Below are 57,671 nucleotides of genomic sequence, written 5' to 3'. Positions count from 1 at the left end.
TTCCGGGAATGACACCGGCGCAAATCCGCCGTTATGCCGAGCGCTGGAAGCCCTGGCGTTCTTATGCGCTGTTGCATATCTGGTATACGGAAGGCTGGCAACCAGACGAAGCATGACGTTGGTCGCCGGATGCGGTGCGAGCGCCTTATCCGGCCTGGGGAATGAGCGATTTGTAGGCATGATAAGACGCGTTAGCGTCGCATCAGGCGATGGGGAGGCACGCCTCAGTTAATCGCGAAATAACTACTATTCACCAGCAAATCCAGCGGTTGGGCATCGGCAATCACCTCACCATAAATCAGATCGACGCCGATGCCAGAAAGCGTATCCATCACTAAGGGTAAAACGACTGGCCCGGCGATGGTTTTCATCCCGAGTCGCTGAGCGTGCCCCTGAATAATCGTAATCAGCATCTCATCCATCAAATTACCCTGCACGTTGGCGCATAACTCACCATCAAGTAGCAGGTAATCTGCCATATTCGCTTTCAGCGAGTTGAAGATTTGCAGATCGCGGCCCACCTGGCTGAGCACTATCCGACATCCCGCCAGCCGCAGTTTTTGCACGCTTTCTGCGTGATCTAAAATCGCTTCAGCCGGAATAATCAGATGTAATAACCGTGGTGGTAGAGGGCTATTTTCCAGCTGCTCAAGCAGATCATTCACCAGCGTGGCGCTACTCAAACCGGCAACGGAAAGGGGGAGGGCGATGCTTATGCCTTTACTGGCAACCGCTTTTGCGGCCTGCTGGAAAAATTCGTGGAATACCCGGCGGTCAAGAGCATGGCTAAGCGCCGGATCGCTGAAGCTACGACGAAATGTTTGTTCATCAATAATCTCGCCTTCGCAACTCCAGAGCTTAAGTGAAATCAGCCACAAATTACGCGCTTCCGGGATCCGTGGCGAAGCGACACCGTGGGCGAGCATCATCAACTGATTCTCTTTAATCATCCGCCACTGTTCATCAAGCGACATCGCCGCCCGTTCGCTATGTGCGGCAGCTTGCTGCGGTTCGTAAACCGTCACCCGGCCCCGGCCACCATTTTTGGAGGCATAACAGGCGATATCAGCCTGCGACATCACTTCTGCCGCCTGATGATTGTTGTCATCAATCAAGGTAATCCCGGCACTGGCACCTACCCGATGCACACGGCCTTCCCATATAAAGTGATAGTCATTCACGGCACTGATAATGCGTGTAGCGATAAAACGCGCGCTTTCAACATTACAGTCTGGTAGCAGCAGACCAAATTCATCCCCACCGAGTCGCGCCAGCACGTCGCTGGAACGCAGCATACTCAGCATTAACGACGCCAGTTCGCGCAGCAAAGCGTCACCCGCCGCATGCCCGGCGCTGTCATTCACCGCTTTAAAGCGATCAAGATCGATAAACACCAGGGCATGTCGCTGATGTGTACTGTTTACCGTTTGCAGCAGGATACGCAGTTGTTTCTCAAAACTGGCGCGGTTGGCGAGATGCGTCAGTGCATCATGGGAGGCGCTGTAGCTCAGCTGGCGCAGCATTTTGCGTGATTCGGTAACGTCCTGAATCACCAGAACCGAACCAATATTGCTGCCGTCCAGAGTACTTAACGGCGTAATACTGTAATGCACGTCGTAACTGCCGCCGCTCCGACAGTGCAACACCACATCTTGCTCGATCGCGGAACGTGAGGTGTCGGCACTGTAAATGTTCTCCATTAATGGTCCGTTGTCGCCAAAAGTAATATGCAACACCGTCAGGAGCGGAACACCTAACGCTTCTTCCTGCGTCCAGCCGCTCATCTTCTCCGCCACTGGATTCATAAAGGTAATTTTCATCGCCATATCAATACAGACCACGGCTTCACCGATGGAATCAAGCGTAATGTGCAGGCGCTCTTTTTCCTGAAACAATGCCTCGTTAAGCTGTTTCACTTCGGTCATATCCATATTGATGCCGAGGAGACGTTCGACTTCGCCTTCTTTATTCAGTACCCGGTTGGCGAGGGCGCGGATATGGCGAATACCGTCTTTTACGGTAATGCGAAATTCCAGTTTAAAGGGCGAGCGTGATTGCAACGAATCACGAATCACTTTTTCGGCATGCTGGCGATCTTCCGGCAGCACGCACTCGTACCACACCTGCCAGTTCGGTTTGATATGTGGAGGAATTTCATACAGCTCGAACATCCGCTTATCCCAGCTAAAAATATTCGGCTTCAACTCCCACTCCCAGGTGCCAATCCCGCCCGCTTCGTTAGCCAGAGTGATGCGCTCCATCAGTTGCTGATTGACCTGTTCGGTGCGTTTTAGCTCGTTAATGTCTTCAATCTGAGCGATAAAATAGAGCGGCGTGCCATCCGTGTGGCGCACCAGTGAGACGGCAAGCAACGCCCAGACAACATCGCCATTGCGGTTGTAGTAGCGTTTTTCCATTGAATAGGTGTTTATTTCACCGCTTATCAGCTTTTCAACCTGTTGGAGATCTTTATTGAGATCCTCCGGCCAGGTCAGTTGCTGAAAGGTGAGTCCGCGCAGCTCTTCCTGACTGTACCCGAGAAACTGGCAGAGCGCTTTGTTGGTTTGCAGCCATTGTCCCTCGGTGCCCACTAACGCCATACCGATAGCGGAATATTCCATCGCGTTCCGAAAGTGGGTTTCGCTTTCGGAAATGTGTTTGCGTTCCGCACGAAAGGCATACATCACCATGGTCATGATGTTGGCGGGCAGCAGGATCAGCAAAAACGGTAGCCACGGCATATGGCTCATCAGGTACGTACGCGGCGTAGCAAGCAGGGAGGGATCCGCGGCCATCATCAGCGACACCATCATCACCGTGGTAAGGAAGATCAAAAAGGCTTCCATTCGTGGCAGACGCACGGCGCTCCACATCAACAGCACAATAATGAAAGTAAAAGGCCACGGCAGATACAGCATCGAAAGCCAGCTTAACGTCAGTGTGATGGCTAACGTGAGCAGCGACTCAAAAAGCAACCGTGGGTTGCGATGGCGCAGCAGATAGTGTGGTTTAAATAACAATCCCAGCGGCACCAGTGCCAGAGCGCCGATGGATTCTGACAGTACCCATATCAAAAATGCCCTGAGAGGATCGTCTCCGGGCGTCAGCAGGACAACCAGAACACCCCCCAACAGAGGCGGAACAATGGCGCTGCCGAGTGCCAGACGCAGCCAGTCAGCCAGATTTTGCAAGGGGTTATACCACGGCAGCAATTTACGTAGCAGCACTGCCCCGACCACGGCTTCAACAATATTGATGGTCGTCCAGGTCATGTTCAGCGAGCTGGTGGAAAAAAGCAGGATGGATGCGGCGATATTTCCCAGCGAACAGCTCAGCGCAATTCCCGGCCACATGCGCCCGGCATGGCGATAAAACGCCACCATCATGATGGACGTCGGGAACCACAGTGGGGCGAGTTGGGTGCCAAACTGCGAAAGCTCAAGCGAGAAAAGGGTAAAGATAAACGAGACTAAACCTAAACTGACCAGGTGAAGCAGCGGGTGGGGCAGGGCAATTAATACATGCTGTGATTGTTTGCTCATTACCGCTTTATCCGCAAGACCTGGTCGCCAGTATTCGTTTCTGTGTTTATGCTAGTACAAAAGTTTTACATTTTATATGCGAATTGCTCATAAAGTGACGTAAAGGCGGATAATTTGCGCAACTGCGTATAACATTTTTTACCTTACATAAAACTGATCAACGTAATTTGCCCCCGGGAATTCTTTGTCAACAATTAACTCTGAGCGCGCGGCAACGCTATTCGACTGGTATCAGACGGATGAAATCCCTATAATTGCCGCGTTTGGCGCTTCGTCGCCCCCTTCCTAACATCCAGGTTAATCAGGTCGCTAAATATATGACTGATCAGTCTCATCAGTGCGTCATTATCGGTATCGCTGGCGCATCGGCTTCCGGCAAGAGTCTTATTGCCAGTACCCTTTATCGTGAATTGCGTGAGCAAGTCGGTGATGAACACATCGGCGTAATTCCCGAAGACTGCTATTACAAAGATCAAAGCCATCTGTCGATGGAAGAACGCGTTAAGACCAACTACGACCATCCCAGCGCGATGGATCACAGTCTGCTGCTTGAGCATTTACAAGCGTTGAAACGCGGCTCGGCAATTGACCTGCCGGTTTACAGCTATGTTGAACATACGCGTATGAAAGAAACGGTGACGGTTGAGCCGAAGAAGGTCATCATTCTCGAAGGCATTTTGTTGCTGACGGATGCGCGTTTGCGTGACGAACTTAACTTCTCCATTTTCGTTGATACCCCGCTGGATATCTGCCTGATGCGCCGCATCAAGCGTGACGTTAACGAGCGTGGGCGTTCAATGGATTCAGTGATGGCGCAATATCAAAAAACCGTGCGCCCGATGTTCCTGCAATTCATTGAGCCTTCTAAACAATATGCGGACATTATCGTGCCGCGCGGCGGGAAAAACCGCATCGCGATCGATATATTGAAAGCGAAAATAAGTCAGTTCTTTGAATAAGCTTGATAAATTGTGTACCGTTCAGTGATAACCTGGTATGCCCTTGACGTAATTGGCGTTAAGGGAGTGATGCGCGAAAGGAGAAAATGCCATGCGTCTGTGTGACCGAGATATTGAAGCCTGGCTTGATGAAGGCCGTTTGTCGATCAACCCACGTCCGCCAGTGGAGCGTATTAACGGCGCGACGGTGGATGTACGCCTGGGCAATAAATTTCGTACCTTCCGTGGTCACACGGCAGCGTTTATCGATCTGAGCGGTCCCAAAGATGAAGTGAGCGCCGCGCTTGACCGCGTGATGAGCGATGAGATCGTTCTCGACGAGGGCGAGGCGTTCTATCTTCACCCAGGAGAGCTGGCGCTGGCGGTGACGCTGGAGTCGGTGACGCTGCCAGCCGATCTGGTGGGCTGGCTGGACGGGCGTTCCTCACTGGCGCGTCTGGGGCTGATGGTGCACGTCACCGCGCACCGCATCGATCCGGGCTGGTCTGGTTGCATTGTGCTGGAGTTCTACAACTCCGGTAAGCTGCCGCTGGCGCTGCGTCCGGGCATGTTAATTGGTGCGCTGAGCTTTGAGCCGCTTTCCGGCCCGGCGGCGCGACCTTACAACCGCCGTGAAGATGCGAAATATCGCAACCAGCAGGGCGCGGTAGCCAGCCGAATCGATAAAGACTAATTCAGGCCCATTGAGGATACCATGAGACGATTTCTGACGACGCTGATGATACTCCTGGTCGTGCTGGTGGCCGGGTTATCTGCGTTAGTGTTGCTGGTGAATCCGAATGATTTCCGCGACTATATGGTCAAGCAAGTTGCTGCACGTAGCGGTTATCAATTGCAGCTCGACGGGCCACTGCGTTGGCACGTCTGGCCGCAGCTTAGTATCCTCTCCGGGCGAATGTCTCTCACCGCCCAGGGCGCAAGCCAGCCACTGGTTCGCGCCGACAACATGCGTCTGGACGTGGCGCTTTTACCACTACTGAGTCATCAACTGAGCGTTAAGCAGGTGATGCTAAAAGGGGCAGTGATCCAACTGACGCCGCAGACGGAAGCGGTGCGCAGTGAAGACGCTCCGGTTGCACCGCGCGACAATACCTTGCCGGATCTGTCAGACGATCGCGGATGGTCGTTTGATATATCCAGTCTTAAGGTGGCGGACAGCGTGCTGGTGTTCCAGCATGAAGATGACGAGCAGGTGACAATCCGCAATATTCGCCTGCAAATGGAACAAGATCCCCAACATCGTGGTTCATTTGAGTTCTCCGGGCGGGTTAATCGCGATCAGCGCGATCTCACGATATCCCTTAACGGTACGGTAGATGCTTCTGATTATCCGCATGATTTAACGGCGGCTATTGAACAAATTAACTGGCAGTTGCAGGGTGCCGATTTACCAAAACAAGGTATTCAGGGGCAGGGGAGTTTCCAGGCCCAGTGGCAGGAGTCACATAAACGCCTTTCATTTAACCAAATTAGTTTGACCGCCAATGATAGTACGCTAAGCGGGCAAGCACAGGTTACGCTGACAGAGAAACCGGAATGGCAGCTGAGGCTGCAATTCCCGCAACTGAATCTTGACAACCTCATCCCGCTTAATGAAACCGCGAATGGTGAAAACGGTGCCGCGCAGCAGGGGCAGAGCCAATCAACGTTGCCGCGCCCGGTCATTTCTTCGCGTATTGATGAACCGGCCTATCAGGGACTGCAAGGCTTTACGGCTGATATTTTGTTGCAGGCCAGTAACGTGCGCTGGCGCGGAATGAATTTTACAGATGTTGCCACGCAAATGACCAACAAGTCGGGTTTGCTGGAAATTACTCAACTGCAGGGCAAACTTAACGGTGGACAGGTTTCACTGCCGGGCACGCTGGACGCGACATCAATAAATCCGCGGATAAACTTCCAGCCACGGCTGGAAAACGTTGAGATTGGTACCATTCTGAAGGCGTTTAACTATCCGATTTCGTTGACCGGAAAAATGTCACTGGCTGGTGATTTCTCCGGTGCTGACATAGATGCCGACGCATTCCGCCACAACTGGCAAGGACAGGCACATGTCGAAATGACCGACACGCGCATGGAAGGGATGAACTTCCAGCAGATGATTCAGCAAGCGGTAGAGCGTAATGGCGGTGATGTGAAGGCCGCTGAAAACTTTGATAACGTGACGCGGCTTGACCGCTTTACCACCGATTTGACGTTGAAGGATGGCGTCGTGACGTTAAACGACATGCAAGGTCAATCGCCTGTGCTGGCGCTGACAGGGGAAGGCATGTTGAATCTGGCAGATCAAACCTGCGACACCCAGTTTGATATTCGGGTCGTGGGTGGCTGGAACGGGGAAAGCAAACTGATTGATTTCCTGAAAGAAACGCCAGTACCGCTGCGGGTTTATGGCAACTGGCAGCAACTCAATTACAGCCTGCAAGTGGATCAGTTACTGCGCAAACATCTACAGGACGAAGCGAAACGTCGCCTGAATGACTGGGCCGAGCGGAATAAAGATTCCCGTAATGGCAAAGATGTGAAGAAGTTGCTGGAGAAGATGTAGGTTACCAGGTGACCAGTCCTGTAGGCCTGATAAGACGCGTAAAGCGTCGCATCAGGCGTTCGTGGCGGCATCATTATATTCTGAATATGTAAGATCGAAGGCTGTTCCGTTCACTTGATGTTCCTCGCTACTATGGAACGCTCAAGCCGGTGAACGTGCCAGGGTGGCTCAATCTCCACCACCCTGGCAACCCGGGCTCCCGGCGGTAAATCGCCGATGGCGCGGTTCCCTCATCTTATTCCTTTCGGCTATTGGGTAAAATGACCGATACCATCACACCTCGTACTCCATCTCGCCATCCTTACGCAGCGGTATAATCTGCACCTTCTGCACGCGATGGCTTTCTACCTGCAACGTTTTAAGCAAATAATCCCCCACCTGAACTTCTTCGCCAGGTTTTGGAATACGCTGCAAATACTCCATCAACAGCCCGGCAATGGTGTGATATTCACGTTTTTCATCCAGCGGCAGCGGCACATATTGCACCAGATCCTCCAGCGGCATATGACCATTCGCCGTCCAGGAACCGTCCGCATTCTTCTGAATATCATGGCGGGCGTCGATCTCTTCCACTTCGTTCGGTAAGTTACCGGCAATGGTTTCAGTGACGTCACTTAATGTCACAATCCCTTCCACCGAGCCAAACTCATCCACCACAAAAGCAAAGTGCGTGCGGGCATTACGGAACTGCTCCAGGGCAGGTAACAACGGCAAGGTTTCCGGGAACACCAGCGGCTGGCGAATCAACACCCGCAGGTTGAGCGGTTCGCCGCGCAGAGACTGTTGTAGCAGGTCGATAACGTGAACAACACCGAGCAAATCTTCTGCGTCATCACCGTCGGTAACCACCAGCCGCGTATGCTGATTTCGCTCCAGCAACTGGCGGATTTCTTCTTCCGGCGCGTTGAGATCGATATGCTCAATATCGTGGCGCGACGTCATAATGCTGCTGACGGTACGCTGGTTAAGATTAAGTACCCGCTCAATCATCCGCCGTTCCTGCGGATTAAAGATCTGCTGGTTACCATGATCCACCAGCATGGACGCGGTTTCGGCGTCCAGTTCCGCATCTTCTTTTTGCCCGCTAAGCAGGCGCATTACCGCTTCGGTAGTCCGCTGGCGCAGCGTCTGGTTAGCGGAAAGAAAACGTCGCCGGTTAAAGATAGCCAACTGATTGAGCGCCTCGATCATCACCGAGAAACCAATGGCAGCGTACAGGTAGCCTTTCGGAATGACGAAGCCGAAACCTTCTGCCACCAGGCTAAAGCCAATCATCAACAGGAAGCTTAAGCAGAGAATAACGATGGTCGGGTGGCTATTAACGAACTGGGTTAACGGCTTGCTGGCCATCAACATCAGGCTGATAGCGATAACCACGGCGGCCATCATGACCAGTAAATGGTCGACCATCCCGACGGCGGTAATCACTGAGTCGAGTGAGAAAATGGCGTCCAGTACCACAATTTGCGTCACCACGCCCCAGAACTTCGCACCTTTGCGTTGTGTGGGATTATTGCTGTCTTTCCCTTCCAGCCGTTCGTTCAGCTCCATCGTGGCTTTGAACAACAGGAAGAAACCACCAAACAGCATGATTAAGTCGCGGGCGCTAAAGGTAAACGAGCGGAAGCTGAACAGCGGTTGAGTCAGGGTGACCAGCCAGGAGATTGACGCCAGCAGTAACAGGCGCATTAACATCGCCAGCAGCAGCCCGGTAACCCGTGCGCGGTCGCGCTGCTTCGGCGGTAGTTTTTCGGCGAGGATGGCAATAAAGACCAGGTTATCAATGCCGAGGACCAGTTCGATCACAATCAGCGTGATTAACCCGGCCCAGATAGACGGATCGGCAATCCATTCCATAGTAAGTACAAAACCTATTCGTTGTATGACAAATGTCACAATTCGATCATGGATAAATCGGGGCAAAAATGCAATGTTGCAGCACTATTTATCTCATATTATTTGAGGGTAATAACCTCACATTATCCCTGAATTAAAAGTGGTAATAATAAAACATTATTTAAGAAATATCGCATGTGGAGGCGCAATATTAAATATTGTCAACCTAAAGAAACTCCTAAAAACCATATTGAATGACACTTAATATAATTCTTAAAAATAGCCAATTACCGAATTGTTATCTTGCCTGCTATTCCGTTAGCTGTAACACTTCCTCCTGCATTATTGGAAAGCCAATATTCAATTACCATAATGTCACCTTATATTCGGAAGTTAATTTCCGTAATAACCCTTTCTCATCAACGACTGCATGCTGAGAGGGTGTGAAAAATTAAACTAAATCAGTGTATTGGTAGCTAAAAAGCCAGGGGCGGTAGCGTGTCTGGATGCCTGAAAGACCAGTCTGAATTATTCTGTCAATAGCCTGCGGATGAAATCAATTTTTTTAGGACTGATGCCAGTTAAATTTTTATTCAATTAACTGCAAGGTAAATGTGCATGGCGACATTGCTATTAATAGTGCACAGGATAATTACTCTGCCAAAGTGATAAATAAACAATGATGAAATCCAAAATGAAATTGATGCCATTATTGGTGTCAGTAACCTTGATAAGCGGTTGCACAGTACTTCCGGGCAGCAATATGTCGACGATGGGCAAAGACGTCATCAAACAGCAGGACGCTGATTTCGATCTCGACAAAATGGTGAATGTTTATCCGCTGACCCCGCGCCTGATTGACCAATTACGCCCACGCCCGAATGTAGCGCGCCCCAATATGACGCTGGAAAGTGAGATCGCGAATTACCAGTATCGCGTCGGGCCGGGGGACGTTCTTAATGTCACCGTCTGGGATCACCCGGAACTCACCACGCCAGCCGGTCAGTACCGCAGCTCCAGCGACACCGGCAACTGGGTACAGCCTGACGGCACTATGTTTTACCCGTATATCGGCAAGGTCCACGTAGTCGGGAAAACGCTCGCTGAAATCCGCAGTGATATTACCGGGCGCTTAGCGACGTACATCGCTGACCCGCAGGTGGACGTTAATATCGCCGCCTTCCGCTCACAAAAGGCCTATATCTCCGGTCAGGTGAATAAATCCGGTCAACAGGCGATCACCAACGTGCCACTGACTATTCTCGACGCCATCAACGCCGCAGGTGGCCTGACCGACACCGCTGACTGGCGCAACGTGGTGCTAACACACAATGGTCGTGAAGAGCGCATTTCTTTGCAGGCGCTGATGCAAAACGGCGACCTCAACCAGAATCGCCTGCTTTACCCCGGCGATATTCTCTACGTGCCACGTAATGATGATCTGAAAGTATTTGTGATGGGTGAAGTGAAGAAACAGAGCACCCTGAAAATGGACTTTAGCGGCATGACCCTGACTGAAGCCCTGGGCAATGCTGAAGGCATCGACATGACCACCTCCAACGCCAGCGGCATCTTTGTCATTCGTCCGCTGAAAGGCGAGGGCGGGCGTAACGGCAAGATTGCCAATATCTACCAGCTGGATATGTCCGATGCCACGTCGCTGGTGATGGCGACAGAATTCCGCCTGCAACCTTATGACGTGGTGTATGTCACCACCGCCCCGGTTTCCCGCTGGAACCGTCTGATCAATCAGTTGCTGCCAACTATTAGCGGTGTCCGTTACATGACGGATACAGCCAGCGACATTCATAACTGGTAATCGTCATGTTTAACAACATCTTAGTTGTCTGTGTCGGCAATATTTGCCGTTCCCCGACGGCGGAACGCTTACTGCAACGTTATCACCCGGAGCTGAAAGTGGAGTCCGCTGGACTCGGCGCGCTGGTCGGTAAGGGCGCTGATCCTACCGCTATCAGCGTCGCCGCAGAACATCAACTGTCTCTGGAAGGTCACTGTGCCCGTCAAATCAGCCGCCGTCTGTGTCGCAACTACGACCTGATTTTGACCATGGAAAAGCGCCATATCGAACGCTTATGCGAGATGGCACCGGAGATGCGCGGCAAAGTGATGCTGTTTGGTCACTGGGATAACGAATGTGAAATCCCCGATCCGTATCGCAAAAGCCGGGAAACGTTTGCAGCGGTGTACACATTACTTGAACGGTCTGCCCGCCAGTGGGCGCAGGCATTGAACGCAGAGCAGGTATAAGAATGACAGAAAAAGTAAAACAACATGCCGCTCCGGTAACGGGCAGTGATGAAATCGATATTGGTCGCCTGGTCGGCACCGTCATTGAAGCGCGCTGGTGGGTGATTGGCATCACCGCTGTATTTGCCCTCTGTGCCGTGGTTTACACCTTCTTCGCCACGCCGATTTATAGTGCCGACGCACTGGTACAAATCGAGCAAAACAGCGGCAATTCGTTAGTGCAGGACATTGGTTCGGCATTAGCCAACAAACCGCCTGCATCGGACGCCGAGATCCAGTTGATTCGTTCGCGTCTGGTGCTTGGTAAAACGGTGGACGATCTCGACCTCGATATTGCGGTGAGCAAAAACACGTTCCCGATTTTCGGTGCGGGCTGGGATCGTTTGATGGGACGTCAGAACGAGACGGTGAAAGTGACCACCTTTAACCGCCCGAAAGAGATGGCGGATCAGGTGTTTACGCTTAATGTGCTGGACGATAAAAACTACACCCTGAGCAGTGATGGCGGCTTTAGCGCCCGTGGACAAGCGGGCCAGATGCTGAAAAAAGAAGGCGTCACGCTGATGGTTGAAGCCATTCACGCCCGCCCGGGCAGTGAGTTTACCGTCACCAAATACTCCACGCTGGGGATGATCAATCAACTGCAAAACAGCCTGACGGTAACGGAGAACGGCAAAGACGCAGGCGTACTGAGCCTGACTTATACCGGTGAAGATCGCGAACAGATCCGCGACATTCTTAATAGCATCGCCCGTAACTATCAGGAACAAAATATTGAGCGCAAATCGGCGGAAGCGTCGAAAAGCCTCGCTTTCCTCGCGCAACAGTTACCGGAAGTACGTAGCCGCCTTGATGTTGCCGAAAACAAACTGAATGCCTTCCGTCAGGATAAAGATTCTGTTGATCTGCCGCTGGAAGCGAAAGCGGTGCTCGATTCGATGGTGAACATCGACGCGCAGTTGAACGAACTGACCTTTAAAGAGGCGGAAATCTCCAAGCTGTACACCAAAGTTCACCCGGCGTACCGCACGCTGCTGGAGAAACGTCAGGCGCTGGAAGACGAAAAAGCCAAACTTAACGGTCGCGTAACGGCGATGCCGAAAACCCAGCAGGAGATTGTCCGTCTGACCCGCGATGTCGAGTCTGGTCAGCAGGTCTATATGCAACTGCTGAATAAAAAGCAGGAGCTGAAAATCACCGAAGCCAGCACCGTCGGCGATGTGCGCATTGTTGACCCGGCAATCACTCAGCCTGGTGTGCTAAAACCGAAGAAAGGGCTGATTATCCTTGGGGCGATTATTCTTGGCCTGATGCTCTCTATCGTGGGTGTGCTGCTGCGCTCGTTGTTTAATCGCGGCATCGAAAGCCCGCAGGTGCTGGAAGAACACGGTATCAGCGTCTATGCCAGCATCCCGTTGTCGGAATGGCAGAAAGCGCGCGATAGCGTCAAAACCATCAAAGGGATTAAACGCTATAAACAGAGCCAGCTACTGGCGGTGGGGAATCCAACCGATCTGGCGATTGAAGCCATCCGCAGTCTGCGTACCAGTCTGCACTTCGCGATGATGCAGGCGCAGAACAATGTGTTGATGATGACCGGGGTTAGCCCGTCAATCGGTAAAACCTTTGTCTGCGCCAACCTGGCGGCGGTGATCAGCCAGACCAATAAACGCGTGTTGTTGATCGACTGCGATATGCGCAAAGGCTACACCCACGAGCTGTTGGGCACCAATAACGTCAATGGCCTGTCGGAAATTCTGATTGGTCAGGGCGATATTACTACCGCAGCTAAACCGACCTCTATTGCCAAATTTGACCTGATCCCGCGCGGTCAGGTGCCGCCAAATCCTTCTGAACTGTTGATGAGCGAACGCTTTGCCGAACTGGTGAACTGGGCGAGTAAAAACTATGACCTGGTGTTGATTGATACGCCGCCGATTCTGGCAGTGACCGATGCGGCAATTGTTGGTCGTCATGTCGGAACCACATTAATGGTGGCGCGTTATGCGGTCAACACATTGAAAGAAGTGGAAACCAGTCTGAGCCGCTTTGAGCAAAACGGTATTCCGGTGAAAGGGGTGATTCTGAACTCCATCTTCCGCCGCGCCAGCGCGTATCAGGATTATGGCTATTACGAATACGAATATAAGTCGGATGCGAAATAACGACGCCTGCATTCGCACCGCCCCGTAGGCCGGATAAGGCGTTCACGCCGCATCCGGCAAGCAAACCAGCTCATAAGCCGGGAGAACAACCTATGAAAGACAATCCGCTGATCTCAATCTATATGCCGACCTGGAACCGCCAACAACTGGCGATTCGGGCGATAAAATCGGTCCTGCGCCAGGACTACAGTAACTGGGAGATGATCATCGTGGATGATTGCTCCACCTCCTGGGAACAACTGCAACAGTACGTCAGCGCCCTCAACGATCCGCGTATCACCTACATTCACAACGACATTAACAGCGGGGCGTGCGCGGTACGTAACCAGGCGATTATGCTGGCGCAAGGGGAATACATTACCGGGATCGATGACGATGATGAATGGACGCCCAACCGTCTGAGCGTCTTCCTCGCCCATAAACAGCAACTGGTCACACACGCCTTTTTGTACGCTAACGACTACGTTTGCCAGGGCGAAGTCTATTCCCAACCGGCAAGCTTGCCGCTGTATCCCAAATCGCCGTATTCACGCCGCCTGTTCTACAAACGCAATATCATTGGCAATCAGGTCTTTACCTGGGCATGGCGTTTCAAAGATTGTTTGTTCGATACCGAACTAAAAGCGGCACAGGATTACGACATCTTCCTGCGGATGGTGGTGGAGTATGGCGAACCGTGGAAAGTGGAAGAGGCGACGCAGATCCTGCATATCAATCACGGTGAAATGCAGATCACCTCGTCACCGAAAAAATTCTCCGGATACTTCCACTTTTACCGCAAGCACAAAGACAAATTTGACCGTGCCAGTAAAAAATATCAGCTGTTTACCCTCTACCAGATCCGCAATAAACGTATGACCTGGCGCACTTTGCTGACGCTGCTGTCGGTGCGTAACGGCAAACGTCTGGCTGATGGTATTCGGGGGCGCTAAAGATGCTGGAAGATCTGCGCGCCAACAGCTGGAGTTTACGTCCGTGCTGCATGGTTCTAGCGTATCGCGTCGCTCATTTTTGTTCGGTGTGGCGCAAAAAGAACGTCCTCAACAATATTTGGGCGGCCCCTCTGCTGGTGCTGTATCGCATTATCACCGAATGCTTTTTCGGTTATGAAATCCAGGCTGCCGCGACCATTGGCCGCCGCTTTACTATCCATCACGGTTACGCCGTAGTGATCAATAAAAACGTGGTGGCGGGGGATGATTTCACCATTCGCCACGGCGTCACTATCGGCAATCGTGGTGCCGATAACATGGCATGTCCACATATTGGCAACGGCGTCGAACTCGGTGCCAACGTTATTATTCTTGGTGATATCACGCTTGGTAACAACGTCACCGTGGGTGCGGGCAGCGTGGTGCTCGACTCTGTCCCGGACAACGCGCTGGTGGTGGGAGAAAAAGCGCGAGTGAAGGTAATTAAATGAATATTTTGCAATTTAATGTGCGACTGGCGGAAGGCGGGGCAGCAGGTGTGGCGTTAGATCTCCACCAGCGTGCGCTGCAACAGGGGCTAGCGTCACATTTTGTCTACGGTTACGGCAAAGGCGGCAAAGAGAGCGTCAGCCATCAAAACTATCCGCAGGTCATCAAACATACGCCGCGGATGACTGCAATGGCGAATATTGTCCTGTTTCGTCTGTTTAATCGCGATCTGTTTGGCAATTTCAATGAGTTATATCGCACCATTACTCGTACACCGGGTCCGGTGGTCCTGCATTTTCATGTGCTGCACAGCTACTGGCTAAATCTTAAGAGCGTGGTGCGCTTTTGCGAAAAGGTGAAAAACCATAAACCGGACGTCACTCTGGTCTGGACGCTGCACGACCACTGGAGCGTTACCGGACGCTGCGCCTTTACCGACGGTTGTGAAGGCTGGAAAACGGGCTGCCAGAAATGCCCGACCTTAAATAACTATCCGCCGGTGAAGATTGATCGGGCGCACCAGCTGGTGGCGGGCAAACGCCAGTTATTCCGTGAGATGCTGGCGCTGGGCTGTCAGTTTATTTCCCCCAGCCAGCATGTGGCTGACGCTTTCAATAGCCTGTACGGTCCAGGGCGTTGCCGGATTATCAATAATGGTATTGATATGGCAACCGAAGCGATTCTGGCGGATCTGCCTCCGGTGCGCGAAACCCAGGGCAAGCCGAAAATCGCTGTGGTGGCGCATGACCTGCGTTACGACGGCAAGACTAACCAGCAACTGGTGCGTGAGATGATGGCGCTGGGCGACAAAATTGAACTGCATACCTTTGGTAAGTTCTCGCCGTTCACCGCTGGCAACGTGGTTAATCACGGCTTTGAAACTGACAAGCGCAAGTTGATGAGCGCGCTCAATCAGATGGATGCGCTGGTGTTCAGTTCTCGCGTCGATAACTACCCGCTGATTTTGTGTGAGGCGCTATCGATTGGCGTGCCGGTGATTGCCACCCATAGCGACGCGGCGCGGGAAGTGTTGCAAAAATCCGGCGGTAAAACCGTCAGCGAAGAAGAGGTGCTGCAACTGGTGCAATTAAGCAAACCGGAAATCGCGCAGGCGATATTTGGTACCACGCTGGCTGAGTTCAGCAAACGCAGCCGTGCCGCTTACAGTGGACAACAGATGCTGGAGGAGTATGTCAACTTCTATCAGAATCTGTAGCTACCTGCTGCTGCCGCTGATCTACCTGCTGGTTAACGTCAAAATCGCCCAGCTTGGTGAAAGTTTCCCCATCACTATCGTCACTTTTTTACCTGTCTTGTTACTGCTGTTTTTAGAACGCATCAGCGTTAAAAAATTGATGATTGCCTTAGGGATTGGTGCGGGACTCACGGCGTTTAACTACCTGTTTGGTCAGTCGTTGGATGCCAGTAAATACGTCACTTCAACCATGCTGTTTGTCTATATTGTGATCATTATTGGCATGGTGTGGAGTATTCGCTTTAAAACGATTTCGCCACACAACCATCGCAAGATATTACGTTTCTTTTATCTGGTGGTCGGGCTGGTGGTGGCGCTGGCGGCGGTGGAGATGGCGCAAATTATCCTCACCGGCGGCAGCAGTATTATGGAGTCGATATCGAAATATCTGATTTACAGCAACAGCTATGTACTGAATTTCATTAAATTCGGCGGCAAGCGCACGACAGCACTTTATTTCGAACCGGCATTTTTCGCTCTGGCATTAATCTCAATTTGGCTCAGCATCAAACAGTTTGGTATCAAAACGCCTAAAACCGATGCTATGATTCTCGCAGGGATAATATTATCCGGATCGTTTTCAGGGGTTATGACCTTTATCCTGTTTTATTTGCTGGAGTGGGCATTTCAATATCTGAATAAAGAGGCGATTAAGAAAAAGTTACCGTTAGCATTGATTTCTCTGGCTGTATTCCTGGTTGGTGTGGTAATCGCGTTTCCTTATATTTCCACCCGTCTGGGCGATTTAGGTACGGAAGGATCGTCATCGTATTATCGTATTGTCGGTCCGCTGGTGATGGTCGGTTATTCTTTGACCCATATTGACGGTGTAGTCAGATTTGGCTCACTTTATGAATATGTCGCATCATTCGGAATATTTAACGGTGCGGATGTCGGAAAAACCATAGACAATGGTTTGTATCTGCTGATTATTTATTTTTCCTGGTTCGCGGTGTTTTTATCGCTGTGGTACATGGGGAAAGTGATAAAAATGATGATCAACGCTTTTGGTGATAACCGCAATTTTCGCGTGCAATTATATCTTTTTACTCCGGTTTCGCTGTTTTTTACCGGTTCGATATTTAGCCCGGAATATGCATTTTTAATCGTCTGTCCGTTTATTTTGCGAAAAGCGTTAAATATTACGAGGTAAGAATAAGAACATGTTGCTTAGCATAATCACTGTCGCGTTTCGTAACCTCGAAGGGATAGTCAAAACACATGCCTCGCTGGCGCATCTGGCGCAGGCGGACGATATCAGCTTCGAATGGATTGTTGTCGATGGCGGTTCCAACGACGGTACCCGTGAGTATCTGGAGAATCTCAATAGTATCTATAACCTACGCTTTGTCAGCGAGCCAGATAACGGTATCTACGACGCCATGAACAAGGGCATTGCGATGGCACAAGGCAAGTTCGCGTTGTTTCTCAACTCGGGCGATATTTTTCATCAGGATGCCGCAAATTTTGTTCGTAAGTTAAAAATGCAAAAAGATAACGTGATGATCACCGGCGATGCGCTGCTGGATTTTGGCGACGGGCATAAAATTAAGCGTAGTACTAAACCGGGTTGGTATATTTATCACAGCCTGCCCGCCAGCCATCAGGCGATATTTTTCCCGGTATCCGGTTTGAAAAAATGGCGTTATGACCTGGAATATAAAGTTTCTTCTGATTACGCGCTGGCAGCTAAAATGTATAAAGCAGGTTATGCATTTAAAAAACTCAATGGCCTGGTGTCTGAATTTTCCATGGGTGGGGTATCAACCACCAATAATATGGAATTGTGTGCTGACGCCAAAAAAGTCCAACGGCAGATATTACATGTGCCTGGCTTCTGGGCAGAATTATCCTGGCATTTACGCCAGCGTACTACCTCAAAGACGAAAGCCTTATATAACAAAAGCTGAATATACTCGTCATACTTCAAGTTGCATGTGCTGCGGATGCGTTCGTTCACCCCAGTCACTTACTTATGTAAGCTCCTGGGGATTCACTCTCTTGCCGCCTTCCTGCAACTCGAATTATTTAGAGTACATAAGGAAGACCAATGCAAGATTTAAGCGGTTTCTCGGTGCCGAAAGGGTTCCGGGGCGGCAACGCTATTAAAGTGCAATTATGGTGGGCAGTACAGGCAACAATATTTGCCTGGTCGCCACAAGTATTGTATCGCTGGCGGGCATTTTTATTACGTTTATTCGGCGCAAAAATAGGAAAAAACGTAGTTATTCGTCCGTCAGTAAAAATTACCTATCCGTGGAAATTAACCTTAGGTGATTACGCGTGGGTCGGCGATGACGTCAATTTATATACCCTCGGTGAAATAACCATTGGCGCACATTCGGTGATATCGCAAAAAAGTTATTTATGCACCGGTAGCCACGACCATGCAAGTCAACATTTCACCATTAACGCCACGCCTATTGTGATTGGCGAGAAATGCTGGCTGGCAACCGATGTCTTTGTTGCCCCAGGCGTCACAATCGGCGACGGCACCGTCGTGGGTGCACGAAGCAGTGTTTTTAAATCGCTTCCGGCAAATGTGGTTTGCCGGGGGAATCCCGCAGTGGTGATACGCGAACGCGTTGAAACTGAATAAATTCAAAAATACAGAGGAATAAGACATGTCAAAAGTTGCTCTCATCACCGGTGTAACCGGACAAGACGGTTCTTACCTGGCAGAGTTTCTGCTGGAAAAAGGTTACGAGGTGCATGGTATTAAGCGTCGCGCATCGTCATTCAACACCGAGCGCGTGGATCACATTTATCAGGATCCGCACACCTGCAACCCGAAATTCCATCTGCATTATGGCGACCTGAGTGATACCTCTAACCTGACGCGCATTTTGCGTGAAGTACAGCCGGATGAAGTGTACAACCTGGGCGCAATGAGCCACGTTGCGGTCTCTTTTGAGTCACCAGAATATACCGCTGACGTCGACGCGATGGGTACGCTGCGCCTGCTGGAGGCGATCCGCTTCCTCGGTCTGGAAAAGAAAACTCGTTTCTATCAGGCTTCCACCTCTGAACTGTATGGTCTGGTGCAGGAAATTCCGCAGAAAGAAACCACGCCGTTCTACCCGCGATCTCCGTATGCGGTCGCCAAACTGTACGCCTACTGGATCACCGTTAACTACCGCGAATCCTACGGCATGTACGCTTGTAACGGTATTCTCTTCAACCATGAATCCCCGCGCCGCGGCGAAACCTTCGTTACCCGCAAAATCACCCGCGCAATCGCCAACATCGCCCAGGGGCTGGAGTCGTGCCTGTACCTCGGCAATATGGATTCCCTGCGTGACTGGGGCCACGCCAAAGACTACGTAAAAATGCAGTGGATGATGCTGCAACAGGAACAGCCGGAAGATTTCGTTATCGCGACCGGCGTTCAGTACTCCGTACGTCAGTTCGTGGAAATGGCAGCGGCACAGCTGGGCATCAAACTGCGCTTTGAAGGCACGGGTGTTGAAGAGAAGGGCATTGTGGTTTCCGTCACCGGGCATGACGCGCCGGGCGTTAAACCGGGTGATGTGATTATCGCCGTTGATCCGCGTTACTTCCGTCCGGCAGAAGTTGAAACGCTGCTCGGCGACCCGACCAAAGCGCACGAAAAACTGGGCTGGAAACCGGAAATCACCCTCAGAGAGATGGTGTCTGAAATGGTGGCTAATGACCTCGAAGCGGCGAAAAAACACTCTCTGCTGAAATCTCACGGCTACGACGTGGCGATCGCGCTGGAGTCATAAGCATGAGTAGACAACGCATTTTTATCGCTGGCCATCGCGGAATGGTCGGTTCCGCCATCACGCGGCAGCTCGAACAGCGCGGTGATGTGGAACTGGTATTACGCATCCGCGACGAGCTGAACCTGCTGGACAGCCGCGCGGTGCATGATTTCTTTGCCAGCGAACGTATTGACCAGGTCTATCTGGCGGCGGCGAAAGTGGGCGGCATTGTTGCCAACAACACGTATCCGGCGGATTTCATCTACCAGAACATGATGATTGAGAGCAACATCATTCACGCCGCGCATCAGAACGACGTGAACAAACTGCTGTTTCTCGGATCGTCCTGTATCTACCCGAAACTGGCAAAACAGCCGATGGCAGAAAGCGAGTTGTTGCAGGGTACGCTGGAGCCGACCAACGAGCCTTATGCCATTGCCAAAATCGCCGGGATCAAACTGTGCGAATCATACAACCGCCAGTATGGACGCGATTACCGCTCTGTCATGCCGACCAACCTGTACGGGCCGCATGACAACTTCCACCCGAGTAATTCGCATGTGATCCCTGCATTGCTGCGTCGCTTCCACGAGGCGACGGCACAGAATGCACCGGACGTGGTGGTATGGGGCAGCGGTACACCGATGCGTGAATTCCTGCACGTCGATGATATGGCGGCGGCGAGCATTCATGTCATGGAGCTGGCGCACGAAGTCTGGCTGGAGAACACCCAGCCGATGCTGTCGCACATTAACGTCGGTACGGGCGTTGACTGCACTATCCGCGAGCTGGCGCAAACCATCGCCAAAGTGGTGGGTTACAAAGGTCGGGTGGTTTTTGATGCCAGCAAACCGGATGGTACGCCGCGCAAACTGCTTGATGTGACGCGCCTGCATCAGCTTGGCTGGTATCACGAAATCTCACTGGAAGCGGGGCTTGCCAGCACTTACCAGTGGTTCCTTGAGAATCAAGACCGCTTTCGGGGGTAATGATGTTTTTACGTCAGGAAGACTTTGCCACGGTAGTGCGCTCCACCCCGCTTGTCTCTCTCGACTTTATTGTCGAGAACAGTCGCGGCGAGTTTCTGCTTGGCAAAAGAACCAACCGCCCGGCGCAGGGTTACTGGTTTGTGCCGGGAGGGCGCGTGCAGAAAGACGAAACGCTGGAAGCCGCATTTGAGCGGCTGACGATGGCGGAACTGGGGCTGCGTCTGCCGATAACAGCAGGCCAGTTTTACGGTGTCTGGCAGCACTTTTATGACGATAACTTCTCCGGCACGGATTTCACCACTCACTATGTGGTGCTCGGTTTTCGCTTCAGAGTAGCGGAAGAAGAACTGTTACTGCCGGATGAGCAGCATGACGATTACCGCTGGCTGACGCCGGACGCACTGCTCGCCAGTGACAATGTTCACGCTAACAGCCGCGCCTATTTTCTCGCTGAGAAGCGTGCCGGAGTACCCGGATTATGAAAATACTGGTCTACGGCATTAACTACTCGCCGGAGTTAACCGGCATCGGCAAATACACTGGCGAGATGGTGGAATGGCTGGTAGCACAAGGTCATGAGGTGCGGGTCATTACCGCACCGCCTTACTACCCGCAGTGGCAGGTGGGCGAGAACTATTCCGCCTGGCGCTACAAACGAGAAGAGGGGGCCGCCACGGTGTGGCGCTGCCCGCTGTACGTGCCAAAACAGCCGAGCACCCTGAAACGCCTGTTACATCTCGGCAGTTTTGCCGTCAGCAGTTTCTTTCCTCTGATGGCGCAACGTCGCTGGAAGCCGGATCGCATTATCGGCGTGGTGCCAACGCTGTTTTGCACGCCGGGAATGCGCCTGCTGGCGAAACTCTCTGGTGCGCGTACCGTGCTGCATATTCAGGATTACGAAGTGGACGCCATGCTGGGGCTGGGCCTTGCCGGAAAAGGCAAAGGCGGCAAAGTTGCACAGCTGGCAACGGCGTTCGAACGTAGCGGACTGCATAACGTCGATAACGTCTCCACGATTTCGCGCTCAATGATGAATAAAGCCATCGAAAAAGGCGTGGCGGCGGAAAACGTCATCTTCTTCCCCAACTGGTCGGAAATTGCCCGTTTTCAGCATATTGCAGATGCCGATGTTGATGCCCTTCGTAACCAGCTTGGCCTGCCGGATAACAAAAAAATCATTCTTTACTCCGGCAATATTGGTGAAAAGCAGGGGCTGGAAAACGTTATTGAAGCTGCCGATCTCCTGCGCGATGAACCGCTGATTTTTGCCATTGTCGGGCAGGGCGGCGGCAAAGCGCGGCTGGAAAAAATGGCGCAACAGCGTGGTCTGCGCAACATGCAATTTTTTCCGCTGCAATCGTATGACGCTTTACCCGCACTGCTGAAGATGGGCGATTGCCATCTGGTGGTGCAAAAACGCGGCGCGGCAGATGCCGTATTGCCGTCGAAACTGACCAATATTCTGGCGGTAGGCGGTAACGCGGTGATTACTGCAGAAGCCCACACAGAACTGGGACAGCTTTGCGAAACCTTTCCGGGCATTGCGGTTTGCGTTGAACCGGAATCGGTCGAGGCGCTGGTGGCGGGGATTCGTCAGGCGCTCCTGCTGCCCAAACACAACACGGTGGCACGTGAATATGCCGAACGCACGCTCGATAAAGAGAACGTGTTACGTCAATTTATAAATGATATTCGGGGATAATTATGGCGCAGTCGAAACTCTATCCAGTTGTGATGGCAGGTGGCTCCGGTAGCCGCTTATGGCCGCTTTCCCGCGTACTTTACCCCAAGCAGTTTTTATGCCTGAAAGGCGATCTCACCATGCTGCAAACCACCATCTGCCGCCTGAAAGGCGTAGAGTGCGAAAGCCCGGTGGTGATTTGCAATGAGCAGCACCGCTTTATTGTCGCGGAACAGCTGCGCCAACTGAACAAACTCACCGAGAACATTATTCTCGAACCGGCAGGGCGTAACACTGCACCAGCCATTGCGCTGGCGGCGCTGGCGGCAACACGTCATAGTCCGGAGAGCGACCCGTTAATGCTGGTGCTGGCGGCGGATCATGTGATTGCCGATGAAGACGCGTTCCGTGCCGCCGTGCGTAATGCCATGCCGTATGCCGAAGCGGGCAAGCTGGTGACCTTTGGCATTGTGCCGGATCTACCAGAAACCGGTTATGGCTATATTCTTCGCGGTGAAGTATCTGCGGGCGAGCAGGATACGGTGGCCTTTGAAGTGGCGCAGTTTGTCGAAAAACCGAATCTGGAAACCGCCCAGGCCTATGTGGCAAGCGGCGAATATTACTGGAACAGCGGCATGTTCCTGTTCCGTGCCGGACGCTATCTCGAAGAACTGAAAAAATATCGTCCGGATATTCTCGATGCCTGCGAAAAAGCGATGAGCGCCGTCGATCCGGATCTCGATTTTATTCGCGTGGATGAAGAAGCGTTTCTCGCCTGCCCGGAAGAGTCGGTGGATTACGCGGTCATGGAACGTACGGCAGATGCCGTTGTGGTGCCGATGGATGCGGGCTGGAGCGATGTCGGTTCCTGGTCCTCTTTATGGGAGATCAGCGCCCACACCGCGGAAGGCAACGTTTGCCACGGCGATGTGATTAATCACAAAACTGAAAACAGCTATGTGTACGCCGAATCTGGCCTGGTCACCACCGTCGGGGTGAAAGATCTGGTGGTGGTGCAGACCAAAGATGCGGTGCTGATTGCCGACCGTAACGCGGTGCAGGATGTGAAAAAAGTGGTCGAGCAGATCAAAGCCGATGGTCGCCATGAGCATCGGGTGCATCGCGAAGTCTATCGCCCGTGGGGCAAATATGACTCTATCGACGCGGGCGACCGCTACCAGGTGAAACGCATCACCGTGAAACCGGGCGAAGGCTTGTCGGTACAGATGCACCATCACCGCGCGGAACACTGGGTGGTGGTCGCGGGAACGGCAAAAGTCACTATCGACGGTGATATCAAACTGCTTGGTGAAAACGAGTCCATTTATATTCCGCTGGGGGCGACGCATTGCCTGGAAAACCCGGGGAAAATTCCGCTCGATTTAATTGAAGTGCGCTCCGGCTCTTATCTCGAAGAGGATGATGTGGTGCGCTTCGCGGATCGCTACGGACGGGTGTAAACGTCGCATCAGGCGCTGTTTGTCGGATGCGGCGTGAACGCCTTATCCAACCTACGGTTCGGATTTGTAGGCCTGATAAGACGCGGCAGCGTCGCATCAGGCAATGAATGCGAAACCGAGATGTAAATAACGACAAAAACAAAATTGGCCGTTTCGGTCAGGGCCAACTATTGCCTGAAAAAGGGTAACGACATGAAAAAATTAACCTGCTTTAAAGCCTATGATATTCGCGGGAAATTAGGCGAAGAACTGAATGAAGATATCGCCTGGCGCATTGGTCGCGCCTATGGCGAATTTCTCAAACCGAAAACCATTGTGTTAGGCGGTGATGTCCGTCTCACCAGCGAAACCTTAAAACTGGCGCTGGCAAAAGGTTTACAGGATGCGGGCGTTGACGTGTTGGATATTGGTATGTCCGGCACCGAAGAGATCTATTTCGCCACGTTCCATCTCGGCGTGGATGGCGGCATTGAAGTTACCGCCAGCCATAATCCGATGGATTATAACGGCATGAAACTGGTGCGCGAAGGGGCTCGCCCAATCAGCGGTGATACCGGACTGCGCGACGTCCAGCGTCTGGCAGAAGCCAACGACTTTCCTCCCGTCGATGAAACCAAACGCGGTCGCTATCAGCAAATCAACCTGCGTGACGCTTACGTTGATCACCTGTTCGGTTATATCAATGTCAAAAACCTCACGCCGCTCAAGCTGGTGATTAACTCCGGGAATGGCGCAGCGGGTCCGGTGGTGGACGCCATTGAAGCCCGCTTTAAAACCCTCGGCGCGCCCGTGGAATTGATCAAAGTGCACAACACGCCCGACGGCAATTTCCCCAACGGTATTCCTAACCCGCTGCTGCCTGAATGCCGCGACGACACCCGCAATGCGGTCATCAAACACGGCGCGGATATGGGCATTGCCTTTGATGGCGATTTTGACCGCTGTTTTCTGTTTGACGAAAAAGGGCAGTTTATCGAGGGCTACTACATTGTCGGCCTGCTGGCAGAAGCGTTCCTCGAAAAAAATCCCGGCGCGAAGATCATCCACGATCCGCGTCTCTCCTGGAATACCGTTGATGTGGTGACTGCCGCAGGCGGCACCCCGGTAATGTCGAAAACCGGACACGCCTTTATTAAAGAACGTATGCGCAAGGAAGACGCCATCTACGGTGGCGAAATGAGCGCCCACCATTACTTCCGTGATTTCGCTTACTGCGACAGCGGCATGATCCCGTGGCTGCTGGTCGCCGAACTGGTGTGCCTGAAAGGAAAAACGCTGGGCGAACTGGTGCGCGACCGGATGGCTGCGTTTCCGGCAAGCGGTGAGATCAACAGCAAACTGGCGCAACCCGTTGAGGCGATTAATCGCGTCGAACAGCATTTTAGCCGTGAGGCGCTGGCGGTGGATCGTACCGATGGCATCAGCATGACCTTTGCCGACTGGCGCTTTAACCTGCGCACCTCCAACACCGAACCGGTGGTGCGCCTGAATGTGGAATCGCGCGGTGATGTGCCGCTGATGGAAGCGCGAACGCGAACTCTGCTGACGTTGCTGAACGAGTAATGTCGGATCTTCCCTTACCCCATTGCGGGTAAGGGGCTATTAACAGGAACAACGATGACAAATCTAAAAAAGCGCGAGCGAGCGAAAACCAATGCATCGTTAATCTCTATGGTGCAACGCTTTTCAGATATCACCATCATGTTTGCCGGACTATGGCTGGTTTGCGAAGTGAGCGGCCTGTCATTCCTCTACATGCACCTGTTGGTGGCACTGATTACGCTGGTGGTGTTCCAGATGTTGGGCGGCATCACCGATTTTTATCGCTCATGGCGCGGTGTTCGGGCAGCGACAGAATTTGCTCTGTTGCTACAAAACTGGACGTTAAGCGTGATTTTCAGCGCCGGACTGGTGGCGTTCAACAATGATTTCGACACGCAACTGAAAATCTGGCTGGCGTGGTATGGGCTGACCAGCATCGGACTGGTGGTTTGCCGTTCATGTATTCGCATTGGGGCGGGCTGGCTGCGTAATCATGGCTATAACAAGCGCATGGTCGCGGTGGCGGGGGATTTAGCCGCCGGGCAAATGCTGATGGAGAGCTTCCGTAACCAGCCGTGGTTAGGGTTTGAAGTGGTGGGCGTTTACCACGACCCGAAACCGGGCGGCGTTTCTAACGACTGGGCGGGTAACCTGCAACAGCTGGTCGAGGATGCTAAAGCAGGCAAGATTCATAATGTCTATATCGCGATGCAAATGTGCGACGGCGCGCGAGTGAAAAAACTGGTCCATCAATTGGCGGACACCACCTGTTCGGTGCTGCTGATCCCCGACGTCTTTACCTTCAATATTCTTCATTCCCGTATCGAAGAGATGAATGGCGTACCGGTGGTGCCGCTGTATGACACGCCGCTTTCCGGGGTAAACCGCCTGCTCAAACGTGCGGAAGATATTGTGCTGGCGACGCTTATTCTGCTGCTGATCTCCCCGGTGCTGTGCTGTATTGCGCTGGCGGTGAAACTCAGTTCACCAGGGCCGGTTATTTTCCGCCAGACTCGCTATGGCATGGATGGCAAACCGATCAAAGTGTGGAAGTTCCGTTCGATGAAAGTGATGGAGAACGACAAAGTGGTGACCCAGGCGACGCAGAACGATCCGCGCGTCACCAAAGTGGGGAACTTTCTGCGCCGCACCTCGCTGGATGAACTGCCGCAGTTTATCAATGTGCTGACTGGGGGGATGTCGATTGTCGGTCCACGTCCGCACGCGGTGGCGCATAACGAACAGTATCGACAGCTCATTGAAGGCTACATGCTGCGCCATAAGGTGAAACCGGGCATTACCGGCTGGGCGCAGATTAACGGCTGGCGTGGCGAAACCGACACGCTGGAGAAAATGGAAAAACGCGTCGAGTTCGACCTTGAGTACATCCGCGAATGGAGCGTCTGGTTCGATATCAAAATCGTTTTCCTGACGGTATTCAAAGGCTTCGTTAACAAAGCGGCATATTGATATGAGCTTACGTGAAAAAACCATCAGCGGCGCGAAGTGGTCGGCGATTGCCACGGTGATCATCATCGGCCTCGGGCTGGTGCAGATGACCGTGCTGGCGCGGATTATCGACAACCACCAGTTCGGTTTGCTTACCGTGTCGCTGGTGATCATCGCGCTGGCAGATACGCTTTCTGACTTCGGTATCGCTAACTCGATTATTCAGCGAAAAGAAATCAGCCACCTTGAACTCACCACGCTGTACTGGCTGAACGTTGGGCTGGGGCTTGTGGTGTGCGTGGCGGTGTTTTTGTTGAGTGATGCCATTGGCGACGTGCTGAATAACCCGGACCTGGCACCGTTGATTAAAACATTGTCGCTGGCGTTTGTGGTGATCCCCCACGGGCAACAGTTCCGCGCGTTGATGCAGAAGGAGCTGGAGTTCAACAAAATCGGCATGATCGAAACCAGCGCGGTACTGGCGGGCTTCACTTTTACGGTGGTTAGCGCCCATTTCTGGCCGCTGGCGATGACCGCGATCCTCGGTTATCTGGTCAATAGTGCGGTGAGAACGCTGCTGTTTGGCTACTTTGGCCGCAAAATTTATCGCCCCGGTCTGCATTTCTCGCTGGCGTCTGTGGCACCGAACTTACGCTTTGGTGCCTGGCTGACGGCGGACAGCATCATCAACTATCTCAATACCAACCTTTCAACGCTGGTGCTGGCGCGTATTCTCGGCGCGGGCGTGGCAGGGGGATACAACCTGGCGTACAACGTGGCCGTTGTGCCACCGATGAAACTGAACCCAATCATCACGCGCGTGTTGTTTCCGGCGTTTGCCAAAATTCAGGACGACACCGAAAAGCTGCGCGTTAACTTCTACAAGCTGCTGTCGGTAGTGGGGATTATCAACTTTCCGGCGCTGCTGGGGCTGATGGTGGTGTCGAATAACTTTGTACCGCTGGTCTTTGGTGAGAAGTGGAACAGCATTATTCCGGTGATGCAATTGCTGTGTGTGGTGGGTCTGCTGCGTTCGGTGGGTAACCCGATTGGTTCGCTGCTGATGGCGAAAGCGCGGGTCGATATCAGCTTTAAATTCAACGTATTCAAAACATTTCTGTTTATTCCGGCGATTGTTATTGGTGGGCAGATGGCGGGCGCAATCGGCGTCACGGTTGGCTTCCTGCTGGTGCAGATTATCAACACCATTCTGAGTTACTTCGTGATGATTAAACCGGTTCTTGGTTCCAGTTATCGCCAGTACATCCTGAGTTTGTGGCTGCCGTTTTATCTCTCGCTGCCGACGCTGGTGGTCAGTTATGCGTTGGGCATTGTGCTGAAAGGGCAACTGGCGCTGGGGATGCTGCTGGCGGTGCAAATAGCCGCGGGCGTGCTGGCGTTTGTGGTGATGATTGTGCTGTCGCGCCATCCGCTGGTGGTGGAAGTGAAGCGTCAGTTTTGTCGCAGCGAAAAAATGAAAATGCTTTTACGGGCGGGGTGAATGGTTGTTTTAGGCTCCGACAACGGTTGCCGGGTGCAGCGTAAAACGCCTTATCCATCCTACGGTTCTGTGCTCGGGACCTGTAGGCCTGATAAGACGCGTCAGCGTCGCATCAGGCACTGAATGCCGGATGCGGCGTGAACGCCTTATCCGGCCTACGGTTTTGTGCTCGGGTCTTGTAGGCCTGATAAGACGCGCCAGCGTCGCATCAGGCAAAAAACGGCAACGAACACAACAAACACAGCCTCACCTGGCATCAAATTTATGAGGAAAAAATGAAATTACTTATTCTGGGCAACCACACTTGCGGCAATCGTGGCGACAGCGCCATCCTGCGCGGCTTACTTGATGCCATCAACATCCTCAATCCACACGCCGAAGTGGACGTGATGAGCCGCTATCCGGTCAGTTCTTCCTGGCTGCTCAACCGCCCGGTAATGGGCGATCCGCTGTTCCTGCAAATGAAACACCACAACAGCGCGGCGGGCGTTGTCGGGCGCGTTAAAAAAGTTCTCCGTCGCCGCTATCAACACCAGGTACTGCTTTCACGCGTCACAGACACTGGCAAGCTGCGTAATATCGCCATCGCCCAGGGATTCACCGACTTCGTGCGCCTGCTGTCAGGTTACGACGCCATTATTCAGGTCGGCGGATCGTTTTTTGTCGATCTCTACGGCGTGCCGCAGTTTGAACATGCGCTTTGCACGTTTATGGCGAAAAAGCCGCTGTTTATGATTGGTCACAGCGTCGGCCCCTTCCAGGATGAGCAATTTAACCAACTGGCGAACTATGTCTTTGGTCACTGTGACGCGCTGATCCTGCGCGAATCGGTCAGCCTTGATTTGATGAAACGCAGCAATATCACTACCGCAAAAGTGGAACATGGCGTCGATACCGCGTGGCTGGTCGATCACCACACAGAAGACTTCACCGCCAGCTATGCCGTCCAACACTGGCTGGACGTTGCCGCACAACAGAAAACGGTGGCAATTACCCTGCGCGAACTGGCACCGTTCGACAAACGTCTCGGCACCACTCAACATGCGTATGAAAAAGCCTTTGCCGGGGTGGTCAATCGCATTCTCGACGAAGGGTATCAGGTGATTGCGCTCTCCACCTGTACGGGCATCGACAGCTATAACAAAGACGACCGCATGGTGGCGCTCAATCTTCGCCAGCACATCAGCGATCCTGCCCGTTACCATGTGGTGATGGATGAACTCAACGATCTGGAAATGGGCAAAATTCTGGGTGCCTGTAAACTCACCGTTGGTACGCGTCTGCACTCAGCCATTATCTCAATGAATTTTGCCACTCCGGCAATTGCCATCAACTACGAACATAAATCCGCCGGGATTATGCAACAACTGGGGCTGCCAGAGATGGCGATTGATATCCGTCATTTATTAGATGGCAGCCTGCAAGCGATGGTTGCGGATACCTTAGGCCAGCTTCCGGTGCTGAACGCACGACTTAGCGAAGCCGTCAGTCGTGAGCGTCAGATAGGAATGCAGATGGTGCAATCTGTGCTTGAGCGCATCGGGGAGGTGAAATGAAGGTCGGCTTCTTTTTACTGAAATTCCCGCTGTCTTCGGAAACCTTCGTCCTCAACCAAATCACTGCGTTTATTGATATGGGCTTTGAGGTGGAGATTGTCGCGCTGCAAAAAGGCGATACAGAGAACACCCACGCGGCATGGACGAAATACAACCTTGCCGCCAGAACCCGCTGGTTACAGGACGAACCTACGGGCAAATTGGCGAAGCTGCGCCACCGCGCCAGCCAGACCTTACGCGGCATTCATCGTAAAAATACCTGGCAGGCGCTCAACCTCAAACGCTATGGTGCCGAGTCGCGGAACCTGATTTTGTCTGCCATTTGCGGTCAGGTCGCAACACCATTGCATGCCGATGTCTTTATCGCTCATTTTGGTCCTGCGGGGGTAACCGCAGCAAAACTACGCGAACTGGGTGTCATTCGCGGCAAAATTGCCACTATTTTCCACGGCATTGATATTTCCAGTCGGGAAGTGCTCAACCATTACACTCCCGAATATCAACAACTGTTTCGACGTGGCGACCTGATGCTACCGATAAGCGATCTGTGGGCCGGAAGGCTGCAAAAAATGGGCTGCCCGAGGGAAAAAATCGCCGTATCGCGTATGGGCGTGGACATGACGCGCTTTAGCCCGCGTCCGGTGAAAGCGCCCGCAACGCCGCTGGAAATCATCTCCGTCGCACGCTTAACCGAAAAAAAAGGCCTGCATGTGGCGATCGAAGCCTGCCGTCAGTTGAAAGAGCAGGGCATGGCATTTCGCTATCGCATCCTCGGCATTGGCCCGTGGGAACGGCGCCTGCGTACCCTCATCGAACAATATCAACTGGAAGATGTGGTAGAGATGCCGGGCTTTAAACCGAGCCACGAAGTGAAAGCGATGCTCGACGACGCGGATGTCTTCCTGTTGCCATCGGTAACGGGCGCGGATGGCGATATGGAAGGCATTCCGGTGGCGCTGATGGAAGCGATGGCGGTCGGTATTCCGGTGGTTTCTACTCTGCATAGCGGAATACCGGAACTGGTGGAGGCTGACAAATCCGGCTGGCTAGTGCCTGAGAACGATGCTCGCGCACTGGCGCAACGACTGGCGGCGTTTAGCCAACTGGGCACTGACGAACTGGCTCCGGTTGTCAAACGTGCGCGCGAAAAAGTCGAACACGATTTTAACCAGCAGGTGATCAATCGAGAACTCGCCAGCTTGCTGCAGGCTTTATAGAGGAGAACGTATGCCATTTAAAAAACTCTCCCGACGCACCTTCCTGACGGCAAGCTCCGCGCTTGCCTTCCTCCATACCCCTTTCGCTCGCGCACTATCCGCCCGACAAAACGTAAACATTAACGACTACAACCCTCACGACTGGATCGCCTCATTTAAACAAGCCTTCAGCGAAGGGCAAACGGTCGTCGTGCCTGCTGGATTCGTTTGTGACAATATCAACACCGGCATCTTCATTCCTCCTGGCAAAACGTTACACATCCTTGGAAGCCTGCGCGGCAACGGCAGAGGGCGATTTGTCTTACAGGACGGCAGCCAGGTGACAGGGGAGGAGGGCGGCAGTATGCATAACATCACCCTGGATGTGCGTGGTTCTGACTGCACCATCAAAGGGCTGGCGATGAGCGGCTTTGGCCCGGTAACGCAGATTTATATCGGCGGCAAAAACAAACGGGTCATGCGCAACCTGACCATCGATAACATGACCATTAGCCACGCTAATTACGCCATCTTACGCCAGGGATTTCATAACCAGATAATCGGTGCCAACATCACCAATTGTAAGTTCAGCGACTTACAGGGCGATGCCATTGAATGGAACGTGGCGATTAACGACCGCGATATTTTGATATCCGACCACATCATCGAGCGCATCAACTGTATCAACGGCAAAATCAATTGGGGCATCGGCATAGGCCTTGCGGGAAGCACTTACGATAATAATTACCCAGAAGATCAGGCAGTGAAAAACTTTGTCGTGGCGAATATCACGGGATCGGATTGTCGGCAGTTGATCCATGTTGAAAATGGCAAACATTTTGTTATCCGTAATATCAAAGCCCGCAATATCACGCCGGATTTCAGTAAGAAAGCAGGTATTGATAACGCCACAGTCGCTATTTACGGTTGTGACAATTTCGTGATTGATAATATTGAAATGATTAATAGCGCCGGGATGTTAATCGGCTATGGGGTAATTAAAGGCAAATATCTCTCGATACCGCAAAATTTCCGAGTGAATAATATTCAACTGGATAATACCCACCTTGCTTATAAATTGCGCGGTATCCAAATCTCCGCCGGGAATGCCGTCTCCTTTGTGGCGCTGACTAACATTGAGATGAAGCGTGCGTCGCTGGAGTTACACAACAAACCGAAACATCTTTTTATGCGTAATATCAAGGTGATGCAGGAATCCTCTGTTGGACCAGCATTGAGCATGAACTTCGACATGCGCAAAGACGTTCGCGGCGTCTTTATGGCGAAAAAAGAAACACTGCTGTCTCTTGCAAATGTTCATGCGGTGAATGAAAGAGGGCAAAGCTCCGTCGATATCGACAGGATTAATCACCATATTGTTAATGTGGAAAAGATTAACTTTAGATTGCCGGAACGGAGGGAGTAGATTTGCGACCATTCCTGGAAAAATGGAGCCATACTTAGGAACTTAGGAACAATGCTACTGCAATCCACAACGAAGCGGCGTAACATCACAAGTAATTCAGTAATCAATTCAGGGTAATTGATGCTGGCGAAAAAAATCGAACAAGCTATAATTCAGCAACCATTTTACAGGTGGATGAAATAATGACGAATTTAAAAGCAGTTATTCCTGTAGCGGGTCTTGGGATGCATATGTTGCCTGCCACTAAGGCGATTCCCAAAGAGATGCTACCGATCGTCGACAAGCCAATGATTCAGTACATTGTTGACGAGATTGTGGCTGCAGGGATCAAAGAAATCCTCCTGGTAACTCACGCGTCCAAGAACGCGGTCGAAAACCACTTCGACACCTCTTATGAATTAGAATCTCTCCTTGAGCAGCGCGTGAAGCGTCAACTGTTAGCGGAAGTTCAGTCCATCTGCCCGCCGGGCGTGACTATTATGAACGTGCGTCAGGGCGAACCTTTAGGTTTGGGCCACTCCATTTTATGTGCACGACCTGCCATTGGTGACAACCCATTTGTCGTGGTACTGCCAGACGTTGTGATCGATGACGCCAGCGCCGACCCGCTGCGCTACAACCTTGCAGCCATGATTGCACGATTCAACGAAACGGGTCGTAGCCAGGTGCTGGCAAAACGCATGCCGGGGGACCTCTCTGAATACTCTGTCATCCAGACCAAAGAGCCGCTGGATCGTGAAGGCAAAGTCAGCCGCATTGTTGAATTTATCGAAAAACCGGATCAGCCGCAGACGTTGGAGTCAGACATCATGGCCGTTGGTCGCTATGTGCTTTCTGCCGATATTTGGCCGGAACTTGAACGCACGCAGCCAGGTGCATGGGGGCGTATTCAGCTGACTGATGCCATTGCCGAACTGGCGAAAAAACAGTCCGTTGATGCCATGCTGATGACAGGTGACAGCTACGACTGCGGTAAAAAAATGGGTTATATGCAGGCATTTGTGAAGTATGGACTACGCAACCTGAAAGAAGGGGCGAAGTTCCGTAAAGGCATTGAGAAGCTGTTAAGCGAATAATGAAAATCTGACCGGATGTAACGGTTGATAAGAAAATTATAACGGCAGTGAAGATTCGTGGCGAAAGTAATTTGTTACGAATTTTCCTGCCGTTGTTTTATATAAACAATCAGAATAACAACGAGTTAGCAATAGGATTTTAGTCAAAGTTTTCCAGGATTTTCCTTGTTTCCAGAGCGGATTGGTAAGACAATTAGCGTTTGAATTTTTCGGGTTTAGCGCGAGTGGGTAACGCTCGTCACATCGTAGACATGAATGCAGTGCTCTGGTAGCTGTAAAGCCAGGGGCGGTAGCGTGCATTAATACCTCTATTAATCAAACTAAGAGCCGCTTATTTCACAGCATGCTCTGAAGTAATATGGAATAAAAGAGTGAAGATACTTGTTACTGGTGGCGCAGGATTTATTGGTTCTGCTGTAGTTCGTCACATTATAAATAATACGCAGGATAGTGTTGTTAATGTCGATAAATTAACGTACGCCGGAAACCTGGAATCACTTGCTGATGTTTCTGATCCTGAACGCTATATTTTTGAACATGCGGATATTTGCGATGCTGCTGCAATGGTACGGATTTTTGCTCAGCATCAGCCGCATGCAGTGATGCACTTGGCTGCTGAAAGCCATGTTGACCGTTCAATTACAGGTCCTGCGGCATTTATTGAAACCAATATTGTTGGTACTTATGTCCTTTTGGAAGCCGCTCGCAATTACTGGTCTGCTCTTGATAGCGACAAGAAAAATAGCTTCCGTTTTCATCATATTTCTACTGACGAAGTCTATGGTGATTTGCCTCATCCTGACGAGGTAAATAATAAAGAACAATTACCCCTCTTTACTGAGACGACAGCTTACGCGCCAAGTAGCCCATATTCTGCTTCGAAAGCATCAAGCGATCATTTAGTCCGCGCTTGGAAACGTACCTATGGTTTACCGACCATTGTGACTAATTGTTCGAATAACTACGGTCCTTATCACTTTCCGGAAAAATTGATTCCACTAGTAATTCTTAATGCTCTGGAAGGTAAGGCATTACCTATTTATGGCAAAGGGGATCAAATTCGTGACTGGCTGTATGTTGAAGATCATGCGCGTGCGTTATATACCGTCGTAACCGAAGGTAAAGCGGGTGAAACTTATAACATTGGTGGACACAACGAAAAGAAAAACATCGATGTAGTGCTCACTATTTGTGATTTGTTGGATGAGATTGTACCGAAAGAGAAATCTTATCGTGAGCAAATTACTTATGTTGCCGACCGCCCGGGACATGATCGCCGTTATGCGATTGATGCTGAGAAGATTAGCCGCGAATTGGGTTGGAAACCACAGGAAACGTTTGAGAGCGGGATTCGTAAAACGGTGGAATGGTACCTGGCTAATGCAAAATGGGTCGAGAATGTGAAAAGTGGTGCCTATCAATCGTGGATTGAACAGAACTATGAGGGCCGCCAGTAATGAATATTCTCCTTTTCGGCAAAACAGGGCAGGTAGGTTGGGAACTACAGCGTGCTCTGGCACCTTTGGGTAATTTGATTGCTCTTGATGTTCACTCCACTGATTATTGTGGTGATTTTAGTAATCCTGAAGGTGTGGCTGAAACCGTCAAAAAAATTCGCCCTGATGTAATTGTTAATGCTGCGGCTCATACCGCAGTAGATAAGGCTGAGTCAGAACCCGAATTTGCACAATTACTCAATGCGACCAGCGTTGAATCAATTGCCAAAGCGGCTAATGAAGTTGGGGCCTGGGTAATTCATTACTCAACTGACTACGTATTTCCGGGAACCGGTGAAATACCATGGCTGGAGACGGATGCAACCGCACCGCTAAATGTTTACGGTGAAACCAAGTTAGCCGGAGAAAAAGCGTTACAGGAACATTGCGCGAAGCATCTTATTTTCCGTACCAGCTGGGTATACGCAGGTAAAGGAAATAACTTCGCCAAAACGATGTTGCGTCTGGCAAAAGAGCGCGAAGAACTGGCTGTGATTAATGATCAATTTGGTGCGCCAACAGGTGCTGAGCTGCTGGCAGATTGTACGGCACATGCTATTCGTGTGGCACTGAATAAACCAGAAGTCGCAGGCATGTACCATCTGGTAGCCAGTGGTACCACAACCTGGCACGATTATGCTGCGCTGGTTTTTGAAGAGGCGCGCAAAGCAGGTATTCCCCTTGCACTCAACAAGCTCAACGCAGTACCAGCAACAGCCTATCCTACACCAGCTCGTCGTCCACATAACTCTCGCCTTAATACAGAAAAATTTCAGCAGAACTTTGCGCTTGTCTTGCCTGACTGGCAGGTTGGCGTGAAACGAATGCTTAACGAATTATTTACGACTACAGCAATTTAATAGTTTTTGCATCTTGTTCGTGATGGTGGAACAAGATGAATTAAAAGGAATGATGAAATGAAAACGCGTAAAGGTATTATTTTAGCGGGGGGGGCTGGTACTCGTCTTTATCCTGTGACTATGGCTGTAAGCAAACAGCTGTTACCGATTTATGATAAACCGATGATCTATTACCCGCTTTCTACACTGATGTTAGCGGGTATTCGCGATATTCTGATTATCAGTACGTCACAGGATACTCCTCGTTTTCAACAACTGCTGGGTGATGGGAGCCAGTGGGGGCTAAATCTTCAGTACAAAGTGCAACCGAGTCCAGATGGTCTTGCGCAGGCATTTATCATCGGTGAAGAGTTTATCGGTGGTGATGATTGTGCTCTGGTTCTCGGTGATAATATCTTTTACGGTCACGATCTGCCGAAGTTAATGGATGTCGCTGTCAACAAAGAAAGTGGTGCAACGGTATTTGCCTATCACGTTAATGATCCTGAACGCTACGGTGTTGTTGAGTTTGATAAAAACGGTACGGCAATCAGCCTGGAAGAAAAACCGCTACAACCAAAAAGTAATTATGCGGTAACCGGGCTTTATTTCTATGATAACGACGTTGTCGAAATGGCGAAAAACCTTAAGCCTTCTGCCCGTGGTGAACTAGAAATTACCGATATTAACCGTATTTATATGGAACAGGGGCGTTTATCCGTTGCCATGATGGGGCGTGGTTATGCATGGCTGGATACGGGGACACATCAGAGTCTTATTGAAGCAAGCAACTTCATTGCCACCATTGAAGAGCGCCAGGGACTAAAGGTTTCCTGCCCAGAAGAAATTGCTTACCGTAAAGGGTTTATTGATGCTGAGCAGGTGAAAGCATTAGCTGAACCTCTGAAAAAAAATGCTTATGGTCAGTACCTGATAAAAATGATTAAAGGTTATTAATAAAATGAATGTTATTAAAACAGAAATCCCAGATGTATTGATTTTTGAACCGAAAGTTTTTGGTGATGAGCGTGGTTTCTTTTTTGAGAGCTTTAACCAGAAGGTTTTTGAGGAAGCTGTAGGCCGCAAAGTTGAATTTGTTCAGGATAACCATTCGAAGTCTAGTAAAGGCGTTTTACGCGGACTGCATTATCAGTTAGAACCTTATGCGCAAGGAAAATTGGTACGCTGTGTTGTTGGTGAGGTTTTTGATGTTGCGGTTGATATTCGTAAATCGTCCCCTACTTTTGGCAAATGGGTTGGGGTGAATTTGTCTGCTGAGAATAAGCGCCAGTTGTGGATACCTGAAGGATTTGCGCATGGATTTTTGGTGCTGAGTGAGACTGCGGAGTTTGTTTATAAGACAACTAATTATTATCATCCGGAAAGTGACAGAGGTATTAGATGGGATGACCCCTATATAGGAATTAAATGGGAGAATGAGTACAATGTAAGATTGTCAGATAAAGATAAAAAAAATCCAACAATGAAAGACGTTTTTTTGTTTATGTAAGTAATAGGCTTTTATATGAAAAAAAATATTATCGCATATTATCTTCCTCAATATCATGAGGTTAAAGAAAATAATGAGTGGTGGGGGAAAGGATTTACTGAATGGACAGCTTTAAAAAAAGCAAAGAAATATTTCCCTTCTCAAAAAATAAGGTTGCCTACTGATGTTCTTGGATATTATGATTTGACAGAATCACGTATTATCGAGAAGCAGTTTGAACTAGCTGAAGAAAATGGTGTAAGTGGGTTTTGTCTATGGACATATTGGTTCGGTAATGGAGAAAAAATTTTAGAAAAACCTCTTACTCTTATTCTTGAAAACAAACTTAATGTTCGATACTGTGTGGCATGGGCAAACCACTCTTGGTACAATAAATCAAAAGGGCTACTTTTAAAAGAGCAAAAATACCTTGGAGAAAAAGATTATACTGATTTCTTCTATTACTTACTTCCTCATTTTAAGTCAGATAATTATCTAAAAAAAGATAATAAGCCAATTGTAACAATCTTTGATCCTAATTCCATACCAGATTTGTTTTTGTTTATATCCCTTTGGAATAATCTTGCAAAAGAGAACGGATACGAGGGTATCTATTTTATCGGGGATTTCACATCGTATAATTCAAATTATGTAGGAGTATTTGATGGTTATTTGGATTCTAGAGTAATGTACAGGAAGAGAACCTTTATTCAAAAGGTGAGGGAGAAATTAGTTCGAAAGCATAGAGTGAAATTTTTGGGGCCTATAAGGTATAATTATGAAAAAATGATAAGCTCATTATGGCACAATCAGACAAAGGATATAAAAGAGATTCCAATTATATTTTCTGGATGGGATACAACGATACGACATGGAAAACAGGGGGTTTTTTATAGTGATTTCTCTGAGCATTCGTTTGAGGTTAATGTTAAAAATGCTATAAATTATAACCCACAACAAGATATTGTTTTCTTAAAATCATGGAATGAATGGGCTGAGGGAAATACAGTTGAACCAGACACTATATTCTCAGATAAATTACTTAGAATAATTTCAAAATACAATAAATACTGATGAGAAAAAATATATTTTATTTACTGTTGGTGCAGTTATCTAACTATATTTTCCCACTGATTACATTACCATATCTTGTCAGAACTTTAGGAGTAGATAAATTTGGATATCTTATGCTTGGTCAAGCATTGATTCAATACTTTATTTTGATGACTGATTACGGTTTTAATTTCAGTGCAACAAAAAAAATAGCTACATCAACAAGTATTGATGAAAGAAATGAAGTCTACACAGAGACATTAAATGCCAAAATGATATTGGTGACATTATGTTTATTCTTGATGTTAATCATTATTAATATCATACCAATGTTTCACTCTATATCTATAGTTTGCATAATACTTTTTATTGGGGTTCTAGGTAATATTTTTTTTCCAGTCTATCTGTTTCAAGGTATGGAGAAAATGAAAAGTATTGCATGGGTTACTGTACTAGCAAGGACCTTGATGTTGTTATCTGTCTTTCTGTTTGTAAAAGATAATAATGATATCAATGCTGCTGCACTAGCTTTTTCTATTGCGCTTATCGTTCCAGGGATGATGTCAATTTATCTAATACGAAAAAACCACATTGTTGCTTATAAAGGGTTTTCTTTTTCAAAAGCCTTTATCGCTATTAAAGCAAGTACACCTTTGTTTATTTCTCAAATCGCTATAACATTTTATACTACTTTTAATTCGATACTTATAGGGCATGTATTTAATGCAAGGCAAGTAGGTATTTATTCTGCAGCAGACAAGTTAAGAGGCGCGGTTCAATCTTTATTTATTCCTATACAACAGGTTGTGTTTCCGAGAATAAATGTTGAGCGTGGAAATATAAAGGAAAAACTAAAGTTTTACGGTAGTCTTTTTATTTTATTTTCATTAATTATATGTGTGTCGATATTTTTAATTGGAGATAAGATTGTTATTTTATACTTCGGAACTCAGTATGCTGAGTCAGCTAATTTATTTAAATGGATGTCAGTCCTTATTTTTATTGTCTCTGTCGCTATTGTCTTTTCACAATGGGGAATGATAACTTTAGGTAGAGAAAAAATATTAACAAAAATTTATATTGTCGGTGCCTTATTGCATTGCACGTATGCTCCTTTCTTCACTAAAAATTTCGGGCTTTTTGGTACGTTAACGGCAGTAATATTGACAGAGTTAACAATTACCGTAGTTATGGGCGTGTTTTTGTACAAGATAATTAAAAGGCATAAATAAAAATGAAAAGCAACACAATTGACATTGTAATTCCATGGGTAGATAGTTCTGATCCTAAATGGCAAGAGGATTATATGAAGTTTGCATGTGAACAAAGAAATGTTGATGCAAATATTCATCGTTATAGAGATAATGGGTTATTAAAATTCTGGTTTCGTGGCATTGAAAAAAATGCCCCTTGGATTAGGAAAGTTCATTTTATTACATATGGACATGTTCCGGCGTGGCTTAAGCAAGATCACCCTAAATTACATATTGTAAAGCACTCCGACTATATACCCCAAAAATACCTACCAACATTTAATAGCCATGTTATTGAATTAAATTTGCATAAAATAGATGGATTGAGTGATAAGTTCATCTATTATAATGACGATACATTTTTGATTAATCCAGTAGATGAAAGTTTTTACTTCAAAAATGGAAAGCCTCGAGATTGTGCAATCCTGAACGCAGTTCAACCTGATGGGCTTTCACATGTTATTTTAAATAATCTTTCAATTATCAATAAGCATTTTTGTAAAAAACAGGTGATCAGAAAAAATATTTTAAAATGGATAAATGTTAAATATGGTGCGGCGTTAAGTAGAACGATATGTCTAATGCCTTGGCCGAAGTTTGTAGGTATCAAAGATACTCATCTTCCAATTCCTTATCTTAAGTCAACATTTGATAAATTATGGGAGCTCGAGCCAGAAATATTAAATGCTACAAATCGGTCAAAATTTAGACAGAATTCAGATATTAATCAATATCTCTTTAGATATTGGCAGTTAGTTTCAGGGGAGTTTGAATGCTCTAATACAATGGCATCTTCAGCCTATTTAGATATAGGTAAGGATAGTATTATAAAAATTCGAAAGGAACTATTTTGTTCAAGAAATAAACTTGTTGTTATAAATGATGCTGATACTTTGGAATTCGATTCCAAAACAAAAAAAATACAAGAAGAATTTGCAAAGATATTTCCTTTTAAATCAACGTTTGAAATATAATACGGTAGAAAAATGTTATTTACCTACGCCTCATATTTATGTATATTGGTGTTTTCTACATCGGTTGCATTTTGTTACGAACATTCAAAAAGTAATTTTAAAGTATTGCTATGGTCAGTATTGTTTTTGTCTCTTTGGATACCTGCAGCAATTCGTTTTGGAGTAGGCGCTGATTACTTCCGATATTTAAGTATGGTTGAATCAGTTAGGTTGGGATATATTTCTACTGAAGTTGGATTTTATTTTATAGATTATTTTGTTGTTTGGTTTGATTTAAATCCACAATGGTCTATTGCAATATCAAGTTTCATTGTAATCTTTTTAAGTTTGAAGGCGATTCCACGAAACTATTTTTCTGTTTCAGTTTTTGTTTTAGTATGTACCTTTTATCTGCCTTCGTTTTCTCTTGTTAGACAAGCTATTGCTATAGCTTTCATAGCGTATGCAGTGAAAAATTATATCGATGGTAATAAAAAAAACTATATTATTTTTATTTTGATAGGCTCTCTATTTCATCTCTCGGCATTATTACTTGTACCCATTTATTTTATTGCGCGATTTAGAGTCCGTAGTTCAATTCTCTTTTTGGGTATTTTAATAATAAGTTTATTGCTATTCCTGGGTAGTGGATTAAATGCACTTTTGAATAGTGAGTTTTTTTTACAAAGCAAATACGGTTATTACGCAACAAGTGATTTCATACAGGATGCTAAAATCGGAAGTGGGGTAGGTGTATTTATCAAAATGCTATTACCTTTAATTTTTATAACAAACGCAAAAAAAATACTAAAAACAAATCAGAATCTTAATATTCTATTGTGGATGTCTGTTGGATGTGTGCTTGCTAATGTATGTTCAATGAAGATTCATATTTTTAATCGTCTAGCAGATATATTCCTTTTTGTTAATTTCATGGTAACCTCATATATTATCAATTCATTAGAAAAAAATGTTATAAAACAATTATCTTCAATGGCAATTATTATTGTTTTTATTGTGTTTTATTGCAGAACAATTCAGGCCAATTATAATGATGATTTAGGTGGCATTGGTATTTCTCCCTACAAAACAATACTTTCTAAGTGATATTATGGATGATTATTTAGTATCAATTATTATGCCTTCATATAACGCAGAGCATACGATTTCTGCATCAATTAGTTCCGTGTTAAAGCAAACATATGCTAACTGGGAATTGCTCGTTTGCGATGATGATTCAAGTGATAATACAAGATTTAAAGTTTTGGAGTTTTCTGATTCAAGAATTAAACTTTTAACAAATGAATACGCAAAAGGTGCAGCAGGTGCTAGAAATACCGCTCTAAAATATGCAAGCGGCCGATTTATAGCTTTCTTAGATAGTGATGATATATGGATCGCTAACAAATTAGAGATGCAAATATCTATGATGCTAAAGAATAATATTTCTTTTATGTATGGTAATTATGAAATTATAAATAATAATTCAATAGTTGGTAAGTTTGTAGCTCCCCAAAAAATCACGTACAACAAATTGCTAAAAAACTGTGGTATTGGTTGTTTGACTGTCGTTTTAGACAGGACTTTACTAAATCCTTTCAGCTTTCCTTTCGTGCATAAAGAAGATTATTATCTATGGCTGAGTATTCTAAAAGATAACAATATTAGTGCAATTAATTGCGGCTTTATTTGTTCTAAATATAGACTTTCACAAAGTTCAATTTCATCTAATAAATTTAAAGAGTTGAAAAGGCAATGGGATGTTTTGGGGGATTTTGTTGAAAACCCATTGGCTCGGATATATTATTTGCTAAATTATATTGTTATCGGTATAAAGAAACATGCTTTTGACTATAAAAACGGTAAAAAATGAAAAAAATAGCTTTTGTAATTGCTGATATTACATTTGTTGGCGGTATTGAGAGAGTAAACACAATACTTGCCAATAAATTTATCAGCGAAGGATACTCTGTAGAAATAATATCTCTCTATAAAACTAATCTAAAAATTAATTACGAGCTTGACAATCACATTAAAATTAGTTTTGTTAATGATGGCTCTTATTTAGGTGAGCCTGGAAGTTTTGGACGGCTGAAGAAACACATAGGGTCACAGTTTAAATTATTTAAAGCCATTAAAAAGTCAAATGCTGATTTTTATATCATTAATACATTCCCTATGGCTTTTTTGTCATTTTTCAGTCTCTTTTCAAAAAAAAAGTATGTTGTTATTGAACATGTACATTATGACTATTATAGTGCAATTGTTAGAGCATTAAGAAATTTATTGTATAGATTCTTTTATAAAGTAATCTGTATTAATAAAAATGACTTGTATAAGTTTTCTAAACATTTAGATAATGTTGTTAAAATTAGTAACCCGCTGAGTTTTTCTTGTTCAAAAGTAGCTGATTTAAGCGCAAAAAAAATTATGGCGGTTGGCAGGCTAGAGCATCAAAAGGGTTTTGATTTATTAATAGATATTTTTGCGAAAGTTAACAAATCAAATCCTGGTTGGGAACTCCATATTTATGGTGTCGGAACGTGCGAAAAATTTCTCACAGATAAAATAAATAAGCATGGATTAAATAATGTAAAACTGATGGGAAGTGTCGATCATATACAACAATATTATCCTAAATATTCCATTTTTGCATTCTCATCAAGGTTTGAAGGGTTCGGGATGGTGTTATTGGAAGCAATGGAATGTGGTTTGCCATGTATTTCATTTGATTGCCCTACCGGCCCATCTGAAATATTAGGGGATGGGGAGTATGGAATCTTAGTTGAGAATGGGAATCTTATTAAATTTAGCGCGGAATTAGCGAATTTAATGTCCGATGAAGAGAAGAAAATTAAATTTTCAATTTTATCAAAGAGTCGTGCACAAGAGTTTAATATAGACAAGATTTTTGACGAATGGAGAAAGTTAATAAGTTAGTACTTATAGTAAATGACTGAAAACGTTGTACAAATAATTTATATCAAAAGGTTGCTTATTCGATTAATATAATTAAATAAGTTACCTAGCCCTGACAGGAGTAAACAATGTCAAAGCAACAGATCGGCGTCGTCGGTATGGCAGTGATGGGGCGCAACCTTGCGCTCAACATCGAAAGCCGTGGTTATACCGTCTCTATTTTCAACCGTTCCCGTGAAAAGACGGAAGAAGTGATTGCCGAAAATCTAGGCAAGAAACTGGTTCCTTACTATACGGTGAAAGAGTTTGTTGAATCTCTGGAAACGCCTCGTCGCATCCTGTTAATGGTGAAAGCAGGTGCAGGCACGGATGCTGCTATTGATTCCCTCAAGCCATACCTCGATAAAGGTGACATCATCATTGATGGTGGTAACACCTTCTTCCAGGACACCATTCGTCGTAACCGTGAGCTTTCTGCAGAAGGCTTTAACTTTATCGGTACCGGTGTTTCCGGTGGTGAAGAAGGCGCGCTGAAAGGTCCTTCCATTATGCCTGGTGGGCAGAAAGAAGCCTATGAACTGGTTGCGCCGATCCTGACCAAAATCGCCGCAGTGGCTGAAGACGGTGAGCCATGCGTTACCTATATTGGTGCCGATGGTGCAGGTCACTATGTGAAGATGGTTCACAACGGTATTGAATACGGTGATATGCAACTGATTGCTGAAGCCTATTCTCTGCTTAAAGGTGGTCTGAACCTCTCCAACGAAGAACTGGCGCAGACCTTTACCGAGTGGAATAACGGTGAACTGAGCAGCTACCTGATTGACATCACTAAAGACATCTTCACTAAAAAAGATGAAGACGGTAACTACCTGGTTGATGTGATTCTGGATGAAGCAGCTAACAAAGGTACCGGTAAATGGACCAGCCAGAGCGCGCTGGATCTCGGTGAACCGCTGTCGCTGATTACCGAGTCTGTGTTTGCACGTTATATCTCTTCTCTGAAAGATCAGCGTGTTGCCGCATCTAAAGTTCTCTCTGGCCCGCAAGCACAGCCAGCAGGCGACAAGGCTGAGTTCATCGAAAAAGTTCGCCGTGCGCTGTATCTGGGCAAAATCGTTTCTTACGCTCAGGGCTTCTCTCAGCTACGCGCCGCGTCTGAAGAGTACAACTGGGATCTGAACTACGGTGAAATCGCGAAGATTTTCCGTGCTGGCTGCATCATCCGTGCGCAGTTCCTGCAGAAAATCACCGATGCATATGCCGAAAATCCGCAGATCGCTAACCTGATGCTGGCTCCGTACTTCAAGCAAATCGCCGATGACTACCAGCAGGCGCTGCGCGATGTCGTCGCTTACGCGGTACAGAACGGTATCCCGGTTCCGACCTTCGCCGCTGCGGTTGCCTATTATGACAGCTACCGCGCCGCTGTTCTGCCTGCGAACCTGATCCAGGCACAGCGTGACTATTTCGGTGCGCATACTTATAAGCGCATTGATAAAGAAGGTGTGTTCCATACCGAATGGCTGGATTAATCTGATTTAATCAACAATAAAATTGAGGCCCGGCGTAGATTATGCCGGGTTTTTTTTACCAATTATCTTATAGACTAAATTTCACTGCTTAATATTAACTTAATAAATATCAGCTATTCTTATAAAGAAATTCTGAATTGTTTTTCGTTGCGTTGACCATCTTACAACGTAGCGTTAAAACTTTTAACTCTTATCAGGATGCTATAAACATCATGATTCATAGTTAAGTTAATTCTGAGAGCATGAAATGAAAATCACCATTTCCGGTACTGGCTATGTAGGCTTGTCAAACGGGCTTCTAATCGCACAAAATCATGAGGTTGTGGCATTAGATATTTTACCGTCACGCGTTGCTATGCTGAATGATCGGATATCTCCTATTGTTGATAAGGAAATTCAGCAGTTTTTGCAATCAGATAAAATACACTTTAATGCCACATTAGATAAAAATGAAGCCTACCGGTATGCTGATTATGTCATCATCGCCACTCCAACCGACTATGATCCTAAAACTAATTATTTCAATACATCGAGTGTAGAATCAGTAATTAAAGACGTAGTTGAGATAAATCCTTATGCGGTTATGGTCATCAAATCAACGGTTCCCGTTGGTTTTACCGCAGCGATGCATAAGAAATATCGTACTGAAAATATTATTTTCTCTCCGGAATTCCTCCGCGAAGGTAAAGCCCTTTACGATAATCTCCATCCTTCACGTATTGTCATCGGTGAGCGTTCAGAACGCGCAGAACGTTTTGCTGCGTTGTTACAGGAAGGTGCGATTAAGCAAAATATCCCGACTCTGTTCACCGATTCAACCGAAGCAGAAGCGATTAAACTTTTCGCTAATACCTATCTGGCGATGCGCGTAGCATACTTTAATGAACTGGATAGCTATGCAGAAAGTTTAGGTCTGAATACTCGCCAGATTATCGAAGGCGTTTGTCTCGATCCGCGAATTGGCAACCATTACAACAATCCGTCGTTTGGTTATGGTGGTTATTGTCTGCCGAAAGATACCAAGCAGTTACTGGCGAACTACCAGTCTGTGCCGAATAACCTGATTTCGGCAATTGTCGATGCAAACCGCACGCGTAAAGATTTTATTGCCGATGCCATTTTGTCACGCAAGCCGCAAGTGGTGGGTATTTATCGTCTGATTATAAAGAGCGGTTCAGATAACTTCCGCGCGTCTTCCATTCAGGGGATTATGAAGCGTATCAAGGCTAAAGGCGTTGAAGTGATCATATACGAGCCAGTGATGAAAGAAGACTCATTCTTCAACTCTCGCCTGGAACGAGATCTCGCCACCTTCAAACAACAAGCCGACGTCATTATTTCCAACCGTATGGCAGAAGAGCTTAGGGATGTGGCAGATAAGGTATACACCCGCGATCTCTTTGGCAGCGACTAACATCCTGTTATCAGGGCGATTTTCGCCCTGATTCTCTTATGTTCCCTTTGTAATAATTCATTATTTTTATCATATATCCTATAGCATTCATGGCGATTATCGCTAAACTATGGCGACTTAAAATTATTTCGTCCGTTAGGGTAATGATGAGAGTAGAAAATAATAATGTTTCTGGGCAAAACCATGACCCGGAACAGATTAATTTGATTGATTTACTGGTGCAGTTGTGGCGTGGCAAGATGACAATCATCATCTCTGTCATTGTTGCTATTGCCCTGGCTATCGGGTATCTGGCCGTTGCCAAAGAAAAGTGGACTTCCACAGCTATCGTTACTCAACCTGATGTGGGGCAAATTGCTGGTTATACCAACGCGATGAATGTGATCTACGGATCGGCTGTACCGAAAGTCTCCGACATTCAGGCTTCACTTATCGGACGTTACAGCACTGCATTCTCAGCATTAGCGGAAACGCTGGATAACCAGGAAGAAGCAGAAAAGCTGACCATTGAGCCTACCGTCAAAAATCAGTCATTACCTTTAGCAGTTTCTTATGTTGGTGAAACACCTGAAGGTGCGCAGAAGCAGCTGGCGAAGTATATCCAGCAAGTTGACGACCAGGTAAATGAAGAACTGGAAAAAGACCTGAAAGACAACATCGCGTTGCGTATGAAAAACTTGCAGGACTCTCTGAAAACCCAGGAAGTGGTCGCGCAGGAGCAGAAAGATCTGCGTATCCGTCAGATTCAGGAAGCGTTGCAGTATGCGAATCAGGCGCAGGTGACAAAGCCACAGGTTCAGCAGACTGAAGATGTGACGCAAGATACGTTGTTCCTTTTGGGGAGCGAAGCGCTGGAGTCGATGATTAAGCATGAGGCGACCCGTCCGTTGGTGTTCTCACCAAACTACTATCAGACTCGTCAAAACCTGCTGGATATCGAAAGCTTAAAAGTTGATGATCTTGATATTCATGCTTACCGTTATGTGATGAAACCGACGTTACCTATTCGTCGCGATAGTCCGAAAAAGGCAATCACCTTGATTCTGGCGGTGCTGCTGGGCGGCATGGTTGGCGCGGGGATTGTGTTGGGGCGTAATGCTCTACGCGATTACAACGCGAAATAATCTTTGCAGCATTAAAGAAAACGGGCAGGGTGGTGACATCTTGCCCGTTTTTTTTGCCGGATGCGACAACAACATCGCATCCGCTTACCCCGCAACTCACTGATGCCGTTTACGCAGGTTCTCAATCACCGTCGTTAAATCCAGATCCTGATCCTGCAACAACACCAGCAGGTGATACATCAAGTCAGATGCCTCGTTGGTCAGCTCAAAGCGGTCATGTACCGTTGCTGCCAGCGCAGTTTCCACGCCTTCTTCGCCCACTTTCTGCGCGATGCGTTTGGTGCCGCTGGCATACAGTTTGGCGGTATAGGAGGTTTCCGGGTCGGCAGTTTTGCGCTCGGCGAGTAGTTGTTCCAGTTGATACAGGAACAGCCACTGGTGAGCGGTGTTGCCGAAGCAGCTGCTGGTGCCTTTGTGGCAGGTTGGCCCGATGGGATTCGCCAGCACCAGTAACGTGTCGTTGTCGCAGTCCGGCGCAATACTCACCACATTGAGGAAATTGCCCGACGTTTCGCCTTTGGTCCACAGTCGCTGTTTAGTGCGGGAGAAAAAGGTGACTTTGCCGCTTTCGATGGTTTTGTCTAAGGCTTCCGGGCTCATATAGCCCAGCATTAGCACTTCGCCAGATACCGCGTGTTGCACAATCACCGGCATCAGTCCGTCGGTTTTTTCCCAGTCCAGTTCGCGACGTTGTTGTTCTGTTAACATATCCTGATCTCCACGCCCTGTGTTGCCAGGTACGCTTTTAATTCACCAATATTGATTATTTGTTTGTGGAATACGGAAGCTGCCAGCGCGCCGTCAACGGCGGCATCGCGGAAGGCTTCGAGGAAGTGTTCCATGGTGCCCGCGCCACCGGAGGCAATCAGCGGGACGTGGCAAACTTCACGCACTTTTTTCAGCTGTTCGAGGTCGTAACCGTTACGCACGCCGTCCTGATTCATCATGTTGAGGACGATTTCTCCGGCACCGCGTTTTTGCACTTCCTCTACCCAGTCGAGCGTTTCCCACTGAGTGACGCGGGTGCGGCTTTCATCGCCGGTATATTGATTCACATGATATTTACCGGTTTCAGCGTCGTACCAGGTATCAATACCGACCACAATACACTGCACGCCAAAGCGATCCGCCAGGCGAGTAATTAACGTCGGGTCCGCCAGCGCAGGGGAGTTGATGGAAATTTTATCCGCGCCAAAGGAAAGAATTTTCGCGGCATCTTCCAGAGACATAATCCCACCCGCCACGCAGAACGGAATGTCGATCACTTCCGCCACGCGAGATACCCAGCTTTTATCTACCACACGGCCATCGCAGGAAGCGGTGATATCGTAGAACACCAGTTCGTCTGCACCTTCCTCGGCGTAGCGTTTTGCCAGCGGCACGATATCGCCAATGATTTCATGGTTGCGAAACTGTACGCCTTTCACCACCTGACCATCACGAACGTCGAGACACGGAATTATGCGTTTTGCCAGCATGCGATGGCCTCCTTCACGGTGAATTTACCTTCCAGTAATGCACGACCAACTATTACGCCGCGCACGCCAGTACCACGTAGAGCAGCAACATCGTTAATGTCGCCAATGCCGCCGGAGGACTGAAACGCCACCTGCGGATATCTGGCGCACACTTCTTCATATAAAGAGACGTTAGAACCTGCCAGCGTGCCGTCGCGCGAGATATCGGTACACAGCACATGTTTCAGGCCGACGGGCAGATAGGTTTCCACCAGTTGTTCCAGTGAAACGCCCGAGTTCTCTTGCCAGCCGCTGACCGCCACCTGCTTGTTGCCTTGCTCGTCAATACGGACATCCAGCGCCAGCACTAAGGCATCGGCACCGAAGCGTTCAAACCAGCCTTTCACCATTTCTGGTGATTTCACCGCGGTGGAGCCGACCACCACGCGCGCAACGCCCGCTTCCAGTAACGCCGCCACGTCATCTTCGCTACGCACGCCGCCGCCAACCTGCACCGGTACGTTAACGCCCGCCACCAGGGTTTTAATCAGCGGGATTTGACGTTTTGCCGGATCTTTTGCCCCGGTCAGATCCACCAGATGCAACACTTCGGCACCCTGCGCGGCGTAATCCTGTAAGCGCGGCAGCGGGTCGTTACCGTAATCGCGCTGTTTGCCGTAATCGCCCTGATGGAGACGCACCACGGTGCCGTCGATTAAATCTAATGCCGGAATAATCATCACATCTCCAGGAAGTTTTTCAGCAACTTAGCGCCAGCGGCACCAGAACGCTCCGGGTGGAACTGCACGCCGTAGAAGTTATCTTTTTGTACCGCCGCGGTGAACGGTTCGCCGTAATTACACTGGGCGATGGTCCACGGATTGACTGGCATTGCGTAGCTGTGAACAAAGTAAAAGTACGCGCCGTCTTCAATCCCCTGAAACAGGCGGTTGCCTGCCTGCGGGTAAACGCGATTCCAGCCCATATGCGGCAGCGGCAGACCAAAGTCGGTCATTTTCGGCACGTCTTCGTCGATGATGCCCAGCAAATCGACGCCGTTGCTCTCTTCGCTGCGTCGCCCCAGCAGTTGCATCCCTAAGCAGATGCCCAGCACCGGTTGGGTACAGGCTTTGATAAGATCAAACAGTTCGCGCTCACGCACCTGATCCATCGCTGCTTGTGCAGTGCCAACGCCGGGTAAAAATAGTTTATCGGCCAGCAACACGACGTCCGGGTCACGGCTGACTTTGGGTTCATAACCGTGGCGCGCAATGGCAGACTTCACCGAGTTCAGGTTGGCGCAGCCAGTATCAAGGATCACCACGTTCATTACAGCACTCCTTTCGACGAGGGCAGGGTATCGCCTTCCACGCGGATGGCCTGGCGCAGGGTGCGACCAAAAGCTTTGAACAGGCTCTCTACACGGTGGTGATCGTTTTTACCTTTGGTTTTCAGGTGCAGGGTCACGCCCATGGTGTATGAGAGCGAACGGAAGAAGTGCTCGATCATTTCGGTGCTGAGATCGCCCACGCGCTGGTAGGTAAACTCGGCTTTATATTCCAGGTGCGGGCGACCAGAGATATCCAGCGCGCAGCGGGCAAGGCATTCGTCCATCGGCAGTACAAAACCAAAGCGGCAAATACCGCGTTTGTCGCCAAGAGCAATTTTTAATGCTTCGCCCAGCGCCAGGCCGGTATCTTCGACGGTGTGGTGATCGTCGATATAGAGGTCGCCTTTGACGTTGATTTCCATCCGGAAACCGCCGTGGGTGGCGATCTGATCCAGCATGTGATCAAAGAAGCCAACGCCGGTGTTAATCTTGCTGCCACCTTCGCGATCCAGCCACACCTGGACGTCAATCTGCGTCTCTTTGGTGTTGCGCACTACATGGGCGTAACGGTCTCGTTTAGTGAGTTGCTCACCAATCATCGGCCAGTTCAGGGCTTCGCGGTCGTAGCGTAAACCATTAATGCCCATGTTTTCCGCCAGTTGAATGTCGGTCGCGCGATCGCCAATCACATAACTGTTAGCGCGATCCATCGCTTGCTCAGCCAGATAACGCTCCACCAGTTTTACTTTCGGCTTACGGCAGTCGCACTCATCGGCGGGCAGGTGCGGACAAATCAGCACTTCATCAAACTGCACGCCTTGCGAGGTGAAGATCTGCAGCATCAGGTTGTGCGGGCCATCAAAATCCGCCTGCGGGAAACTTTGTGTTCCCAGACCATCCTGATTAGTGATCATCACCAGTTTGTAGCCCGCTTTTTGCAGCTTCAGCAGCTGAGGGATCACGCCCGGTTCAAAGGCGAGTTTGTCAAAACGGTCCACCTGAAAATCACTCGGCGGTTCGCTAATCAGGGTTCCATCGCGATCGATAAAAAGATACTTCTGACTCATCAAACTTGCTCCGCACGTAAGGCGTCAATGACGCGCTGGCTTTCTTCACGGATTCCGACGGTAATTCGCAGGCAGCCGCTTAAAGAGGGTTGTTTATTCTGATCACGTAAGATAATGCCCTGATCCCACAAAGATTTAAACACTGCACTGGAGGCTTTAAAGCGCGCCAGAATGTAGTTGGTTTCAGAGTCAAAAACCTGCTCCACGCAGGAGATTTCTTTCAATGCGGCAATCAGATATTCGCGTTCTGCAATAATTTGCGCCACCCGTTCGCGCATGGCGACGCTCCCCTGCGGGCTTAACGCCTGGGCCGCAATGTCGGCGACCGGCGTCGAGAGCGGGTAGGGGGCGATCACTTTCATCAGCAGGTTGATGACTTCTTCGTTTGCCAGCGTAAATCCGCAACGAAGGCCCGCCAGAGCAAAAGCTTTCGACAGTGTGCGCAAAATAGCCAGGTGCGGATATTCCGCCAGCCAGCCAGCCAGCGATGCCTGTGGACAAAACTCTATATAGGCTTCATCGGCAACCACAATCGCCTTACCGCGCGTTAACTCCAGCAGGGTGCGAAAATCCTGCGGGTTGATCAGTTGCCCGGTCGGGTTGTTGGGGCTGCAAACATAGACCACTTTTACGCCGTCCAGCTTGTCGGAAATGCCCTGTAAGTCCAGTTGCCAGTTGTCCAGCGTCGGCACTGTGCGGCACTCGACGCCAATCGTTTCGGCGCTGACGCTGTACATGCCGTACGTTGGCGGGCAGTAGAGGATGGCGTCTTTACCCGGTTCGCAAAAAGCGCGAATCAGCAGTTCAATACCTTCGTCCGCGCCACGGCTGACCAGCACCTGCTCCGGTTTTACGCCTGCATATTGCGCGTAATTTTCAATCACCGCTTTCGGCTGGCATTCCGGGTAGCGGTTGAGCGTTTGCTGAGTAAGCTGAAACTCCACGGCAGTGGGGTATTCGTTGGCGTTCAGCCAGACATCGCCGTTACCGCCCAGACGACGCGCTGACTGATACGGCGTCAGGTTGCGGACGTTTTCACGCGCTAAATCGGTAATAGTCACGGTGCTCATGCTTGCTCCTTAAGGGCGTTAACACGCAAAGTAACGGCATTTTTATGGGCGGTCAGGCGCTCGGCGGAGGCCAGTGTTTCAATGGTCGAAGCCAGCGCGGAAAAGCCTTCTTTCGAGAGTTCCTGCACGGTCATGCGCTTCTGGAAATCTGCCATCCCGAGGCTGGAACAGGTGGCGGTGTAACCGTAAGTCGGTAGAACATGGTTAGTGCCGGAGGCATAGTCGCCTGCCGATTCCGGTGACCAGTCACCAAGAAATACCGAACCGGCGCTGGTGATGCCATCGACCAGTTCGCGGGCGTTGCGGGTCTGAATGATCAGGTGCTCCGGGCCGTACTGGTTGGAAATCTCTACGCACTGCGCTAAATCTTTAGTCACGATCAGGCGGCTGGCGCTCAGTGCCTGGCGGGCGGTTTCGGCACGCGGCAGTTCTGCCAGTTGGCGTTCGACGGCCTCGGCAACTTGATGCGCCATATCAGCATCGGGCGTCAGTAAAATTACCTGTGAGTCCGGGCCGTGTTCAGCCTGAGAAAGCAAATCAGAAGCCACGAAATCCGGCGTAGCGCCGCTGTCAGCAATCACCAGCACTTCCGACGGGCCTGCGGGCATATCGATCGCCGCACCGTCCAGACGCTGGCTTACCTGGCGTTTTGCTTCGGTGACAAAGGCGTTACCCGGCCCGAAGATTTTGTCCACTTTCGGCACAGATTCAGTACCAAACGCCAGCGCGGCAATGGCCTGTGCGCCGCCGACGTTAAACACGTCCTGCACACCGCACAGCTGCGCCGCATAAAGGATCTCATCGGCAATCGGCGGCGGTGAGCACAGCACCACTTTTTTACAGCCCGCAATACGCGCCGGAGTCGCCAGCATTAATACCGTTGAGAAGAGCGGGGCGGAGCCGCCAGGAATATACAACCCAACTGAAGCGACCGGGCGCGTGACCTGCTGGCAACGCACGCCTGGCTGCGTTTCTACATCTACCGGCGGCAGTTTTTGCGCAGTGTGGAAGGTTTCAATATTCTTTACTGCCACCGCCATCGCCTGTTTTAGCTCGTCGCTCAGGCGTCCGCTGGCGGCGGCAATTTCCTCAGCAGACACCTTCAGTGCGGTAACCGTGGTTTTATCAAACTTCGCGCTGTATTCCCGCAGGGCCTCATCGCCGCGTGCTTTCACGTTATCGAGAATATCGTTAACAGTGCGGGTAATGCTTTCAGAAGCGGAGATCGCCGGGCGCATTAACAGCTGGCGTTGTTGCTCCGCAGTACAGCTATTCCAGTCAATGATTGTGTTAAAGCTCATGGCGATCACTCCATCATCTTCTCAATCGGCAGGACCAGGATTGAACTGGCACCCAGCGCTTTCAGTTTTTCCATCGTTTCCCAGAACAGGGTTTCGCTACTGACCATGTGCATCGCTACGCGTTGTTGGTCACCCGCCAGCGGTAGAATGGTTGGGCGTTCGGCACCTGGCAGCAGGGCGATGACTTCATCCAGACGTTCGGTCGGTGCGTGCATCATGATGTATTTTGATTCGCGCGCCTGGATCACACCCTGAATACGGGTCAGCAGTTTGTCGATCAGTTGCTGTTTGGATTCTTCCATTTCGCCATCGCGCTGGATCAGGCAGGCTTTCGAGCGGTAGATAACTTCGACTTCGCGCAGGCCGTTAGCTTCCAGCGTGGCACCGGTGGAAACCAGATCGCAAATCGCATCCGCCAGTCCGGCACGCGGCGCAACTTCGACAGAGCCGTTCAGTAAGCAGGATTTAAAAGAGATACCTTTCTGGTCGAGATAACGCTTGAGCAGGTGAGGATAAGAGGTGGCGATACGTTTACCATTTAAGGAGAGCGGACCGTCCCAGGCTTCATCAACCGGCGTTGCCAGCGAAAGGCGGCAGCCGCCGAAATCCAGACGACGCAAGGTAAAGTAGCGCGGATCTTCACCCTGGACGCGGCGGTTAAGCAGCTCTTCTTCCAGCACGTTTTCGCCGATAATCCCAAGGTCTACCACGCCGTCCATTACCAGACCGGGAATGTCATCGTCACGCACGCGCAGAATATCAATCGGCATGTTTTCTGCCATCGCGATCAGGCGATGGGTGTGAAGATTGATTTTAATGCCACAGCGCGCCAGTAATTCGCGTGAGTCATCACTTAAACGGCCGGATTTCTGCATAGCTATGCGTAAACGAGTGTTGTCTGTCATTTTCTTATTCCTCTTTAAACCTGTCTGAACCGTTAACAACCGCGCAATAAAAAAGCCCCCGGAAGGTGATCTTCCGGGGGCTTTCTCATGCGTTCATGCACCACTGGAAGATCTGAATGTCTTCCAGCACACATCGCCTGAAAGACTAGTCAGGATGATGGTGATGATGGTGGTGTTTAAATTGAACGCGTGTCATAAAAGTCTCTGTGAATGTTTATTCAACTGATGTCTTTTAACCTAAACCACTTTCACGTTAGAAAGCAAGGGCTTTTTTATATATTTTATGGCGATGGATTTGTTTAATGAATGAGCGGGGAAAGGAGGGGGCTAAGAGGACTGTCCTCTAACTTGACAGCACCAAAAAGAGCAAAGTCTGATTTTTCGTCTCGCTGGCAATGTCTTGATCTACAAACTAATTAATAAATAGTGAATTAACACCCATCATTGTACAATGAACTGTACAAAAGAGGAGATTTACATGCGTACAATTAGCTACAGCGAAGCGCGTCAGAATTTGTCGGCAACAATGATGAAAGCCGTTGAAGATCATGCCCCGATCCTCATTACTCGTCAGAATGGAGAGGCTTGTGTTCTGATGTCACTCGAAGAATACAACTCGCTGGAAGAGACGGCTTATCTACTGCGTTCCCCCGCTAACGCCCGGAGATTGATGGACTCAATCGATAGCCTGAAATCAGGCAAAGGAACGGAAAAGGACATTATTGAGTGAAACTAATCTGGTCTGAGGAATCATGGGATGATTATCTGTACTGGCAGGAAACAGATAAGCGAATTGTTAAAAAGATCAATGAACTTATCAAAGATACCCGCAGAACACCATTTGAAGGTAAGGGGAAACCAGAACCCCTGAAACATAATTTGTCAGGTTTCTGGTCCCGACGCATTACAGAGGAGCACCGTCTGGTATACGCGGTTACTGATGATTCACTGCTCATTGCAGCATGTCGTTATCATTATTGAACAGATTCATTCATAGAATGAATTGTCAGTTTTGATACGCTAGCGTAGCCTTATAGATCTAAGGTGTATCAGGAGATAACGGATGAAAAAGGTCGCAATTGTCGGGTTAGGGTGGTTAGGCATGCCGCTGGCGATGTCACTTTCAGCGCGAGGCTGGCAAGTCACCGGGAGTAAAACCACACAAGATGGTGTCGAAGCGGCCCGAATGAGTGGCATTGATAGCTATCTGCTTCGCATGGAGCCTGAGTTAGTTTGCGATTCTGACGATCTGGATGCCCTGATGGATGCCGATGCGCTGGTCATTACGCTTCCGGCACGTCGTAGCGGCCCCGGCGATGAGTTCTATTTACAAGCGGTACAAGAGTTAGTGGATAGCGCGCTGGCCCATCGTATTCCCCGCATTATTTTTACCAGCTCGACATCTGTCTATGGCGACGCGCAAGGCACGGTGAAAGAAACCACCCCGCGTAATCCGGTGACCAACAGTGGACGAGTATTAGAAGAACTCGAAGACTGGCTGCACAATTTACCCGGTACTTCGGTCGATATTCTGCGTCTTGCGGGCCTGGTCGGACCGGGACGTCATCCCGGACGCTTCTTTGCCGGAAAAACCGCCCCTGATGGTGAACATGGTGTTAATTTAGTCCATTTAGAAGATGTTATTGGCGCTATCACTCTGTTGTTACAGGCACCTAAAGGCGGACACATCTATAATATATGTGCGCCAGCTCACCCTGCGCGTAATGTTTTCTATCCGCAGATGGCCCGTTTATTGGGGCTGGAACCTCCGCAGTTCAGAAATAGTCTGGACAGCGGCAAAGGTAAGATTATTGATGGCAGTCGGATTTGTAATGAACTGGGATTTGAATACCAGTATCCCGATCCGCTGGTAATGCCGCTGGAGTAAACGATCACGCCAGCAGGACGCCGCATACACTGCAAGGGGGCGTGTATGAAACCACTGCTGGATGTGTTGATGATCCTCGATGCCTTAGAAAAAGAAGGCAGTTTTGCGGCGGCGTCGGCCAAACTCTACAAGACGCCGTCCGCTCTGAGTTACACCGTTCACAAGCTGGAAAGCGACCTTAATATTCAATTGCTTGATCGCAGCGGACACCGCGCTAAATTCACCCGCACCGGAAAAATGTTATTAGAGAAAGGGCGGGAAGTTCTGCATACCGTGCGAGAACTGGAAAAGCAGGCGATCAAACTGCATGAAGGCTGGGAAAACGAGCTGGTGATTGGCGTGGACGACACCTTCCCTTTTTCTCTGCTTGCGCCACTCATTGAGGCTTTTTATCAACATCATAGCGTGACGCGCCTGAAGTTTATCAATGGTGTACTCGGTGGTTCATGGGATGCCCTGACTCAGGGGCGAGCGGATATTATTGTTGGCGCGATGCATGAGCCACCATCTTCCAGTGAGTTTGGTTTCTCTCGGTTGGGCGATCTGGAACAAGTCTTTGCGGTCGCGCCTCATCATCCGTTAGCCCTGGAAGAAGAACCGTTAAACCGTCGTATCATTAAACGATATCGGGCGATTGTGGTGGGGGACACTGCACAGGCCGGCGCTTCTACGGCCTCACAACTTCTCGACGAACAAGAAGCTATTACCGTTTTCGATTTTAAAACCAAGCTGGAGCTGCAAATTAGCGGCCTCGGCTGCGGCTGTTTACCCCGTTATCTGGCGCAACGTTTTCTCGATAGTGGTGCGTTAATCGAGAAGAAAGTGGTCGCCCAAACCCGGTAATGACTCCAACTTACTGATAGTGTTTTATGTTCAGATAATGCCCGATGACCTTGTCATGCAGCTCCACCGATTTTGAGAACGACAGTGACTTCCGTCCCAGCCTTGCCAGATGTTGTCTCAGATTCAGATTATGTCGCTCA

Annotated in this window: 53 protein-coding genes, 1 pseudogene and 1 other annotated feature (1 of these 55 running past the window's edge); of the genes and pseudogenes, 42 read left to right on the top strand and 12 right to left on the bottom strand. The window is 49.0% G+C overall.

The features are described 5' to 3' along the window. Window positions 1-116, top strand: partial view of a DNA-3-methyladenine glycosylase 2 gene (alkA, locus tag BGK49_RS18190; protein ID WP_000288398.1) — the 3' portion only. It extends 733 nt beyond the left edge of the window; 116 of the gene's 849 nt are visible here — the last part of the coding sequence; its start codon lies off the left edge, out of view; the stop codon is at window positions 114-116. A gap of 108 nt (window positions 117-224) precedes the next feature. Here the strand turns inward: alkA and BGK49_RS18185 are convergent, their stop codons facing one another. After that, window positions 225-3,542 (bottom strand): diguanylate cyclase, encoded by a 3,318-nt coding sequence (locus BGK49_RS18185; RefSeq protein WP_069375801.1) that lies wholly within the window; start codon window positions 3,540-3,542, stop codon window positions 225-227. A 317-nt stretch (window positions 3,543-3,859) separates the two neighbouring features. Here BGK49_RS18185 and udk point away from each other — a divergent pair, with 317 nt between their 5' ends. The 3 genes from udk (at window position 3,860) to asmA (ending at window position 7,049) form a co-directional block, all read left to right on the top strand. Next, the gene (gene udk, locus BGK49_RS18180; RefSeq protein WP_001295424.1) at window positions 3,860-4,501 is read left to right on the top strand and encodes a uridine kinase; all 642 of its coding nucleotides are present in this window, start codon (window positions 3,860-3,862) and stop codon (window positions 4,499-4,501) included. Window positions 4,502-4,592: 91 nt separating this feature from the next. Further along, window positions 4,593-5,174 carry a dCTP deaminase gene (gene dcd, locus BGK49_RS18175; protein ID WP_001234767.1) on the top strand — a complete coding sequence of 194 codons (582 nt, stop codon included), beginning with the start codon at window positions 4,593-4,595 and terminating at the stop codon, window positions 5,172-5,174. Between the two features lie 21 nt (window positions 5,175-5,195). Continuing rightward, window positions 5,196-7,049 (top strand): outer membrane assembly protein AsmA, encoded by a 1,854-nt coding sequence (gene asmA / locus BGK49_RS18170; protein WP_001252331.1) that lies wholly within the window; start codon window positions 5,196-5,198, stop codon window positions 7,047-7,049. Window positions 7,050-7,322: 273 nt separating this feature from the next. Here the strand turns inward: asmA and BGK49_RS18165 are convergent, their stop codons facing one another. Beyond that, the gene (locus BGK49_RS18165; protein WP_000454701.1) at window positions 7,323-8,906 is read right to left on the bottom strand and encodes a TerC family protein; all 1,584 of its coding nucleotides are present in this window, start codon (window positions 8,904-8,906) and stop codon (window positions 7,323-7,325) included. Between the two features lie 658 nt (window positions 8,907-9,564). On the opposite strand from BGK49_RS18165, the gene wza reads away from it, so the two are divergent. The 34 genes from wza (at window position 9,565) to wzzB (ending at window position 47,670) form a co-directional block, all read left to right on the top strand. Further along, window positions 9,565-10,704, top strand: coding sequence for a polysaccharide export protein Wza (wza, locus tag BGK49_RS18160; protein ID WP_000978094.1), 1,140 nt, complete (start codon window positions 9,565-9,567; stop codon window positions 10,702-10,704). A gap of 5 nt (window positions 10,705-10,709) precedes the next feature. Beyond that, a complete protein-coding gene (gene wzb, locus BGK49_RS18155; RefSeq protein WP_000482901.1) occupies window positions 10,710-11,153 on the top strand; it encodes a low molecular weight protein-tyrosine-phosphatase Wzb in 444 nt (147 codons plus the stop codon). Between the two features lie 2 nt (window positions 11,154-11,155). Beyond that, window positions 11,156-13,318, top strand: coding sequence for a tyrosine-protein kinase Wzc (gene wzc, locus BGK49_RS18150; protein ID WP_069375800.1), 2,163 nt, complete (start codon window positions 11,156-11,158; stop codon window positions 13,316-13,318). 92 nt (window positions 13,319-13,410) lie between these two features. Then, window positions 13,411-14,250 (top strand): colanic acid biosynthesis glycosyltransferase WcaA, encoded by an 840-nt coding sequence (gene wcaA, locus BGK49_RS18145; protein WP_000654493.1) that lies wholly within the window; start codon window positions 13,411-13,413, stop codon window positions 14,248-14,250. A gap of 2 nt (window positions 14,251-14,252) precedes the next feature. Further along, window positions 14,253-14,741 carry a colanic acid biosynthesis acetyltransferase WcaB gene (gene wcaB / locus BGK49_RS18140; RefSeq protein WP_000888729.1) on the top strand — a complete coding sequence of 163 codons (489 nt, stop codon included), beginning with the start codon at window positions 14,253-14,255 and terminating at the stop codon, window positions 14,739-14,741. Next, window positions 14,738-15,955 carry a colanic acid biosynthesis glycosyltransferase WcaC gene (wcaC, locus tag BGK49_RS18135; protein WP_001547450.1) on the top strand — a complete coding sequence of 406 codons (1,218 nt, stop codon included), beginning with the start codon at window positions 14,738-14,740 and terminating at the stop codon, window positions 15,953-15,955. Before wcaB ends, wcaC begins: the two co-directional genes overlap by 4 nt. After that, a complete protein-coding gene (wcaD, locus tag BGK49_RS18130) occupies window positions 15,930-17,147 on the top strand; it encodes a colanic acid polymerase WcaD (RefSeq protein WP_000107816.1) in 1,218 nt (405 codons plus the stop codon). Before wcaC ends, wcaD begins: the two co-directional genes overlap by 26 nt. A gap of 10 nt (window positions 17,148-17,157) precedes the next feature. After that, a complete protein-coding gene (wcaE, locus tag BGK49_RS18125; RefSeq protein ID WP_069375799.1) occupies window positions 17,158-17,904 on the top strand; it encodes a colanic acid biosynthesis glycosyltransferase WcaE in 747 nt (248 codons plus the stop codon). Between the two features lie 140 nt (window positions 17,905-18,044). Next, window positions 18,045-18,593 carry a colanic acid biosynthesis acetyltransferase WcaF gene (gene wcaF, locus BGK49_RS18120; RefSeq protein ID WP_001153547.1) on the top strand — a complete coding sequence of 183 codons (549 nt, stop codon included), beginning with the start codon at window positions 18,045-18,047 and terminating at the stop codon, window positions 18,591-18,593. Window positions 18,594-18,618: 25 nt separating this feature from the next. After that, window positions 18,619-19,740, top strand: coding sequence for a GDP-mannose 4,6-dehydratase (gene gmd, locus BGK49_RS18115; protein ID WP_000048190.1), 1,122 nt, complete (start codon window positions 18,619-18,621; stop codon window positions 19,738-19,740). Between the two features lie 2 nt (window positions 19,741-19,742). Continuing rightward, window positions 19,743-20,708: a GDP-L-fucose synthase gene (gene fcl, locus BGK49_RS18110; protein ID WP_021544698.1), complete on the top strand. Its 966-nt coding sequence runs from the start codon at window positions 19,743-19,745 to the stop codon at window positions 20,706-20,708. Window positions 20,709-20,710: 2 nt separating this feature from the next. Next, on the top strand, window positions 20,711-21,190 hold the full coding sequence (gene gmm, locus BGK49_RS18105) for a GDP-mannose mannosyl hydrolase (protein WP_000479836.1): 480 nt from the start codon (window positions 20,711-20,713) through the stop codon (window positions 21,188-21,190). Further along, window positions 21,187-22,410 carry a colanic acid biosynthesis fucosyltransferase WcaI gene (gene wcaI, locus BGK49_RS18100; RefSeq protein ID WP_000699772.1) on the top strand — a complete coding sequence of 408 codons (1,224 nt, stop codon included), beginning with the start codon at window positions 21,187-21,189 and terminating at the stop codon, window positions 22,408-22,410. Before gmm ends, wcaI begins: the two co-directional genes overlap by 4 nt. A 2-nt stretch (window positions 22,411-22,412) precedes the next feature. Next, window positions 22,413-23,849, top strand: coding sequence for a mannose-1-phosphate guanyltransferase (gene cpsB / locus BGK49_RS18095; RefSeq protein ID WP_021544699.1), 1,437 nt, complete (start codon window positions 22,413-22,415; stop codon window positions 23,847-23,849). A 192-nt stretch (window positions 23,850-24,041) separates the two neighbouring features. Beyond that, window positions 24,042-25,412 carry a colanic acid biosynthesis phosphomannomutase CpsG gene (gene cpsG, locus BGK49_RS18090; RefSeq protein WP_001325602.1) on the top strand — a complete coding sequence of 457 codons (1,371 nt, stop codon included), beginning with the start codon at window positions 24,042-24,044 and terminating at the stop codon, window positions 25,410-25,412. 54 nt (window positions 25,413-25,466) lie between these two features. After that, window positions 25,467-26,861, top strand: a complete 1,395-nt coding sequence (gene wcaJ, locus BGK49_RS18085; protein WP_000183120.1) for an undecaprenyl-phosphate glucose phosphotransferase — start codon at window positions 25,467-25,469, stop codon at window positions 26,859-26,861. 1 nt (window position 26,862) lies between these two features. Next, a complete protein-coding gene (wzxC, locus tag BGK49_RS18080; RefSeq protein WP_040089060.1) occupies window positions 26,863-28,341 on the top strand; it encodes a colanic acid undecaprenyl disphosphate flippase WzxC in 1,479 nt (492 codons plus the stop codon). 275 nt (window positions 28,342-28,616) lie between these two features. After that, window positions 28,617-29,897, top strand: coding sequence for a colanic acid biosynthesis pyruvyl transferase WcaK (wcaK, locus tag BGK49_RS18075; RefSeq protein ID WP_069375798.1), 1,281 nt, complete (start codon window positions 28,617-28,619; stop codon window positions 29,895-29,897). Continuing rightward, window positions 29,894-31,114, top strand: a complete 1,221-nt coding sequence (gene wcaL / locus BGK49_RS18070) for a colanic acid biosynthesis glycosyltransferase WcaL (protein ID WP_069375797.1) — start codon at window positions 29,894-29,896, stop codon at window positions 31,112-31,114. The genes wcaK and wcaL overlap by 4 nt, the downstream gene beginning before the upstream one ends. 10 nt (window positions 31,115-31,124) lie before the next feature. After that, on the top strand, window positions 31,125-32,519 hold the full coding sequence (gene wcaM, locus BGK49_RS18065) for a colanic acid biosynthesis protein WcaM (protein ID WP_040089056.1): 1,395 nt from the start codon (window positions 31,125-31,127) through the stop codon (window positions 32,517-32,519). 182 nt (window positions 32,520-32,701) lie between these two features. Then, window positions 32,702-33,595, top strand: coding sequence for a UTP--glucose-1-phosphate uridylyltransferase GalF (galF, locus tag BGK49_RS18060; RefSeq protein WP_000183071.1), 894 nt, complete (start codon window positions 32,702-32,704; stop codon window positions 33,593-33,595). A gap of 371 nt (window positions 33,596-33,966) precedes the next feature. Continuing rightward, window positions 33,967-35,052, top strand: a complete 1,086-nt coding sequence (gene rfbB, locus BGK49_RS18055; protein ID WP_069375796.1) for a dTDP-glucose 4,6-dehydratase — start codon at window positions 33,967-33,969, stop codon at window positions 35,050-35,052. Next, entirely contained in the window at window positions 35,052-35,951 is a 900-nt protein-coding gene (rfbD, locus tag BGK49_RS18050) for a dTDP-4-dehydrorhamnose reductase (RefSeq protein WP_001023621.1), read from the top strand. The genes rfbB and rfbD overlap by 1 nt, the downstream gene beginning before the upstream one ends. A gap of 57 nt (window positions 35,952-36,008) precedes the next feature. Further along, complete coding sequence (gene rfbA / locus BGK49_RS18045; protein ID WP_040089055.1) at window positions 36,009-36,887, top strand: glucose-1-phosphate thymidylyltransferase RfbA; 879 nt, start codon at window positions 36,009-36,011, stop codon at window positions 36,885-36,887. Between the two features lie 4 nt (window positions 36,888-36,891). After that, window positions 36,892-37,440 carry a dTDP-4-dehydrorhamnose 3,5-epimerase gene (rfbC, locus tag BGK49_RS18040; RefSeq protein WP_040089054.1) on the top strand — a complete coding sequence of 183 codons (549 nt, stop codon included), beginning with the start codon at window positions 36,892-36,894 and terminating at the stop codon, window positions 37,438-37,440. Between the two features lie 15 nt (window positions 37,441-37,455). After that, entirely contained in the window at window positions 37,456-38,493 is a 1,038-nt protein-coding gene (locus tag BGK49_RS18035) for a glycosyltransferase WbsX family protein (RefSeq protein WP_069375795.1), read from the top strand. Beyond that, entirely contained in the window at window positions 38,493-39,704 is a 1,212-nt protein-coding gene (gene wzx, locus BGK49_RS18030; protein ID WP_040089052.1) for an O152 family O-antigen flippase, read from the top strand. The genes BGK49_RS18035 and wzx overlap by 1 nt, the downstream gene beginning before the upstream one ends. A gap of 2 nt (window positions 39,705-39,706) precedes the next feature. Further along, entirely contained in the window at window positions 39,707-40,699 is a 993-nt protein-coding gene (locus BGK49_RS18025) for a Stealth CR1 domain-containing protein (RefSeq protein WP_040089051.1), read from the top strand. Window positions 40,700-40,711: 12 nt separating this feature from the next. Beyond that, the gene (gene wzy, locus BGK49_RS18020) at window positions 40,712-41,785 is read left to right on the top strand and encodes an O152 family O-antigen polymerase (protein WP_075319218.1); all 1,074 of its coding nucleotides are present in this window, start codon (window positions 40,712-40,714) and stop codon (window positions 41,783-41,785) included. Further along, window positions 41,742-42,551: a glycosyltransferase family 2 protein gene (locus BGK49_RS18015; protein ID WP_242412561.1), complete on the top strand. Its 810-nt coding sequence runs from the start codon at window positions 41,742-41,744 to the stop codon at window positions 42,549-42,551. The genes wzy and BGK49_RS18015 overlap by 44 nt, the downstream gene beginning before the upstream one ends. Continuing rightward, on the top strand, window positions 42,548-43,618 hold the full coding sequence (locus BGK49_RS18010; protein ID WP_040089048.1) for a glycosyltransferase family 4 protein: 1,071 nt from the start codon (window positions 42,548-42,550) through the stop codon (window positions 43,616-43,618). Before BGK49_RS18015 ends, BGK49_RS18010 begins: the two co-directional genes overlap by 4 nt. 107 nt (window positions 43,619-43,725) lie before the next feature. Further along, on the top strand, window positions 43,726-45,132 hold the full coding sequence (gene gndA, locus BGK49_RS18005) for an NADP-dependent phosphogluconate dehydrogenase (protein ID WP_040089046.1): 1,407 nt from the start codon (window positions 43,726-43,728) through the stop codon (window positions 45,130-45,132). 247 nt (window positions 45,133-45,379) lie between these two features. Continuing rightward, a complete protein-coding gene (ugd, locus tag BGK49_RS18000; RefSeq protein WP_069375793.1) occupies window positions 45,380-46,546 on the top strand; it encodes a UDP-glucose 6-dehydrogenase in 1,167 nt (388 codons plus the stop codon). 146 nt (window positions 46,547-46,692) lie between these two features. Continuing rightward, window positions 46,693-47,670, top strand: coding sequence for an LPS O-antigen chain length determinant protein WzzB (gene wzzB, locus BGK49_RS17995; RefSeq protein ID WP_005032025.1), 978 nt, complete (start codon window positions 46,693-46,695; stop codon window positions 47,668-47,670). Window positions 47,671-47,766: 96 nt separating this feature from the next. Here wzzB and hisIE read toward each other — a convergent pair whose 3' ends face one another. From hisIE to hisL, 9 genes are all read right to left on the bottom strand, one after another. Then, complete coding sequence (hisIE, locus tag BGK49_RS17990; protein ID WP_000954924.1) at window positions 47,767-48,378, bottom strand: bifunctional phosphoribosyl-AMP cyclohydrolase/phosphoribosyl-ATP diphosphatase HisIE; 612 nt, start codon at window positions 48,376-48,378, stop codon at window positions 47,767-47,769. After that, on the bottom strand, window positions 48,372-49,148 hold the full coding sequence (gene hisF / locus BGK49_RS17985) for an imidazole glycerol phosphate synthase subunit HisF (protein WP_000880136.1): 777 nt from the start codon (window positions 49,146-49,148) through the stop codon (window positions 48,372-48,374). The genes hisIE and hisF overlap by 7 nt, the downstream gene beginning before the upstream one ends. Next, the gene (gene hisA, locus BGK49_RS17980) at window positions 49,130-49,867 is read right to left on the bottom strand and encodes a 1-(5-phosphoribosyl)-5-[(5-phosphoribosylamino)methylideneamino]imidazole-4-carboxamide isomerase (protein WP_000586428.1); all 738 of its coding nucleotides are present in this window, start codon (window positions 49,865-49,867) and stop codon (window positions 49,130-49,132) included. The genes hisF and hisA overlap by 19 nt, the downstream gene beginning before the upstream one ends. Next, a complete protein-coding gene (hisH, locus tag BGK49_RS17975; protein ID WP_001103560.1) occupies window positions 49,867-50,457 on the bottom strand; it encodes an imidazole glycerol phosphate synthase subunit HisH in 591 nt (196 codons plus the stop codon). The genes hisA and hisH overlap by 1 nt, the downstream gene beginning before the upstream one ends. Further along, the gene (hisB, locus tag BGK49_RS17970; RefSeq protein WP_000080132.1) at window positions 50,457-51,524 is read right to left on the bottom strand and encodes a bifunctional histidinol-phosphatase/imidazoleglycerol-phosphate dehydratase HisB; all 1,068 of its coding nucleotides are present in this window, start codon (window positions 51,522-51,524) and stop codon (window positions 50,457-50,459) included. Before hisB ends, hisH begins: the two co-directional genes overlap by 1 nt. Next, entirely contained in the window at window positions 51,524-52,594 is a 1,071-nt protein-coding gene (gene hisC, locus BGK49_RS17965) for a histidinol-phosphate transaminase (RefSeq protein ID WP_000108951.1), read from the bottom strand. The genes hisB and hisC overlap by 1 nt, the downstream gene beginning before the upstream one ends. Continuing rightward, window positions 52,591-53,895 (bottom strand): histidinol dehydrogenase, encoded by a 1,305-nt coding sequence (gene hisD / locus BGK49_RS17960; protein ID WP_005032012.1) that lies wholly within the window; start codon window positions 53,893-53,895, stop codon window positions 52,591-52,593. Before hisD ends, hisC begins: the two co-directional genes overlap by 4 nt. Window positions 53,896-53,900: 5 nt before the next feature. Continuing rightward, the gene (hisG, locus tag BGK49_RS17955; protein ID WP_000131769.1) at window positions 53,901-54,800 is read right to left on the bottom strand and encodes an ATP phosphoribosyltransferase; all 900 of its coding nucleotides are present in this window, start codon (window positions 54,798-54,800) and stop codon (window positions 53,901-53,903) included. Window positions 54,801-54,846: 46 nt separating this feature from the next. Continuing rightward, window positions 54,847-54,970, bottom strand: a sequence feature (His leader region). Next, window positions 54,946-54,996 (bottom strand): his operon leader peptide, encoded by a 51-nt coding sequence (hisL, locus tag BGK49_RS27970; protein ID WP_001364200.1) that lies wholly within the window; start codon window positions 54,994-54,996, stop codon window positions 54,946-54,948. Its footprint overlaps the feature before it by 25 nt. A gap of 282 nt (window positions 54,997-55,278) precedes the next feature. On the opposite strand from hisL, the gene yefM reads away from it, so the two are divergent. The 4 genes and pseudogenes from yefM to BGK49_RS17935 form a co-directional block, all read left to right on the top strand. Then, on the top strand, window positions 55,279-55,530 hold the full coding sequence (yefM, locus tag BGK49_RS17950) for a YoeB-YefM toxin-antitoxin system antitoxin YefM (RefSeq protein ID WP_001259255.1): 252 nt from the start codon (window positions 55,279-55,281) through the stop codon (window positions 55,528-55,530). Beyond that, window positions 55,527-55,781 (top strand): type II toxin-antitoxin system mRNA interferase toxin YoeB, encoded by a 255-nt coding sequence (yoeB, locus tag BGK49_RS17945; protein WP_000767829.1) that lies wholly within the window; start codon window positions 55,527-55,529, stop codon window positions 55,779-55,781. Before yefM ends, yoeB begins: the two co-directional genes overlap by 4 nt. Window positions 55,782-55,863: 82 nt before the next feature. After that, on the top strand, window positions 55,864-56,688 hold the full coding sequence (locus BGK49_RS17940) for an SDR family oxidoreductase (RefSeq protein ID WP_000754737.1): 825 nt from the start codon (window positions 55,864-55,866) through the stop codon (window positions 56,686-56,688). A 45-nt stretch (window positions 56,689-56,733) separates the two neighbouring features. Further along, window positions 56,734-57,525: pseudogene (locus tag BGK49_RS17935) on the top strand (LysR substrate-binding domain-containing protein); the annotation flags it as partial. A 16-nt stretch (window positions 57,526-57,541) separates the two neighbouring features. Here BGK49_RS17935 and BGK49_RS17930 read toward each other — a convergent pair. Then, window positions 57,542-57,671, bottom strand: a 130-nt coding sequence (locus tag BGK49_RS17930) for an IS1 family transposase (protein ID WP_001554957.1), incomplete at its 5' end; no start/stop codon positions are given.

It is taken from the genome of Shigella sp. FC1544, from assembly GCF_001722145.1.
Lineage (GTDB): Bacteria > Pseudomonadota > Gammaproteobacteria > Enterobacterales > Enterobacteriaceae > Escherichia > Escherichia coli.
This window is presented reverse-complemented; position numbering and strand designations above follow the sequence as displayed.

What these genes read in the sequence shown, in the direction of transcription:
- BGK49_RS18185 (WP_069375801.1), bottom strand. Translation starts at nt 3,542, where the DNA reads ATGAGCAAACAATCACAGCATGTATTAATTGCCCTGCCCCACCCGCTG.
- udk (WP_001295424.1), top strand. Translation starts at nt 3,860, where the DNA reads ATGACTGATCAGTCTCATCAGTGCGTCATTATCGGTATCGCTGGCGCA.
- dcd (WP_001234767.1), top strand. Translation starts at nt 4,593, where the DNA reads ATGCGTCTGTGTGACCGAGATATTGAAGCCTGGCTTGATGAAGGCCGT.
- asmA (WP_001252331.1), top strand. Translation starts at nt 5,196, where the DNA reads ATGAGACGATTTCTGACGACGCTGATGATACTCCTGGTCGTGCTGGTG.
- BGK49_RS18165 (WP_000454701.1), bottom strand. Translation starts at nt 8,906, where the DNA reads ATGGAATGGATTGCCGATCCGTCTATCTGGGCCGGGTTAATCACGCTG.
- wza (WP_000978094.1), top strand. Translation starts at nt 9,565, where the DNA reads ATGATGAAATCCAAAATGAAATTGATGCCATTATTGGTGTCAGTAACC.
- wzb (WP_000482901.1), top strand. Translation starts at nt 10,710, where the DNA reads ATGTTTAACAACATCTTAGTTGTCTGTGTCGGCAATATTTGCCGTTCC.
- wzc (WP_069375800.1), top strand. Translation starts at nt 11,156, where the DNA reads ATGACAGAAAAAGTAAAACAACATGCCGCTCCGGTAACGGGCAGTGAT.
- wcaA (WP_000654493.1), top strand. Translation starts at nt 13,411, where the DNA reads ATGAAAGACAATCCGCTGATCTCAATCTATATGCCGACCTGGAACCGC.
- wcaB (WP_000888729.1), top strand. Translation starts at nt 14,253, where the DNA reads ATGCTGGAAGATCTGCGCGCCAACAGCTGGAGTTTACGTCCGTGCTGC.
- wcaC (WP_001547450.1), top strand. Translation starts at nt 14,738, where the DNA reads ATGAATATTTTGCAATTTAATGTGCGACTGGCGGAAGGCGGGGCAGCA.
- wcaD (WP_000107816.1), top strand. Translation starts at nt 15,930, where the DNA reads ATGTCAACTTCTATCAGAATCTGTAGCTACCTGCTGCTGCCGCTGATC.
- wcaE (WP_069375799.1), top strand. Translation starts at nt 17,158, where the DNA reads ATGTTGCTTAGCATAATCACTGTCGCGTTTCGTAACCTCGAAGGGATA.
- wcaF (WP_001153547.1), top strand. Translation starts at nt 18,045, where the DNA reads ATGCAAGATTTAAGCGGTTTCTCGGTGCCGAAAGGGTTCCGGGGCGGC.
- gmd (WP_000048190.1), top strand. Translation starts at nt 18,619, where the DNA reads ATGTCAAAAGTTGCTCTCATCACCGGTGTAACCGGACAAGACGGTTCT.
- fcl (WP_021544698.1), top strand. Translation starts at nt 19,743, where the DNA reads ATGAGTAGACAACGCATTTTTATCGCTGGCCATCGCGGAATGGTCGGT.
- gmm (WP_000479836.1), top strand. Translation starts at nt 20,711, where the DNA reads ATGTTTTTACGTCAGGAAGACTTTGCCACGGTAGTGCGCTCCACCCCG.
- wcaI (WP_000699772.1), top strand. Translation starts at nt 21,187, where the DNA reads ATGAAAATACTGGTCTACGGCATTAACTACTCGCCGGAGTTAACCGGC.
- cpsB (WP_021544699.1), top strand. Translation starts at nt 22,413, where the DNA reads ATGGCGCAGTCGAAACTCTATCCAGTTGTGATGGCAGGTGGCTCCGGT.
- cpsG (WP_001325602.1), top strand. Translation starts at nt 24,042, where the DNA reads ATGAAAAAATTAACCTGCTTTAAAGCCTATGATATTCGCGGGAAATTA.
- wcaJ (WP_000183120.1), top strand. Translation starts at nt 25,467, where the DNA reads ATGACAAATCTAAAAAAGCGCGAGCGAGCGAAAACCAATGCATCGTTA.
- wzxC (WP_040089060.1), top strand. Translation starts at nt 26,863, where the DNA reads ATGAGCTTACGTGAAAAAACCATCAGCGGCGCGAAGTGGTCGGCGATT.
- wcaK (WP_069375798.1), top strand. Translation starts at nt 28,617, where the DNA reads ATGAAATTACTTATTCTGGGCAACCACACTTGCGGCAATCGTGGCGAC.
- wcaL (WP_069375797.1), top strand. Translation starts at nt 29,894, where the DNA reads ATGAAGGTCGGCTTCTTTTTACTGAAATTCCCGCTGTCTTCGGAAACC.
- wcaM (WP_040089056.1), top strand. Translation starts at nt 31,125, where the DNA reads ATGCCATTTAAAAAACTCTCCCGACGCACCTTCCTGACGGCAAGCTCC.
- galF (WP_000183071.1), top strand. Translation starts at nt 32,702, where the DNA reads ATGACGAATTTAAAAGCAGTTATTCCTGTAGCGGGTCTTGGGATGCAT.
- rfbD (WP_001023621.1), top strand. Translation starts at nt 35,052, where the DNA reads ATGAATATTCTCCTTTTCGGCAAAACAGGGCAGGTAGGTTGGGAACTA.
- rfbA (WP_040089055.1), top strand. Translation starts at nt 36,009, where the DNA reads ATGAAAACGCGTAAAGGTATTATTTTAGCGGGGGGGGCTGGTACTCGT.
- rfbC (WP_040089054.1), top strand. Translation starts at nt 36,892, where the DNA reads ATGAATGTTATTAAAACAGAAATCCCAGATGTATTGATTTTTGAACCG.
- BGK49_RS18035 (WP_069375795.1), top strand. Translation starts at nt 37,456, where the DNA reads ATGAAAAAAAATATTATCGCATATTATCTTCCTCAATATCATGAGGTT.
- wzx (WP_040089052.1), top strand. Translation starts at nt 38,493, where the DNA reads ATGAGAAAAAATATATTTTATTTACTGTTGGTGCAGTTATCTAACTAT.
- BGK49_RS18025 (WP_040089051.1), top strand. Translation starts at nt 39,707, where the DNA reads ATGAAAAGCAACACAATTGACATTGTAATTCCATGGGTAGATAGTTCT.
- wzy (WP_075319218.1), top strand. Translation starts at nt 40,712, where the DNA reads ATGTTATTTACCTACGCCTCATATTTATGTATATTGGTGTTTTCTACA.
- BGK49_RS18010 (WP_040089048.1), top strand. Translation starts at nt 42,548, where the DNA reads ATGAAAAAAATAGCTTTTGTAATTGCTGATATTACATTTGTTGGCGGT.
- gndA (WP_040089046.1), top strand. Translation starts at nt 43,726, where the DNA reads ATGTCAAAGCAACAGATCGGCGTCGTCGGTATGGCAGTGATGGGGCGC.
- ugd (WP_069375793.1), top strand. Translation starts at nt 45,380, where the DNA reads ATGAAAATCACCATTTCCGGTACTGGCTATGTAGGCTTGTCAAACGGG.
- wzzB (WP_005032025.1), top strand. Translation starts at nt 46,693, where the DNA reads ATGAGAGTAGAAAATAATAATGTTTCTGGGCAAAACCATGACCCGGAA.
- hisIE (WP_000954924.1), bottom strand. Translation starts at nt 48,378, where the DNA reads ATGTTAACAGAACAACAACGTCGCGAACTGGACTGGGAAAAAACCGAC.
- hisF (WP_000880136.1), bottom strand. Translation starts at nt 49,148, where the DNA reads ATGCTGGCAAAACGCATAATTCCGTGTCTCGACGTTCGTGATGGTCAG.
- hisA (WP_000586428.1), bottom strand. Translation starts at nt 49,867, where the DNA reads ATGATTATTCCGGCATTAGATTTAATCGACGGCACCGTGGTGCGTCTC.
- hisH (WP_001103560.1), bottom strand. Translation starts at nt 50,457, where the DNA reads ATGAACGTGGTGATCCTTGATACTGGCTGCGCCAACCTGAACTCGGTG.
- hisB (WP_000080132.1), bottom strand. Translation starts at nt 51,524, where the DNA reads ATGAGTCAGAAGTATCTTTTTATCGATCGCGATGGAACCCTGATTAGC.
- hisC (WP_000108951.1), bottom strand. Translation starts at nt 52,594, where the DNA reads ATGAGCACCGTGACTATTACCGATTTAGCGCGTGAAAACGTCCGCAAC.
- hisD (WP_005032012.1), bottom strand. Translation starts at nt 53,895, where the DNA reads ATGAGCTTTAACACAATCATTGACTGGAATAGCTGTACTGCGGAGCAA.
- hisG (WP_000131769.1), bottom strand. Translation starts at nt 54,800, where the DNA reads ATGACAGACAACACTCGTTTACGCATAGCTATGCAGAAATCCGGCCGT.
- yefM (WP_001259255.1), top strand. Translation starts at nt 55,279, where the DNA reads ATGCGTACAATTAGCTACAGCGAAGCGCGTCAGAATTTGTCGGCAACA.
- BGK49_RS17940 (WP_000754737.1), top strand. Translation starts at nt 55,864, where the DNA reads ATGAAAAAGGTCGCAATTGTCGGGTTAGGGTGGTTAGGCATGCCGCTG.